Below are 57,671 nucleotides of genomic sequence, written 5' to 3' on the forward strand. Positions count from 1 at the left end.
GTGATCTTGCTGCCTGACGGAACTGAAGACGCGTGGAGCGACGAATTTTCCGATCTTGTGGCACTTGCCTGATCTTAATTTGAGTGGGTACGGATCTTTTCCCGTGGAGTAGGTAGCCGATCCCGCTGAAATGACTGATCATGGCGGAGTAACGCTGCGGAAGTCCGGCACTACAGGAGGTACTCGTGGCCGAGACACTGAAGAAGGGCACCCGGGTCACCGGGGCCGACCGGGAAAAACTGGCTGGTGATCTCAAGAAGCGCTATGCCGCGGGCGAGAGCATCCGCGCGCTGGCCGCTTCGACCGGTCGGTCCTACGGGTTCATCCACCGCATCCTGAGCGAGTCCGGTGTGACTCTGCGTGGGCGCGGCGGGGCGACTCGAGGCAAGTCCAAGCGCTGAGGCCGCCTCGGAACGTGCGACCGCAGCCGCCCGTCCCTAGTCAGCCGCCGTCGCGCCCGAGCCCAGAATCATATTCTGTAAGCTCGGGCGCGACGGGCAGCACCGTGGCTGGAGGGAGCGGGCGATGACGGAAGCAGAGGCGCGGCAGCGCGGGGGGTACGCGGAGGACGTCTCAGCCGAGCGATTGGCGGAGATCGGCCTTCGATTCGAGGTGGACGGTGAGATAGCGACGATCACGCTGGACCGGCCGGACAAGCGCAACGCGCAGACGTTCGCGACATGGTCGGCACTGGCTCGCATCGGCGAGAGCCTGCCCGAGCAGGTGCGCGTCGTCGTCGTGAAAGGTGAGGGACCGTCCTTCTCGGCAGGGATCGACCTGCGAATGTTCACACCTGAGGGGGTGCCCGGACAGGGCTCGTTCAGCTCGGCGGTCAAAGTCGGGGACGCCGAGTTCGAGCAGCGCATCAGACAGGCCCAGGCGGGGTTTCTGTGGCTGCGCCGCCCGGAGATCGTCTCCGTCGCCGCAGTGCACGGGCATGCGATCGGGGCGGGGTTTCAACTCGCGCTCGCCTGCGACCTGCGGATTGTGGCCGATGATGTCGCGTTCTGTATGAAGGAGCCCGCACTGGGTCTGGTGCCCGATCTGACGGGGACCAAGCCCCTGGTGGAGCTGGTGGGCCTGGCCAAGGCGATCGACATCTGCCTGACGGCCAGGACCGTGCACGCGGACGAGGCCATGCGGATCGGCCTCGCGGAGAAAGTGGTCGCCGGGGGCGACCTGGCGCAAGCCGTACGAGACAAGGCCGCGGAGCTGCTGTCGACCAATCGGGACGCGGCCGCCGCGACCAAGCGACTCCTCCAGGGGGCGCGATCACGCACCCTGGAGGAGCAGAGTGTGGCCGAGGGCCTGGAGCAGGCGGCCCGCCTCAAGGCCCTCTTCCCCTGACCGGCGGGCAGGGTGCCGGGCGCGGCGAAGGCCGGGAGCGCGGGTAGGGTGCCGGGCTGGGCGTTTTCGCGGTGAGCTTAGGCGGGAATCGGCGCGTCGCGCGGGGCGCTCTTTGAGGGGGAGGAGGTGGGATCCCCCGGATGGCGATGATGGGTGGAGGCTTCGGGCCTCATGTGATGGCGTCGCTGCGCCGTGACGACTCGGTGACCAAGCAGCGGCTGCGCCCCGGCACGGTCCGGCGCATCGCGCGCTACGCCCGGCCGTACACGAAGCAGATCGCCGCGTTCCTGGTGCTCGTCGTGGCCGGCGCGGTCATCGTGATCGCCAACCCGCTGCTGATGAAGGCGATCATCGACGACGGCATCCTGCCCAGGCAGCCGGGCGTCGTGGTCGGGCTGGCGGTGGCGATCGCCGCGCTGGCGCTCGTGGACGCGGGTCTGACGCTGGTGCAGCGGTGGTTCTCGGCCCGCATCGGCGAAGGCCTGATCTACGACCTGCGCACCGAGGTGTTCGACCACGTGCAGCGCATGCCGGTGGCGTTCTTCATGCGGGCGCAGACCGGCGCGCTGGTGAGCAGGCTCAACACCGACGTGATCGGTGCCCAGCGCGCGCTGACGAGCACGCTGTCGTCGGTCGTCTCCAACGTGGTCAGCCTGGTCCTGGTGCTGGGCGCCATGCTGGTGCTGTCGTGGCAGGTGACGCTGGTCGCGCTGGTGCTGCTGCCGGTCTTCATCGTGCCCGCCAAGTTCGTCGGCCGCCGCATGTCGGCGCTGACCCGCGAGCAGATGCAGCTGGACGCCGAGATGAGCTCCGTCACGACCGAGCGGTTCAACGTGGCCGGCGCCATGGTCGCCAAGCTGTACGGCCGCCCCGAGGACGACGCCCAGATCTTCGGCAGCCGGGCGGCCAGGGTGCGCGACGTCGGCGTGACGGTCGGCATGTACGGCACCGTGTTCAGGGTCGCGCTCGGCCTGGTCGCGGCGCTGGCCACGGCCCTGGTGTACGGCATCGGCGGCGTCCTGTCCGTCTCCGGCGTGTTCGAGCTGGGCACCCTGGTGGCCCTGGCCGCGCTCCTGATGCGCCTGTACGGCCCCCTCACGTCGCTGTCCAATGTGCACGTCGACGTGATGACCGCGCTCGTCAGCTTCGACCGCGTCTTCGAGATCCTCGACCTGCGGCCCATGGTGGCGGAGAAGCCGGATGCCGCCCCGGTGCCGGACGGCCCCGTGACGATCGAGTTCGACGACGTCCGGTTCCGCTACCCGGCCGCCGAGGAGGTCTCGCTGGCCTCGCTGGAGTCGGTGGCCAGGCAGGACACCGGCCCGTCGCATCCCGTGCTGAAGGGCGTGTCGTTCACCGCCCGCCCCGGGCAGCTGATCGCCCTGGTCGGCCACTCCGGCGCGGGCAAGACCACGATCACCTCGCTGGTCTCCCGCCTGTACGACGTCAACGAGGGCGCCGTCCGGATCAACGGCCTCGACGTGCGCGACGCCACGCTCGCCTCGCTCCGCGACACCGTGGGAGTGGTCATGCAGGACGCTCACCTCTACCACGACACGATCGCGGCCAATCTCCGCTATGCCAGGCCGGAGGCGAGTGATGAGGAGATCTGGGAGGCTCTCAGGGCCGCGCAGATCGGCGACCTCATCGAGAGCCTGCCCGACGGGCTGGAGACGGTGGTGGGCGACCGCGGCTACCGGCTGTCGGGCGGCGAGAAGCAGCGGCTCGCGCTGGCCAGGCTGTTGCTCAAGGCGCCGCGCGTGGTCGTGCTCGACGAGGCCACCGCGCACCTGGACTCCGAGTCGGAGGCGGCGGTGCAGAAGGCGCTGAAGGCCGCGCTGGAGGGCCGCACGTCGCTCGTCATCGCGCACCGGCTGTCGACGATCAGGGAGGCGGATGAGATCCTCGTGGTGCACGCGGGCCGCATCGCCGAGCGCGGCCGCCACGAGGAGCTGCTGGCGCGCGGCGGGCTGTACGCCGAGCTCTACCGCACCCAGTTCAGTGCTACTGATAGCCCAGCCGCTTGAGCTCCTCGCGCGCCACCTTCTCCACCAGCGCCAGGTCGTCCGGCCGCAGGCGGCTGCGCCAGGAGCCGGCCTTGGCGGCGTGCCCGTACAGCGGGACCTTGGACACCCGCGTCTCCAGGAAGTCCGTCAGCGTGGCCACCGCCTGCGCCGGCTTGAGCACCAGGTCCTCGTAACGCAGCGTGAGCAGCTGCTCGGCGGGCAGTGTCCTGCGCAGCTCGGCGCTCAGCCGCACGGCGCCGCGCCAGCGCAGAGCGCATTTGCCCGCCGCCGGCATGGCCTTCCACCGGTCGAGGTGCTCGTCCTTGTTGACGCCCAGGAACGCGTTGGGGAACTCGGTCTGCTCCGTGAGCATCGCGGGCCGGAACCAGGCCAGGCACGCCGGATCGGCCAGCATGTCGGCCGCGACGTCCCTGCCGTCCCGGATGAGCTGCACGAAACGGGCGTCGGGAAACGCTTGCAGCAGCACGGGGGCGCTGTAGATCAGGTCGGGGCTGCCGTCGCCGAACCGGGTGATCTCGCCGGTGTCCACGCACGGCCCCGCGCCGGTGACGCCGCCCGCCTGCCTGCACGGCTCGGCGCACTGCCCGCAGGAGCCGGGCAGCACCTGCCACGACTCGGCGAGCGCGTCGCGCAGGACGCGTACGGCACCGGACGTGCGGCCGATGGACGGCCTGCGGGCGAAGGCGTAGACCACGTGCGCCACGCTCGCGCGGCCCATCGTCACGTGGCAGCCGGGTGAGCGTTTCAGGGCGCGGGCGAGCAGGTCCGTGCCGGAATGCGGGGCTCCGAGCAGGAAGACGGGCCGGCGGACCTTGATGCCGTTGACCACGAGGATGTGGGGCGGAAGTCGCATACGGAGGTCAAGTGTGACACCGTTTACTTGGTGTATGAGCCATGCTCGTACACCAGGCCGCACGGCACCATGCACCGTGCCGAGTGCCTGCCCGCGACCTGATCACGCCGATGCCGGAGATGGTCGCGAGGGTCCCGTACTCGTCCAGGAGTTGATCGATGCAGCAAGGTGACACCGTCGCGATCGTCTCGCCGTCGGGCCCGCCCGACGCCGTCCTGCTCGGACGCGGCATCGAGCGGCTGGAGGGCCTGGGGCTGAAGGTGGTGGCCGGCGCGCACGTCCTCGACCGGCAGGAGCTCGACTACCTGGCGGGCGACGACGCCGCGCGGGCCGCCGACCTGCAGGCCGCCTGGTGCGACCCGGCCGTCTCCGCGGTGTTCTGCTCCCGCGGCGGGTACGGCGCCGGCAGGCTGCTCGACCTGCTCGACTGGGATGCCATGCGGGCCGCGGGACCCAAGGTCCTCCTCGGGTCGAGCGACATCACGGCCCTGCACAACGCCTTCGCCATCGAGCTGGGCGTGCCCACGCTGCACGGCCCGATGGCGGCCTGCGACCTTCTCGCGGGCGAGCGGGGTCCGGAGCCGCGCACGTTGACGAGCCTGCGAGCGGCCCTCTTCGGCGCCCCCGAGCCCGTGCAAGGTGATCGGGTGCTGGCGCCGGGCCGGGCCGAGGGTGTGCTGTCCGGGGGCAACCTGTCGTTGCTGGCGTCCATGTGCGGCACGCGGTGGCAGCCGTCGTTCACCGGCAGGATCGCGTTCCTGGAGGACGTGGGGGAGGAGCCCTACCGGATCGACCGCATGCTCACCCAGCTGCTGCAGGCCGGGGTGTTCGACGGGGTGCGGGGGATCGCGCTCGGGTCGTGGGTGGACTGCGCCGACCCGTATCCCGTCCTCCAGGACCGCCTCGGACGGCTCGGAGTGCCCGTCCTGGCGGGGCTTGCGGTGGGACACGGGTCACCTCAGATGAGTGTGTGGCTGGGGAGACTTGGGGCTATCGATACCGAATCGTGCTCGCTAGCTGGCACCCTCAGGGATGGGGAGCAGGCAAGGTAGGAGGGACGAATCCGACAGAAAGGGACACGGCGCGTGAGTTTGTTCAAGCGTGACGGAGCCCGCCGGAGATCGCCGGAGTTCGGTGAGTCCCGAGCTCCGAAGCGCAGGCCCGTCGAGGATGTCGACCTCGACTCCCTGCTCGCGCTCGTCGCCGAATCCCGTGGATTCGCCTGCGAGTTCGCCGGTGACGGCGCCACTGTGACACTCCGAGGCCCGCTGGCCGGCGACACCCCCCTGGTCGTTCGGCTGACCGGGCTGCGCCGCGAGGCCGGGCGCCGGGCCAGGGAGGACTGGCCCGTGCTGGTTTCCGAGCACCTCGCGCACGCGGTGGCCACCGCCGGCGAGCGGGTCGACGTGTGCGACCTGGAGCAGGCCGGGCCGCTGCTGCGCGTCCGCGTGGAGTCCGTGGACGAGGTGGGCGACCTGACCAAGGTGGTGGGCCGCCACCTCAACGCCGACCTGGTCGAGCTGCTCATCGTGGGCTCGCGCCCGGTGCGTCCCGAGGAGGCCGGGTGCTGGCCCGTGCCCACGGCGCACGCGCTCGACCTGGCCGTCAGGAACGTCCGCGAGGACGAGCGGCTGCTCGCGGAGAGCATCGAGCTGTCGGGCACGCCGGTGACGCGGCTGACCGCCCGCACGCCCTCCGCCGCCACCCATCTGCGCTGGCTGGGTGACTACCTGCAGGTGCCGGGCGACGGCGTGCTGGCCGTCCTCCCCGACCCGTACACGCTGCTCGTGCATCCGGTGGACGGCATCGGGGTGGTGCGGGCCATCGAGCGGCTGCGGGTCCACGCGCTGACCACGGACGGGCTCAGCCCTCAGGTCTACTGGTGGCACGAGGGCCGGTTGACGCTCATCAGGGCCGACATCATCGTGCAGCAGGGGCAGACCAGGCTCGTGGTCGCTCCGCCTCCGGAGTTCGCCCAGGTCCTGGCCCGCCTCGCCGTCTGACCCCGGACGCCTACGCGCGTCCCACGTACTCGCGCAGGTGGATCGCCGTCAGCGTGGTGCCGGTGCCGACCAGCTCGGCCGGCGGGCCGGCGAAGACCACCTGGCCGCCGTCGTGACCGGCCCCCGGACCCAGGTCGATGATCCAGTCGGCGTGGGCCATCACGGCCTGGTGGTGCTCGATCACGATGACCGTGTTGCCGTCCTCCACCAGCCGGTCCAGCAGGGCCAGCAACTGGTCCACGTCGGCCAGGTGCAGGCCGGTGGTCGGCTCGTCCAGCACGTACGTCGTGCCGTTCCTCGCCATGTTGATCGCCAGCTTGAGCCGCTGCCGCTCGCCACCGGACAACGTGTTCAGCGGCTGCCCGAGCCCCAGGTAGCCGAGGCCGACGGCGGCCAGCCGCTCGAGGATCGTGCTGGACTGCCCGGTGGGGAAGAACTCGCGGGCCTCGGCCACCGACATGCCCAGCACCTCGCTGATGTTCTTGCCGCGCAGCGTGTACGTCAGCACCTCGGGCGTGAACCGCTTGCCCTCGCACTCCTCGCACACCGACGCCACCCCGGCCATCATCGCCAGGTCGGTGTAGATCAGGCCGATGCCCTTGCAGGCCGGGCACGCGCCCTCGGAGTTGGCGCTGAACAGGCCCGCCTTGACCCCGTTGGCCTTGGCGAACGCCGCCCGGATCGGGTCGAGCAGCCCGGTGTAGGTGGCCGGGTTGCTCCGGCGCGAGCCGCGGATCGGCGACTGGTCGGCCACGACCACGCCCTCCAGTCCCGCGACGTAGCCGTGGATCAGCGAGCTCTTGCCCGACCCGGCCACGCCGGTGACCACGGTGAGCACGCCGAGCGGGATGTCCACGCTCACGTCACGCAGGTTGTGCAGGCTCGCGCCGCGGACGGGCAGGTGGCCGGCGGGCTTGCGGACGTCCCCGCGCAGGCGTACCCGGTGGTCGAGGTAGCGGCCGGTCAGCGTACCCGAGGCGCGCAGCCCGTCCAGGTCGCCCGCGTAGCACAGCTGCCCGCCGCCGGTGCCCGCGCCGGGGCCGAGGTCGGCCACGTGGTCGGCGATCGCGATCGTCTCCGGCTTGTGCTCGACCACGAGCACCGTGTTGCCCTTGTCGCGCAGCTGGAGGAGCAGGTTGTTCATCCGCTGGATGTCGTGCGGGTGCAGGCCGGCCGTGGGCTCGTCGAAGACGTAGGTGACGTCGGTGAGGCTCGAGTTGAGGTGGCGCACCATCTTCACCCGCTGCGCCTCGCCGCCCGACAAGGTGCCGGACTCCCGGTCCAGGCTCAGGTAGCCGAGACCGATCTCCACCAGCGAGTCCAGGGTCGACAGCAGCCCGTCCAGCACCGGGCCGACCGTCGCGTCGCCGATGTCGCGGACGAAGCCGGCCAGGTCGTTGATCTGCATCGCCGCGCACTCGGCGATGTTCTTGCCGTTGATCTCGGCCGAGCGGGCGGCCTCGTTGAGCCGCGTGCCGGCGCAGGACGGGCAGACGGTGAGCTTGAGCGCCCGGTCGGCGAACGCCCGCGCGGACGGCTGCATGGACTCCCGGTCCTTGCCCAGGTAGGTCCGCTTGACCTTGAGGACGAGCCCCTCGTAGGTGAAGTTGTTCGTGCCGTACTTGAGCTTCGTCGCGGGCTTGTGAAGGAGGTCCTCCCACTGCTCGGGGGTGAAGTCCTTGAGCTTGACGGCGGGGTCGTAGAGGCCGGAGCCGGCCATGACCTGCCACTGCCAGCTGTCCACCGGGAACCCGGGGACCTTGATGGCCCCTTCGTTCAGCGACAGCTCCCGGTCGACGAGCGCGTCCACGTCGATCTCCGACGCCTTGCCCAGGCCCTCGCACTGCGGGCACATGCCCTCGGCCTTGTTGAAGCTGAAGTGGTAGGCGGGGCCGACGTACGGCTCGCCGATGCGGCTGAACATGATCCGCAGCATGGTGTGGGCATCGGTCGCGGTGCCCACGGTGGAGCGGGGGTTGGCGCCCATGCGCTCCTGGTCGACGATGATCGCCGCGCTGAGGTTGTGCAACGCGTCCACGTCGGGGCGCGACAGGCTCGGCATGAACGACTGGACGAACGCGGTGTACGTCTCGTCGATCAGCCGCCGCGACTCGGCGGCGATCGTGTCGAAGACGAGCGAGGACTTGCCGGAGCCGGACACTCCGGTGAAGACGGTGAGGCGCCGCTTGGGGATGTCGAGGGAGACGCCCTTGAGGTTGTTCTCCCTGGCGCCGCGGACCTGGATGAGGTCGTGACTGTCGGCGGCCGTGTGATCGCGGTGCAGGACGCTGCTCGCCCGGGGGTTGGAGGCCACGGAACCCTTCCATCGTCGGCTGACTGTTTATGCCGTAAGGGAATAGCTGGGACAGCCTACCCTGAACCGCGCGGTTCGCACGCACCTTCGATTCGTTCAGCTGATCCGCAGTCCTCGTTCCGCTTCCGTACGCCCCGGCGTCCCCCGCATGCCCCATGTTGTGGCGACATGAACAGATGGCATGCGGCGGTGGCCGCGACGACGGTGGGCGCGGCGATCCTGGCCACGCCCGGTGTGGCCGCGGCCGACCGGGACAAGCGGTTCGACCTGCAGGCGCACCGGGGCGGGCTCGGGCTCGTGGTGGAGAGCTCGCTGCCGGCCTTCGCCAACGCGCTGGAGCTCGGCGTCGGCACGCTGGAGCTGGACGTGCAGATCACCGAGGACGGCGAGGCGGTCGTCACCCACGACCGGAGGATCAGCAACAGGAAGTGCCGCGACACGGCGCCCGCGGTGCCGGGGGACCCCGAGTTCCCCTACGTCGGCAAATACCTCAACACGCTCACCCTGCAGCAGGTCAGGACCATGGACTGCGGGTCGCTGACGCTGGCGGAGTTCCCCGGGCAGCGGGCCGTGCCCGGAGCGCCCATGGCGACCCTGCGTGAGGTGTTCGACCTGGTCAACCGGTATCGGGCCCGCGGCGTCACGCTGAACGTCGAGACCAAGGTGGAGGCCGGGGCGCCGCACGAGACCGCGCCGCGTGAGCAGTTCGTGCAGGTGACGGCCGGCGAGATCCGGCGCGCCGGGCTGCTGCGGCAGGTCACGATCCAGAGCTTCGACTGGGGCGCGCTCATGCGCATGCGGCAGGTGGAGCCGCGGCTGCCGCTGGTCGCGCTCACCAACCGCGACTTCCTGCAGATCGGTAAGCCGGGCGCCTCGCCGTGGCTGGGCGGCATCGACATCGACGACTTCGGCGGCGATCCGCTCAAGGCGGTCAAGTCGTTCGGGGCGGACGCGTTCTCGCCGGTGCACGGATTCCCGCAGAACGGCAAGGTGACCGACCCGACCTACGTCCCGTACGTCACCCAGGACATGGTCGACCAGGCGCACGCCCTCGGCCTGAAGGTGATCCCGTGGACCATTGACGACGAGCCGACCATGAACAAGCTCATCGACGACGGCGTGGACGGCATCATCACCGACTACCCGGACCGGCTGCGCACGGTCATGGCCGGGCGCGGGTTCACGCTGCCCCGGCCGTACAAGCTCCATCAGGGCTAGGTTTCTGCGGGCCGAACAGCTCGTGAACGATCGGTGCCCCGCCGCTCGATGATCTCCTGAAAGCGACAATTGAAGCAGTAAAGGGGGATCTAAGGAGCGTCGGTGGAGGCCGTGCTGGAGCTGCTGCGGCGGCTGGTGGAGTTCCTCGGTGGCGTGGGCCCGGTCCTGTTCGGCATCGTGCTTCTGCTGGTGGCGCCGTACGTGGACCGGTTGCTGGTGCGCCGCAAGCGCATCGGCTTCCGCGTCCTGTACAACTCCAAGATCGGACTGGGCCCGGAGCAGCACAACGGCGGGGCCGACCCGGCCGAGCACGGGCCGCCGCAGCTGCGCCAGGTGGCGCGGCTGCTCGACCGGATGAGCATGGTCGTCATCCGCATCCGCAACAGCGGCAGCTACGACATCGACCCCGACGACTTCGAGCGGCCGCTGTCGTTCACGTTCGGCGGGCGGCTGGTGTGGAACGCCAGGGTGTCCGACGCCAGCACCGGCGAGCTGCGCGAGCGGCTGCGCGAGGGCCTGGCGTTCTTCCCCGACGAGGGCACGCCCGCCAAGGATGGCCTGGTCACGGTGCGGCAGCGGCTCTCGGATCGGATGGCCCGCTGGCTCGGCGCCTCGTCCCAGGGACAGCCCCAGGGACAGGACGCCGAGCCGGCGTGGCACGGCGTGCGGCTGGACGGACTGCGGCTCAAGCGCGGCGAGAAGGCCAAGCTCGTCGTCGTCCTGCGGGAGGCGAACTCCGGTGACGGTGACCTCACGAAGGTCGTCGGCCACACCGGCAAGCTCAAGGACGCGGGCCTCATCATGGACGAGCGCGAGAACCGCCGGGTCACGCTGCCGCGCGTGACCGTCGCGCTGGTGATCGCGCTGAGCGCCGTGCTCGTGCTCAGCCAGCTCTCCACCCCGCGCAACCCGACTGTCGCCTGCGTGCCCGGCAGCCTGCGCATCGTGGGGTCGACCGTGTTCATACCGGCGATGCAGGCCGTCGCCGACGAGTACGAGAAGGCGTGCGGCGGCGACAGCGAGATCGCCACCGAGCCCACCGGCTCCATCGAAGGCGTGCGCAGAGTGATGGAGGCCGGCGCGAACGCCGGCCTCGTCGCGGTGGCGGACGGCAAGAGCAAGGACCACGACCGGCTGTACGCCGGGAAGCTGGCGATCGTGACCTACCACGTCGCCGTCAACAGCGGCGTGGGACTCAACACGCTCAGCGTCGACGACCTCCGCAAGATCAACAGTGGCGCGTACGCGAACTGGAACCAGCTCCGCGACGACAAGACGTCCCTGCCCATCCGCATCATCAGCCGCGACCAGGACTCCGGCACCCGGCAGCTGTACGAGCAGCAGGTGCTGCGCACCGGCGAGAACGTGCTCTCCTCCAACGAGTGCCTGGAAAAGGACCGCAACCCCGCCGCGCCCGTCATCCGGTGCGAGCGTCAGGGGAACCCCGACGTCATCCGCAAGATCAGCACGGTTCCCGGGGCGATCGGGTACGCCGACGAGCCGGCCCTCGCGGCGGCCCGCAAGGCCGGCACGATCACGGCGCTGACCCTCGACGGCAAGGCCTTCGACGCCTCGACCGCCGTGCGGGCCGGTTACCCGTTCTGGACGGTCGAGTACGTCTACACCAAGGAGCGGCCCGCTGCCGGCTCCCTGGCGGCCGCGTTCCTGGAGTTCGCCCGCTCGCACGCACTGGCCCAGGTGCGGCTGTCGTCGGCGGGCTTCGACCCGTGCGTGACGAAGGAGGGCCTGGAAGAGGCCTGCGAGCTGCGCTGAGCGGCCTCACGCGGACAGCGGGTTGGCGTGCCGGTGGTGCACGCCGATCACGGGGATCTCGTGCAGGCTGCCCGAGTACAGAAACTGCGTCATCCCGATCAGCAACCGCCGCACGTCCTCCTGCGGCCGCACCACCAGCCGCAGGAACTGGCTGGTGGTGCCCAGCTTGTTGCCGCACTCGCGGACGTAGACGCCGTGCTCGGTCAGCAGGTGGTCGCGCAGCGGCACCCCGTCGTGCCCCGGCGGCAGCTTCACCAGCAGGAAATTGCCCTGCGAGGCGAACACCGACAGTCCCGGCATGGTGCTGAGCTGCTGGAACATCGCCCGCCTGTCGCTGGCCAGCCGCTTGAGGCTCTCCTGGTACTCCACGTCGAACTGCTTCATCATGAACACGATGACCTCGGCGAAGGAGTTCAGGTTCCACTTGGGCAGCGCGTCGCGGACCCGGCCGGCCAGCGCCGGGTTGGCGACCATGTAGCCGAAGCGGATGCCGTGCAGGCCGAAGTTCTTGCCCAGGCTGCGCAGCACGATCACGTTCGGCCGCACCGCGGCCTCGGCCGCCACGCCCGGGTACGGCTCGGCGTCCACGAAGTCGCCGAAGGACTCGTCGATGATCACCAGGTCCAGGTCGATGAGCTTGTCCATGAGCCGCACGACCTCGTGTCTCGGCAGGTAGCCCCCGTCCGGGTTGTTGGGGTTGCAGATGACCGCGACGCGGGAGCCGCGCGTGCGGATGAACGAGACGTAGTCGTTGACGTCCAGGGTGAAGTTGCGGCTCTCCAGCAGCGGATACATGTCCACCCGTTTGCCCGTCTCGAGCGGCTGGTCGGTCCAGCGGCCGAAGGTGGGGATCGGCACCGCCAGGCTCTCCCGTACCAGGAGGTGGTCGATCCAGGTGATCAGCTCGGTCGACCCGTTGCCCATGGCGACCGTCTTGGGGTGGAGTCCGAGCGTGGAACAGAGCTCCGCGGTGATCGTGCCCGCGTCGCTCGGATAGAACTTCAGTATCGTCTCCAGATTCCTCCCGAGGTGCTCGAAGATCTCGGGCGTCGGGAAGTACGGGTTGCACGGTATGCAGAAGTCCACTGGGGCGCGCTCTCCGGACGAGCTGCGCATCAGTGTGAAGTACGACGGGCTGTGCGCCTGTGTACGCAAGAGGCTGAGCTCCACGACACCTCCATGGAACACGTGTCCGATGTGTGTAGGTACGCGCCGATGGGGCGACCGGTTCACGGCGGTCTGCACGTGTTCGGTGGGACATTCGGCGAAAGGGCGACGGAAAATCGAAAAAGGCCGGGCGGGAGACGATTGGCCGGATCGCCGCCGCGGGTTCGAGCACGCGCCGGGCCGGCTCGCCGGTTATTCGCCGGTGAAAATCTTCCGCCATTGTTCGGCCGGGAATTTCCGGCCTCCGCCTGGAGGCCGCTAGGCGACGCCTCTCACGCGTTGTACAGGCAGGACAGGCGAACGACTACGGAAAGTAAACAATCGATGTCCCGTATGGAGGCATTTGCCGTTGTTGGCGGGCAATCCTCCGCGAGTTGCATTGACGTTAGGTCATCACTCTCCCTTTTTTCTCATGCGAGAATGCATTGACACGGAAAAGTGATCTTGTAAGCATCTGGCTTGGGCGTGCTTTCTGAATTCGCCGCGGGAGAAAGAGGGGCGCGTACATGGCTGCCGAGTGGACCCTGTTGCCCGCCGTGGTCGTCCGCAGCGCCGGGTTCCCCTGGGAGCTCGTCGCCTCGCTGGCCTACCCACGGGCGGCGGAGACGGCGGCGGCGGTCGTACGGCTGGAGCGGCAGGCGCTCGACCTGCTCGCCAGCCCGCAGGCAAGCGGCCGGCTGCCGCGTGGGCTGCGCGGCCGCCTGCGCCGGCTGCGACCCCTGCCACCCGGCACGCCCGGCCCCGCCGACTGGCTGACGAGCTGGAACCGGGTGACCGGCCTGCTGGAGGACGCGCGTCTCGCGCTGGCCGACATGGTCACCGCCGACGGCGCGCGGACCAGGACGGCCACCGCCGCGATCGCCACCGACGAGCGATTCCTCGACGCCCTGGTCAGCTCGGCCCCCGCCGCCTACCGCGACCTACGGCGAGGCCAGGCCGAGGCGGCGCGGCAGCTCGCACCGCACCTGCAAAGGCTGGCCACCCGGTGCGCCAGGACCGGTTTCTACGCGCCCATCGACTTCGCCCGCATCGAGCCCGGCCGCGACAGCGGCTACACCTGGGCGGGGCACCGCGAATGCGCCCGGCGGCTCGCCTACCCCGCCGGCCGCATCGGAGAGGCGCTCCAGCAACGCATCCTCGCCGACCCCGCGCTCGTCGCCGGGCTCGTGCCACGGCGGCGTACAGCGACGGGCCCGGGGATGAGCACGGGGCACGACGGCACCGCCCTCGCCGGGCACTGCGACGGCCGCCGCACGCTCGCCGAGATCGCCGCCGACACCGGCACGGGCCTCGAGCGGGCTTCGGCGGCGCTCGCCGTCGCGGTGCGCCGCGGGCTGCTCACCCACGACCTCTGCCCGCCCGCCACCGTCCCCGACCCGCTCGGGTGGCTCCGCGACCGGCTCCCCGGCGAGCAGACCCCCGCCGCGCCGGAGCCGGGACTCGTGGCCGCGCAGGGGGTGCCCGCGCAGCGGCGACGCGCCTTCGCCCGCCCGCGGCCGGCCGCCGGGACCGACCTGCCCGTGAGCCGTCGCGTCAGGGAGATCTCCGACCTGCTCGAGCGTTACCCCAGCGCCTCGCCCGACGTGAAGCTGGCCCTGCAGAGCAGGATCGAGGCCCTCGCCGGCGGCGGCCAGCGGACCGGGCGCGACGAGCACGTCGTCGTGTACGAGGCCGCGGCCGGCACGCTGCACGTCACCATCGGCGACGCCCTCGCCGCCGACCTGCGCGGAGGTGTGCCCGCGGCACTCGGCCCGCTCGCCGAGGAGGCCGAGCAGACCAGGCTCCGCACCAACCGGCTGCTCGCCGGGCGGCTCGGCGCGGGCACGTTCGAGCTGGCCGAGGCGCTGCGGGCCGCGGGAAACCTGGAGATCCAGCGCGGCGACCGGATCGCCGGCGTCGTCGGCGACGTGGCCCCGGACGCCGTCGCTCTGGACCTCGCCGGGGTGTTGGCGGCGCCCGTCCCACCGGCCGCGCCGGTGTTGTGCGCGGCCGACGTCATGGTGGCGGCGCCGGCGCTGGAGGCGTACGAGCCGGGCGTGACCCCGCTGGTGCTCGGCGGTTTCCACCACGCGCCGCTGCTCACGCCGTGGGAGCTGCGCTTCCACCGGGACGGCCGAGCTCCGGGGAGCTCCGGCGAGCGCCGGAGCGCGGCCGCCATCGCGCGGGCGCTCCGCGGATTCACCGCGCTCAACGTCATCTCGCCCCGCGCCGACGGCCTGCCCTCGCCGGAACTACCCGGGCCCGTGCTGGAGTCCGGGGGCGCGGCGGCGGACCCGCGGCGGCGCCGCGTCGGCCTCGACGACCTGTACGTGCGCAGCGACGGCCACCACGCCGTCCTGCACGCCAAGGGCACCGACGAGCCGCTGATGATCCACAACGGCGAACCAGGGCACGCCCTGCACACCGCGTTCGGCCTGCCGAGACTCCAGCCGCCCACGCTGCCGGACCTGCCCCGGACACCTCGCCTGACATGGGGGAACGTCGTCATCTCGCGGCAGCGGTGGCGGCTGGGCAGGATCGCGTTCGACGCGCTCGGCCGGGCCGGGGGCGACCGCGACCTGCTGCTGGCCATGGCCCGCCTGCGCGACCTGCACCACCTGCCCCGCACGTTCTTCGCCACCGCCTTTGCCACCGCCTTCGCCGCCGCCGAGCGAAGGCCCGTCTACGTCGACACCCGCGCGCCCGCGCTCATCGAGCAGCTGGCCCGCCTGGCCGGCACGGCCGAACGGCTCACCTTGACCGAGACCCTGCCAGGACCGGAGGAGTGCTGGCTGCGCGACGGCGGACAGCACTTCGCCGCCCGGCTGCGCTGCGTCTACCTGCGGCCGGCGTCGCGTGCGGGGGAGCGCGGCGGGTAAATCGGTTGCCCCGGCATCCGACGGGATGCTGTACTCGCACGCAGCGACAGTCCAGCGATCAAGGAGGCCCCGAGATGCGGGAAGCGTTCATGTCCCCCCAGCACCGTGACTCCTTCGACGCAAAGGGCATGACGCTTCTTGAGACGACCGTCCGACCAGGGGATTCCCCCGCATAGCACGTCCGTCCTGCGCCTGCTCCGGCCAGGACCCCGCCCCGCCGCCGCACTCGCCGTGGCCATCGCCGCCGCCGCGCTTCCGCTGGCGGCGCCCCAGATCACCCGCCGCTTCGTCGACGACGCGATCGGCGGCGCGAGCATCCGTCACCTGACCCTGATCGCCCTCGGCTACCTCGTCCTGGCCGTCGCCGGGCAGGCCGCCAGGATGGTGACCGCCTGGCTGGCCAGCCGGCTCGCCTGGGACGGCACCAACCGCGTGCGCGAGCGGCTCGCCGGGCACGCGCTCGGCCTGGACATGGCCTTCCACGGCAGGCACACGCCCGGCGAGCTGATCGAGCGCGTGGACGGCGACGTCGTGGCCGTCGCCGACTTCGTCGTCGCGTTCCTGCTGGACGTCGTGGCCAGCGTGCTGCTCCTGACCGGGGTGGTCGTCGTCGTGTTCGGCGTCGACTGGCGCATCGGGTGCGCACTGCTGGCGTACTGCGTTCTGATCGGCTACGGCATGGCCCGCGCCCAGCGGGCGGCCGTGCCGTCCGCGGCCCGCTCGCGGGCGGCGAGCGCGACCCTGTTCGGCCACCTCGAAGAGCGGCTCGCCGGCGCCGAGGACATCAGGGCCAACGGCGCGGGGGAACATGCGGTACGCCGCTTCCACCAGGTCAGCGCCGCCCTGTTCCGCGCCGAGAACAGCGACGCCCGCGTCGGCACCGTCCTGCTGGCCGGCACGTCGGTGGCCTTCGCCGCCGGTACGGCGATCATGCTCGGTCTCGCCGCCTGGGCCATGGCCGCCGGCACGCTCACGGTCGGCACCGCCGTGCTGCTCTTCCAATACACGCTGATGGTGCGGGCGCCGTTCGAGCGGCTGATCGACCAGATCAGGGAGTATCAGGCGGCGCTGGCCGGTCTCGCCCGCATCGGCGGCCTGCTGGCCGAACGCCGCACTCTCCCCGAACCCGCCCGCCCGCGCCCCCTGCCCCCGGCCGGGCCGCTCGCGCTGCGCCTCGACGATGTCAGCTTCGCCTACCCGGGCGACGACGAGCAGGTGCTGTCGGGCATCACCCTCGAACTCGCCCCCGGCGAGACGCTGGGCCTGGTCGGCCGCACCGGCAGCGGCAAGACCACACTGGCCCGGCTCATCCTGCGCCTCTACGACCCGGTCGAGGGTGCGGTGCGCGTCGGCGGGCTCGACCTGCGCGAGGCTGACCCGGCGTCCCTGCGCCACCGGATCGGCGTCGTCACGCAGGACGTGCAGATGTTCGCGGCCAGTGTGCGCGACAACCTGACACTGTTCCGGCCGTCGCCGGGCGACGACCGCCTCCACGAGATCCTCGAAGGCGTCGGATTGGGCGACTGGCTGGCCGCCCTGCCCGACGGGCTCGACACCGAGGTACGCGACGTCTCCGCGGGCGAGGCCCAGCTCATCGCGTTCGCGCGGGCGTTCCTGGCCGATCCGGGCCTCGTCGTGCTGGACGAGGCGTCGAGCCGGCTCGACCCGGGCACCGAACGCCGCATCGAGCAGAGCATCGGCCGCCTGCTCGACGGCAGAACCGGTGTGATCATCGCGCACCGGCTGTCCTCGCTGTCCCGCGTGGACAAGATCGCCGTACTCGACCAAGGCAAGATCATCGAGTACGGCCGCCGCGCCGACCTCGCCGCCGACCCCCGGAGCCGGTTCGGGCGCCTGCTCGACCTGGCGGGGGTGACCAGGTGATGAAGCCGGTGATGCTGGTGGCCACCAGGCTGGCCACGTTCGACCTGCGCCGCTACCTCGTCGGCGCGCTGCTGTGGATGCCCGTCCACGTCGTCCCGCTTGCCGGCGGGCTGGTGCTGCGGCAGCTGTTCGACGAGCTCAGCGGGCACCGTCCGGCGAGTCTGGAGCTGTCGTTGTGGTGGTGCGCGGCGTTCGTGGGCGTCGAGGTCGTCCGCGGTGTGATGATCGTCATCGCCTGGACGTACGGGGTCTACTGGTGGTGCGCGGCGGCGACCCTGCTGCGGTCCAACGTGCTGCGCTCGCTCCTCACCGCCCGGGGCCCCGCCGCCGCCCGCCTGCCGCACTCCTCCGGCGAGTCGGTCGCGCGCCTGCGCGATGACGTGGCCGACGCGGTCGACTTCACCGACGAAAGCGTCAGCCTGGCCGGCACGACGCTCTTCGCCGCGGCCGCTTTGGCGATCATGGCGTCCATCGACCCCGTGATCACGCTGGTGCTGGTCGTGCCGATGCTCGCCGTCGGCCTGCTGAGCAGGACGCTGCGGAGGCCGATCGCCCGGCTGCACCGGCGGTCCAGGGTGCTCGGCGCGGCCGTCACCGCGTACATCGGCGAGCTCTTCGGCGGCGTCCTCGCCATCAAGACCGCCGGCGCCGAGGAAGCGGCGCTGGAACGGCTCAGGGAGCACAACCGGCGGCGCCGCGACGCCGCCGTCAAGGACCGGCTGGCGACCGACCTCCTCGACGCCACCACCGGCACGACCATTGAGCTCAGCATCGGCCTCGTGCTGCTGCTGGCCGCGCCCGCGATGCGCGGCGGCGAGTTCACCGTCGGCGACCTGGCACTGTTCACCAGCTACATCGGCTGGCTGACGGCCTTGCCACGGTCGATCGGCGCAACCCTGTACGGGCTGCCGCAGGCGGCCGTCGCCGTGGACCGGCTCACCCGCCTCATGGCACCGCACGAGAACGCCGACGACCTGTCCAGGAACAACGGCGTGTGGCTTCGTCACGACCCGCCTCCACCTTCACCGGCGGCGGTCCCACCGGGAGAAGCCGGCGGGCTCTCGCGAGGCGGGGACCGGTTGGCGGTCCTCGAGGCGCGCGGGCTGACGGTCCGCCACGACGACCACGGCAGACGCGGCCTCTTCGACGTGGACCTGCGCCTGCGACGCGGCACCTTCACCGTCGTCACCGGCGCCGTCGGCTCTGGCAAGACCACCTTGATCCGCGCCCTGCTCGGCCTGCTGCCCCTGCACTCCGGCACGATCTCCTGGAACGGCGTCCCGATCGACGACCCGGGCACGTTCCTCGTCCCCGGCCTCGCTGCCTACGCGGGCCAGGTCCCGCGCCTGTTCTCCGAGACCCTGCGCGAGAACCTGCTCCTCGGCCGGCCCGCCACCGACGACGAGATCGGCCGCGCGCTGGAGCTGGCGGCGTTCGAAGCGGACCTGGCCGAGATGCCGGACGGCCTGGACACGGTCGTCGGCCCGCGCGGCGTGCGACTGTCCGGCGGCCAGGTCCAGCGGGCCACCGCCGCCCGGGCGCTGGTGCGTACTCCGGAGCTGCTGGTCGTGGACGATCTGTCGTCCGCCCTGGACGTCGAGACCGAACGCCTGCTGTGGGACCGGATCGCCGGCCGCGGGCCGGAGACCGTCCTGGTGGTGTCGCACCGGCACGCCGCACTCGAACGCGCCGACCAGATCATCGTCCTCGACCGCGGCCGCGTGGCCGGGCGCGGCCCCCTCGGCGAGCTGCTGGAGCATTGTCCGGAGATGCGCCGCCTATGGAGCGCCGAGCGCATCACGGAAGCCGAGGAAGGAGCGGGCGACTGAGTCCCTTACCCGTCCGTCTTGCCGAGGGCCGCCAGGACCTGGTCGAGCTTGGTGTCGAGCGACTGGAGCTTGGTGTCGACCGACTCGAACCTGGCGTTGACCGATCGAAACTCGGTGTCAACCGACCCGAACCGTTTCTCCATCAGCTCGGTCAGCCGCCGCTCGAGGTCGTTCAGATCCTCCTTCGTCGCGAGGGTGGCGCGACCGGCCATGATCTCCCCGAACACCGGCTCCGTGTAGGCCAGGATCTCCTGACGGATCACTGTGGGAAGATTCTCCACTGCCGCCTTGATGTCCGCCACGTCGGCGCCAGTGCGGAAGGCCCAGGCCTCCAGGCGCTGGACGCGGTCGGCGATGTGGGCTCGGTGCTGTAGAGCGGACATGCCGTCATGTTAGACGGCTCACGGAATGAGAGGGGGCCGAAGCCGCACGATCTGTGGATAGGCCGCAGGCCGCTCTGGCGGCAAACAAGACCCCACCGACATTACTGTCCAGTCCTCCTTAGATGATGGGCCGCGGACGCTTCGGTCAGCCCTGGCGCGGGCCGACCGGTGACTGAGTCGGGCACCATGGACATGTGACTCCAAGCACGACGAAGTCCCCACTCGCGGACCAGGTGGAGGCGGCCGAGCCCAGCGATCCGCGTCAGGTGGCCGACATCGCCTTGCTGGCCGAGCTGGTCGGACAGGGAGGCGTGGCGGTGCTGAGCGGGGCGGGCATCTCGACCGAGTCGGGCATCCCCGACTACCGAGGCGCGACAGGCCGGGCCCGTCGCGCCGAGCCGATGACGTACCAGCGTTTCGTCGGCAGCGCGGAGGCCCGCCGCCGCTACTGGGCGCGCAGCCACGTCGGCTGGCGCCAGATCGGCCAGGCCCGGCCCAACGCCGGCCACCGCGCCGTGGCCGCGCTGGAGCGCCACGGCCTACTGTCCGGCATCATCACCCAGAACGTGGACAGCCTCCACCAGGCCGCGGGAGCCCGCCGCGTGATCGAGCTGCACGGCGGCCTCGACCGCGTCGTCTGCCTGTCATGTCGGGAGCGCACTTCGCGCTCGGACCTGGACCGCCGCCTACGTGAGGCCAACCCGCACTGGCACGCGATCGGCCACCAGATCAACCCCGACGGCGACGCCGTGCTGACCGACGAACAGGTCGAGGGCTTCCAGGTGGTGGACTGCACCGGCTGCGGCGGCCTCCTCAAACCAGACGTGATCTTCTTCGGCGAGAACGTGCCCCGGGCCCGCGTGGACGAATGCTTCGGGATGGTGACACGGGCCCGAGCACTGCTCGTGCTCGGATCCTCGCTGGCGATCAAATCAGGCCTGCGGTTCGTCACCAAGGCCGCGGCGCTCGGCCTCCCCATCGCCATCGTCAACCAGGGCCCGACCGGCGGCGACGCCGACGCCACGCTCACCTTGGACGCCCCGCTCGGCGCCACCTTGACCGACCTGGCCACCCGCCTCCGGGCACAATAGACCGCATGCCTCCTCGATCATGCCTGTGCGGCCTGCCCGCCTCCTACCAGGACTGCTGCGGCAAGCTCCACCGCGGCGAGGCAGTCGCCACCACCGCCGAGCAACTCATGCGCTCCCGCTTCACCGCGTTCGGCGTCGGCGACGCGGCCTACCTCCTACGCACGTGGCACCCGGCCTCCCGCCCCGCTCGGCTGGATCTGGACAAGCGGGTCCGCTGGGTACGCCTGGAGATCCTGGAGACCACCGGCGGCAGCGTCGTCCACTCCGAGGGCACGGTCCGCTTCCGCGCCCACTATGTCGACCGCGGCAAGCCAGGGGAGATGGAAGAACACAGCCGCTTCGTCCGCCTCGACGGCCGCTGGGTCTACGCGGGAGCTGTGTAGATCTTTGAAAGAGACCGGGTGCCGGCTTGATCGTGGGAAATGGACAGAGTCCGGCGCCGAACTCATCGAAAGCCTGCGCCAGGTGCCCAGCGCGCCAGCCGGACCGGCCGTCACGCTGGCACTAACCTGAGTGTCCCTCAAGCGGAGGCTGGGTACTGTGCACCGCCGCGAGGGACACCTCGTTGGCGCGAGTGCAGGCGTTCAAGGGGGCTCTGGCTGTTCCGGAGCTCGGCCACTATGCGCTGGTCCTGAGTCTGAAAACGGAGCGTGACTTACCAGATCGGATAAGTTTGTTTTCTAATTTGTGATAATTGCACGTCTTGCCGGATTCGTCGGATTTATTTACGTTGATCGTCGGATGTTGATCGGCTCCGAGCCGCGCAGGAGACCACCTGCCACCTGCGGCGGAGAGCGACGTTGGTGCCCTGTCGGTGTCTTTCGTTGTGGTTCGGAGTGTGATGGCGCATGCGCCGGGTTTTGTCATGGCGTCGTTCGGTTGGAACGCTTCTCGCGGTCGTGGGTATGGCGCCTGGCCTGCTGGTGGTGCAGGGCAAACCGGTGCTGGCGGAGGCCGCCGCGGCGGTGGAGCAGGATGCTGCCGCCTTACCGGTGATTCCCCAGCAGATGGCGGGTTCGGCCGCGGGATTGCCGTCGTTGCTGCCCGCCACGCAGCTCTCTGCTGTGGCTGATGCGTCGGATGGGTGGCGCTCTGAGGTGCAACGGCCCAAGGGCGCGGTGCCGCAGGAGGACCGGACGCGGGACGCGGCGGAGGCCGAGGGTTCTGAGTCGAAGCGGTTGCCGGCCGGGGTGCTGCGGGCCGAGGCGGCCGAGGCCGCCCTGCTGGCCGTGCCGAGTTTGGTGGATGTGTACCCCAAGCAGGGGTATTTGGTCGATTCTTTGACGCCGGCGCTGCGGGCGTGGGGCAAGAGCAACAACGGCAACTATGCCATGTCGTACTCGTTCAAGATCTGCGACGTTGAGTCAATGACTGGCACCGGTTGTACGACGTCGGGTTATGTGGCGGGTAACAAGAACACCTGGACGGTTCCGGCCGGAAAGCTGACCTGGGGCAAGCAGTACTGGTGGACGGTCACCGTCCGCGACTCCTACGACTCCTCGACCACCACCTCCCCGGTGCTGACCTTCACCACCGGGGTGCGCCAGCCCGCGGTCACGTCCTTGCTGGCGATCTCCGGGGTGGCGGGACAGGAGTTCAACCAGCAAAACGGCAACTACACCAGCACCTTCACCGACCTAGAAGTGGCGACCGTGGGGCCGCCGCTGTCGGTGGTGCGCACTTACAACAGTATGGACCCGCGCACCGATGGCATGTTCGGTCCGGGCTGGTCGACGCGCTGGGACATGAAGGTGGTCAAGGAGGTGCGGGGGACCTCGACGTCGGCTCTGGTGACCTACCCCAACGGTGGGCAGGTGCGGTTCAAGGCCAACGGGGACGGCACCTTCCAGCCGCCGCCCGGCATGTACGCCACCCTCGCCGAGGAGAGCGGCGGCTGGCGGCTGATGGACAAGGCGTCCACCAGCTACCGCTTCGACGCGAGCGGCAGGTTGACGTCGATCATCGACCAGCGCGGGCGCAGCCAGGAGCTGACCTACGACACGGGCGGGAAGCTGACCAAGGTGACCGGTGTGGGCGGCCGGTCGCTGACGTTCACCTGGCAGGCGGACCGGGTGGCGTCGATCTCCAGCGACCCGATCGACGGGACCGCGCTAACGTGGACCTACGGTTACGACGGGGGCCGGTTGACGCAGGTGTGCGCGCCGGTGGCGGCGCCGAACTGCACCTCGTATGAGTACGGCACCGGGTCGCTGTATCGCAGTGGTGTGCTTAACTCCGACCCGTTCGGCTACTGGCGGCTCGGCGAGGCGGCCGGCGCCACCAGCGGGGAGGACCTGGGCACCGGCGCCGGGAACCTGACCTACCAGGGCATCACGCTGGGCCAGCCGGGCGCGCTGGTCGCCACCACCGACACCGCGGCCACCTTCGCGGCTGGGTCGGTGGTGAAGCTGCCCTCCAACACCGTCCCGCACCTGGGCGACCAGATGTCGGTGGAGACCTGGTTCAAGACCACCCAATCCGGTGTGATCATGGCCGCCGGCACAACCCAGAACGGCAGCGGACTGGCCCAAGGGGCGATGCTGTACGTGGGCACCGACGGCAAACTGCGCGGCTCCCTGGATGCGGTGACCACGCCGATCACCTCCACGAACACGGTCAATGACGGGCAGTGGCATCACGTGGCGCTGACCGTGGCCGGGCAGGATCAGACGCTGTACCTGGACGGCCAGCAGGCTGGCAGCATGACCGGCACGGTGGCCACCTGGCGCACCTACGCCACCCTGGGCAACGGCGTCACCGACCCCGCCAAATCCCCCGCCGTCCCGGCTGCGGTGCAGGCGTTCCCGTTCCAGGGCCAGCTGGATGAAGTCGCGCTGTACGGCAAGCCGCTGACTGCGACCGAGGTGGCCGGCCACTACGCCGCTCGTACCGGCGCGCCGCACAAGCTGTCGAAGGTCACGCTGCCGTCCGGACGAGTGTGGGCGGTCAACACCTACGACGCCAAGACGGACCGGATCGCCACCCACACCGATAACGACGGCGGCACCTGGAAGGTCGGCGACATCGGTATCGAGGAGCAGTCCGGTGAGGCGCAGGTGACGGTGACCGACCCGGACAACAACACCCTCGTCTACCTCTACGATGCCTGGCGCGGCTACCGCATCCGCGGCGAGACCGACCAACTCGGCCACACCACCTGGCACGAGTACGACCAGGCGGGCTTCCTGACCAAGGTGATCGACCGCAACGACATCGCCAACGAGATCTACCAGGACAAGCGCGGCAACACGTTGGGCCGGCAGTACTGCCGGGCGCCGGGTGAGTGCGCGATCGAGTTCTGGTCCTACTACCTCAACGCCAGCGATCCGTTCGATGCCCGCAACGACAAGGTGACCGCCTACCGCGACGGCCGCTCGGCCGGCGACACCGACAACACCTTCGCCACGAAGACCGAGTACAACACTTATGGCGAGGTGACCAAGGAAACCGCTCCGGCCACCGCGGACTATCCCTCCGGCCGTTCCGTCAGCACCGCCTACACCGACGGGACAGAGCCCGCAGTCGGCGGCGGAAGCACCCCTGCCGGTTTGGTGAAGACCAAGGCCGACGCCCGCGGCAACGAGTGGAGCTACCGCTACACCGCTGTCGGCGACCTGGCCGAGCAGACCGACCCTGAGGGCCTGGTCACCAAGCTGGACTACGACCCGATCGGCCGTCTCATCGCCACTACGCGTATCTCACAAGCGTTCCCGGGCGGTGCCAAGACCACGTTCACCTACGATGGTCGCGGCCAGCTGCAGACCAGCACCGCACCAGGCGCGAAGAACGAGATCAGCAACGTCACGCACACCGCGCAGACCCGCACCACCTACGACCCCGACGGCAGGCCGCTCACCCAGACCATCGCCGACCTGACCGGCGGCGACCCTGAGCGCACCACCACCTACACCTACGACGACCACGGACGGCAGAACTCCGTCACCGACCCCGAGGGCGGCATCGCCCGGCAGGACTGGAACCACCGCGGCTGGGCGATCCGCACCACCGACGCGCGCGGCACGGTCATCGAGCAGAGCTACACCAAACGCGGCGAACTGCACACCAGCACACTCAAGGGTTGGAACGGCAGCCCCGTCAACCCGCAACCGGCCAAGGACGTCGTCCTGGAAACACGCGGATACGACCCGGCTGGCCGCCTGCTGTCGGTCGTAGATGTGATGGGCCGCAAGACCACCAACGAATACTGGATGGACAACCGGCTCAAGCGGCAACTCGCCGACGACGCCAAGCTGAACGGGTCCACCACGCCGCGCGACGTGGTCGTCAAGGCCGAAGAGTATGACCCGGCCGGCAACCTGGTCGAGCAGATTTCTGGTGGTGGCCTGACCACCGTCGTCTTCGACTACGACGCGGCCAGCCGGCTGGTCTCCCAGATTCTGGACCCGGCCAAGCTGGCCCGCACCACCGCCTTCACCTACGACGCCAACGGCAACGTCACCAAGACCACGCTGACAGCCGCCGGGACCAGCCGCACGGAGACCACCAGCTACGCCTACAACAAGCTCAACCAGCCCACCAGGCAGACTGTCGAGAACGGCGCCCAGGACCTGGTCTCCACCACCACCTACGACGACCGGGGCCTGGTCGTGGCCACCACCGATCCCCGCGGCAACGCTGAGGGAGCGAATGCCGCGGACTACACCGCCACGCTGCGCTACGACATCCTCGACCGGCTGGTGGAAACCGTCGCCCCGCAGGTGCAGGTGGACAAGAACGGCGCCTCCAGCCAGGCTCGCCCGGCCACCAAGTCCGGCTACGACACGGTGGGCAACCAGACCCACCAGAGCGACGCCGAGGGCCGCACCTTCGTCTCCACCTTCGACAAGGCGGGACGGCTGACCAGCAGTACCGCGCCGCAATACACCCCGCCCGGCGGCAGCGCGATCACCTCCGCCGTCCATCATGCCTACGACGCGGCCGGGCAGCGTAAGAGCACCACCGACCCGCGCGGACACGTGACCGCGTTTGAGTACGACCAGCTCGGCCGCCAGGTCCGCGTCACCGACCCTGCTCCCGATGGGCAGTCTGCGGGCACCTGGATAACCGAATACGACATGGCCGGAGAGAAACTGGCCAGTGTCGATCCGACCGGCGCGCGCACTCAGGCCACCTATGACGACCTGGGGCGGCAGATCACCGCTACCGAGATCGAGCGTAAGCCCGCTACCGCGGCCCACACCACGACGATGGAGTACGACGACGCCGGCAGGCTGATCAAGCAGACCGCCCCGGGTAGCAAGGTCACCAGCTTCACCGTCAACGCGGCCGGCGAGGTTACCTCCGTCACCGACCCGGCGACCAGCAAGACGACCATGGACTACGACCTGGCCGGCCGCGCGACCAAGGTCACCGACCCGAACGGCAACGCCAGCGTCGCCGAATACGACCTGGCCGGCCGCAAGATCGCCGCCAGGGACCTGAACGCCACCGGCACGGTGCTGCGCACCTACGGCTACGGCTACGACCCGGCGGGCAACCCGATCAGCGCCACCTCCCCCGAGGGGCACGTCACCAAGCAGACGTTTGACGCCCTCGGACGGCCCGTCTCGCTCATCGAGCCGGTCTCGGCCAGCCAGTCGATCACCACGAGTTTCGGCTACGACGCCACCGGCGCCCGCACCCGCCTCACCGACGGCCGCGGCAACGCCACCTGGACCAGCTACAACAACCTGGGCCTGGCCGAGACGGTGACTGAGCCAGCCACCACCGCCCACCCGGACCTGGCCGACCGCACCTGGACCCACCTCTACGACGCGGCCGGCAACCAGGTGGCTACCATCCAGCCCGGCGGGGTGCGGATCGACCGCACCTTCGACCACCTGGGCCGCCTCACCAAGGAAGCCGGCGCCGGTGGCGGCGCCGGCACTGCGGAGCGCACCTTCGGCTACGACCTGGCCGGCCGCACCAGCACCGCGGGCGACCTGACGGTGGACTACAACGACCGTGGCCTGCCGCTGAAGGTCTCCCGAGGCACCACGCAGGAGACCGCCTACGCCTACGATGCGCTCGGCAACCCCACCCAGCGCATCGACGCCGCCGGGACCGCCACCTTCACCTGGGACAACGCCAACCGCCTGGCTACCGCCACCGACCCGGTCACCGGCCGCACCCTGAGCTACGGCTACGATCCGGCCAGCCGCCTGAAGACCATCACCGCCACCAGCGGCACGGCCGGCACCCAAAGCTTCGACTACGACGCCATGGACCGGCTCACCGGTCACACGCTGAAGAACGGCTCCGGCACCCAGCTCGCCAAGATCACGTATGGGTGGGACAAGGACGACAACCTCACCACCAAGACCACCGTCGGCACCGCCGGAGCGGGCACCAACACCTACGCCTACGACCACGCCGGAAGGCTCACCTCCTGGATCGCCCCCGGCGGCGCCACCACCGCCTACGAATGGGACGCCGCCGGCAACCGCACCAAGGCCGGCAACGCCACCTTCACCTACGACGAGCGCAACCGCCTGACCTCCGGTGACGGCACCGACTACTCCTACACACCGCGCGGCACCCTGGCCACCAGCACCAAGGCGGGCGCCACCACGAGCTACACCTTCGACGCCTTCGACCGGCTGGCCGCCGACGGCGACAGTCTCTACAGCTATGACGCCTTCGACCGCATGACCAGCCGCATCCGCGGCACCGCCAAGCAGACTTTCGCCTACACCGGACTGGGCAACGACCTAGCCGCCATCACCGATAGTGGCGGCGCCGTCCAGGCCCGTTACGCCCGTGACGCCGCCGGCAGCCTGCTCGGGCTGAAGGAGGGCACCGGCGCGGCGGCCGCGGCGCTAACGGATCTGCATGGTGACCTGGTGGCCACCTACACCACCAGCCTGCAATCCTCGGCCGCCCACGACCCGTTCGGCGCCGTCCTCGCCCAGACCGGCACAAAAGGCCAGCTGGGTTACCAGGGCGAGTACACCGATGCGGATACCGGCAAGGTGAACATGCACGCCCGCTGGTACCAGCCCGGCACCGGCACGTTCACCAGCCGCGACAGCGCCAGCCTCACGCCCAGTCCGTCGGTGCAGGCCAACCGCTACACCTACGCCAACGCCACACCTCTGACGGGCATCGACCCAACCGGCCACAACATGGTCCCCATCATCATGTACTCACCGGATAGCAACGGTAACTACGTCCCCTCAGTCGGATATATGGGCGCCCAGGACTACCAGGACTTCATGTGGGAATCCAGCAAGTGGTCACACCTCGGCGACGATGAGATCAAGCGCCTAGGCTACAAGGTCCGACCGGACGGCCGAGAAGTCGACCAGCCCAACTTCTGGTTCGCCAGCGAGAAGGTGCAGGACGAGTACATGAAGAACTGGTCACCCGAGATGACGGATAAGCAGCTTGCCTTTAGCTGGGTGGCGGCCGGAGGGCTGGAAAGCTTCGCCACCATGGAGAAGGCGGCGAAGAAGAACGCCAACGATGTAAGGCTCGGCGAGTGGCGAGAGATGCAGCAAGTAGGCGGCAAGCTCGGTTCGGGCATGTATGCTACAAAGCCAGAGAACGGAACCAGCGCCTCTAGATATGCCTCTTATGAAAGCTATAAGCACATCGTTAGATACTGGAGGGATATCGAGAAGGCGGCCGCGAATCACGGAATCAAGGACATAAATGCTCTGGCTGCAGTTCTCATGTATGAAAGCCACTGGCAGGCCAATCAGACACTTGGAGCCAAGGAAGGCGATAACATTAGCTTTTGGACGCAGGGGGAAGGGGCATCGGTTGGCGTTTCCCAATTGGAAATCTATAAGGTAAGACATGCATTTAACGCATACGCGAAGGGATTTGCCGCTAAAAATTATAGCAACAGCGAGATCGCGGATATGATGAAAAATCCCTCCATTGCAATACATGCGGCAGCGGCATATATGCGCTACCTGAAGGAGCGTATAACGGGTCTTGATCGTCCTATGACCGACATGGACGCGGCCATCGCCTACTGCACCTGCTCCGGAGCGGTCGTGGACTCGAAAACCGGAACGGTCAGCGCCAAGCGATACGTGGCTTGGGCAAATAGTGGCTACATCGGCAGGCCCGAGGCCACCAAGATGAATCCAGAGAACGGGCGAATCGCAGAGGAGCGCCGTAACGCTCTACTAGCGTACGCGAAGGCCACCCCTGAGCTCTTCGCATGCGGAAGAGCTGCATGCTGGACCTACATGTAAGATACGATATCGTCCTCAATCGATACCGCGAGCGAGAAGAGATAACAAGGATGAGGGTTACGCGGAGACGAAAGCTGCCTGCACTTGCTCTTGTGATCTCTCTTCTTGTTGGAGCGTGTGCGCAGCAGCCCGAAGAGGTCGACCCCGGCGTACTGGGAGAAATCAATAAGATCGGCACAGTTATCTGGAAAGAACGCCAAGAAGTCTCAACGGGGTCAGAAATCCTAGTAACCCATGCCTTCTTGGTCGATGTCGGTGGCGATACTGAGGAGGAATCGCTCGGGAAGGCGGTAGCCTATCTCCACAGCCGAAACTGGACCACCAAGGTGGACAGCCGGCCGCTAAATGTGTGGCTGAAATCACCCCGGTGGGAAGGCGCCACCGTTGCTGCTTATGCGTGGAGCGTCTCCGAGGAGTTCGATCAACCCGAAGCGATGAAGGCCATCGAAAGTCAGGGTATCAAGCCCACGGCGCTCGTGAGCGTTTACGCGTACGTAGGCTGGTAAGTACGGCAGTCGCATCATCGCCGGCGGATAGATCAGCCACGGAAGCGCAGACCTCGATGACTCACGGGCTGGTCGGCGTGGTTGAGGGTTTCCCCGACCGGCAGTTTCTGTCTGCTCGTCTCCATGCCGGGAATTTTGATGCCGCGCGACCGTATCCTAGCTAGTCGGGCACAAAGACTGGCTATTGCTTTGATCGGAGCGGCTCTCGATATCTCCGGATGCGGGCTGATTTTCCCCTCTATCGATCGCGTATCCCTGCCGCGCTCAGTGATGTACGGGGTATTGGAGCAGTGCGGGGGAGGCCGATAGTGAAATCGGCCTTGCTCGCGAGGTTGAGGCCGTTAATGCATTCGTAATATATGTTGGAGGCGCTAGCGCTGGGGAGGCGCTCGACAAGGCTGTCGATCTTCTCCGTAAACGCCAATGGGAAACTCTCGGATAGAATCGGCCGTCGATGGTATCGATGAAATCCACAAAGTGGAATGCACACGTGACCGTAGCCTCTTTTCATCCAGTGCACCTGGAGGACCATCCCCGCATCCTGCGGGCACTCAAGGGTGGATCGGTCAAGACGGAAGGCCTTGTAATTGTTAAGGTCGATGTGTATCGGTCGGGAAGATGTTGACGTCACGTGCGCTCGCGGGAGCCGTGTCTTCCTATCACGCAAACGCGGCCAGCTGGGAGCGCCCAGAATCGATGCGACGATGCCCGCGACCCGGGCAGTTATGGCTGCGATACACAAGGCGAGAAGGCGAGGGCTACAAAGACGCCGTACTCACGATCTTTCTCCTAGCTCGAGGGTTCCGCAAAGCCATCTCTTGCCCAATAGCCTTCCAGCCAAGCCCCTGCGTCCATTAAAGAATACTGGATATGCATCAATGAAAGATTACAAAAGAGGAGGTGTCCTTAAAAGGACGCCTCGATCAGCGCAAGGCTCGCTGTCCAGGATCGCGAGGATGAAGTGGGCCCGCCGTCTCGAAGTGGCGATGGGTCTCGTCTACGTGGCCCTTGTTGTCGGCGGGTGTGGGTGGTTCGGTGGGCCAATCCAAGTTGATCCCGTTGTGCTCAACGAAGTGCGCAGAATCGGCGTAGTGAGAGGTGAAAGCAAGGTTCAGAGCGATGTCAATAGAAGGGCGGAGATCACAAACTTCTTTGTGATAGACGTTGCCGGCGTGAATGCTTCGGACACTCTCGATAAAGCCGTGAAAAATTTGCAGGCGCAGAAATGGTCTATCATAACTGAAAACCGGCCAATAAGGGTGGTGATGAAATCTGATAAATGGCCAGAGGTACATCTGACCATCGCGTCCTTCGATGCAATGTACCTGGAGGAGGCGCCTGAGCTTCGCGGGATGCTTGGTGACAAAACTCCGACAACGGAAGGCCATGTCATAATTGATGTATACAAGTTCGCATAGATGGCAGTACTTTTTTGACTGCTTGATCAAGGCCCGGTTATTTGCCGAGGCCGTCCTGAGCACCTCGCCGCTGGCGGCGGGGTCATTAGGCGGTTCATCGGGAGGGGAATGGGTGGCACGGGTGACGGCGAGGGACACCACGGCGAGCATGGCGAGTGTGCTGTAGCGGTACCAGGCCCGGTAGAGGCGGACCTGGTAATGGTCGAGCGCGGCTTTGTTCTTACCTGCCTGTAAGGCTAGCGGTCGCGACGCAGTCCGGGAGATATCATCTATATGGCTAGGCGCCTATTAGCGATACTGTGCATGCTGGCTGCAGTTTCAGGTTGTGCGTGGTTCTCCAGGGATCTGACAGTGATCAAGGTCGATCCTGCCGCGATCAATGAAGTGAGCAGCGTTGGTCGCGTCGTTACACGGACCAGTGCGGATCCAGTCTATGAGCGAATTGTCCAGGGCGTGGAGATTTTGGTGCTGGACGTTGATGCTTCCGATTTCACGGAAGCGCTTAGCGTGGCGCGCGGCCGTCTGCAGCAACATGGATGGACCGTTAGTAGCCAGGATGACGTCACTGTCTTCCTGAAGAAGGGCCGCTGGTATGGAACGACCGCAAGGCTCGGCCGGTTGGAGGATCTGGATTCGTTCGGAGCACGGCTGGAGCCAGGGGCAGAAAAGGCGCTTCAAGCGGATTCCGTGAAGTCGAGCAGCTATATTTTGGTATCCGTATCGAGGGACGAGTGAATATGGAGTGGCGGCTCGGGCACAGGTTTGGCTGAGGAGGGCGCGGCTTATGCCCCCTGCGACGTCGCGCTCTATGAGAAGGCGTTCCAGGTGCTTTCCGAGTCGGCCGTTTACGGCGCCGAGGCGCGGGCGCTCTTCGCGTCGGCGTGGCAGTCATGGGCCGGACAGAGCTGATCAAATCGACGTGCTGAGAGGGCCCGCGAGCAACATCAAGCAACATCGTGGACCCTCGAAATCTGGCGTCCGTACCTTCCTGGCATGGACGCCTTCGCGGCCTGGCAGCCGGCCGACAAGGTGGCCGTCGAGATCAACGGCATGTTGATCCAGGTGCCGTTGAACACGACGAATGTGTATCTCGCCCAAGCGCACGTCAACCCGGCGAGCCTTGATGAGATCTCCCGGTCGGATCCTCTCGACAGATCTCTGCCTGAACGGCCGACACGTAGTCAAGGGCCGTCTATGGCGTGCCGACCGCGTGTTCGACGTCCCTGAGACAGCCCTGAGGGAGCCGTTGGCGATGCAGTCGAGACGGGCGACCGGATCGGAGCGGCTTCGGCGGTGATCAACCCTGTGCTGGTTGTTGCTCCGGGAACAGCGTCGTACTGGGCGGCTGAGGCTGGCGATGCCGGTGGAGGTGTGAACTGGCGCTGTCATGCTCCTTGTTCAAGGGCGTCGGCTGAGAACCTCGGGGACTCGGCTGTGGCGTTTGACCACAGTGGCCAGGCCTGTGTCGATGTAGCCGAGGCACTCCACGATGGTGTCGTGGTCGGCGGATAGATGGCGGTGGTGGATCGGACCATGGTGGGCGATCTTGTTGCGAAGCACGCGCAGGTAGTCGAGCTTCTGGTGGAGGTCCCGTCGAGGCCCGCGGAACCCCGGGAAGGCCCGGTACAGAGCAGGCCGCCACAGCCGCTGGTCATAGCCGGTGCCGCGGCCGAGCAGGGACACGTAGAAGCCGAACGGCAGTTCCTCGGAGATCAGATGCGCGTCGGCGGCCAAACCGGTGCGCTGGATCTGCAGGCGGACTTCCCTGATGCGCTGCTGGCCTCCGTGGTTGAGCTGGGCGCCTGGGGCGTCCCACCAGTCGTCCCGACCGAAGTGGGCGACGAGTTCGCGGTTCATGACGCTGCGCATGGCGAGCTCCAGGTACTGCAGCGGCCCGTAAAATGCCTCGCTGATCTCTGTGTTCCAACAGTGCAGCGGCAACGCGGCGATCGCGTCGCCACTGCAGCGCAGCTCGTAGTCGGCCAGGTGGAGTGGGGATAGGAGGGCGCCCAGCCGCCTGGCCTCGGCTTGCTGCATCGCGGCCGCCTTTCAATCGAGGGGATTTCCCCGGGAACACCAAGGGTGGTACGGTCTAGTCATAAGCCCCGGATGTGCCTCTGCGTCGCAAGCAGCCGGGGCACAGCCATGTTCAGGTGCAGCACGGTCGGGCGCTCAGCTCGCGCCCCGCCTTCGGCGACGCAGTTCCCGGGCGGCCTGGGCTCGAGCGCAATTCGTCGAGCAGTACTTCACTCCTTGGCTACGGTGCTGGCCGTGGACGCTGCGGCCCCGCTGGTGCACGAATAGGTTCTCGCACGTCTCGCTGGCGCACCGCCGCGCTGGCACCCGCTCCAGCATGTGGTTGTAAAGCTGGAGGAACATGACGCCGTAGATGCTGGGGTGGCGCTCGGACAGGTCCCTTAGGCCCGCGCTGAACCCGGATAACGGGCGAGCCACGTCCGGATGGCAGCCTGGCCGGCGTCCAGGTGAGCGAGTACCAGGTCGCGATGGAGTCCCACCAACGTAATGTCCCAATAGTCGGGCCGCTTGCGGTAGGAGTTGCGTGGGTCGTATTCGCCGCTCTCGTCCTCCAGGTTGAAGTAGGGAGGGAACTCATGGCCGTCAAGGTGAAAGGGCAGTCCGTAGAGCTGCATCATGTCGGCGAAGCCGTGCAGATCGTCGCCCGAGCGGGTCATGAACTCTCGCATGTAGAAGTCCGGCGGCAGGGTGACCCGCCTGTCCGAAAGGAGGGCTGGGCGGCCACATAATCCAGTCACCCTCGAGGGTCACGGTCTGCCAGGGCCGCAGGGTGGGTGGAGGTAATGGCACCCCCGGCCAGAGCGTAATACGAAGACGTGGGTCAAGGCATGGCGGCACGCGGATCACCGTATCGAAGACATGCGTAGCATGTAAATCCGCGGTTTCGTATTACGCCGCTGTGGGCTGAATTTCCTATATGGAATGGGAAACGTCACTGCCGACATGAAGATTTCGCGCAAGTTCGGGCAGATCGCCGACGAGCTCATTGCCCGGACCCAGCAGTTGCCTCATCTGGCGAGGGACAATCTCGTTCTGGACTACCCCCTGCGATGGAGGTGCTGGATCTTCATGACATCGATCAGCGGGCGGCGCATCTCTATGGCGATGGACGCCCGACCGGCGCGGAGACACGCACCGCGCCGTGGTCGCAGATCGCCGCATGGACGGCGGCTTCTGATCATCAGCGCGGCTTGCGGGCCACCGCCCCCACGAACGTGTGGTACGTGATCCCGGGCTCGGCCCGGTCCTCGGCTTCCGGTCGCCACTCGGGCAGCGGCACCAGTCCCGGCTCCATCAACTCCAGCCCATCGAAGTACGCGAGGATCTCCTCGCGCGCACGCCACCGCCCTGTCCCCAGCGACTCGTTGAAGATCTTCTCGGCCGAGTACGCCTGCTGGGACACCTCGGGAAGCGCCTCGCCCGGATTGTGGAAATGGGACACGGCCAGGTAGCTGCCCGGGGCCAGGCGGTCCATGATGCGCGCGGTGATCCCGCCCGGATCCTCATCGTCGGCCAGGTGGTGCAGGATGGCGAACATCAGCAGGGCCACCGGTTCGGTGAAATCGATGAGCCGCGTCACCTCGGGATGGCTGAGGATCGCCTCCGGCTCCCTGAGGTCCGCCTCCACCACCGTGGTGGTGTCGTCCACGGCCAGCAGTGCGCGGCCGTGCACCAGCACGATCGGGTCGTGGTCCACATAGACGACGTGCGCGCGGGTGGTGACGGACTGGGCGATCTCGTGGACGTTGCCCTGGGTCGGGAGGCCGGAGCCGAGGTCCAGGAACTGGCGGATGCCGGCCTCGCCCGCCAGGTAGCGGACCACGCGGGCGAGGAACTCCCGGTTGGCTCTGGCCGCCTCGGGCGCGTCCGGGGCCACCTCCAGCGCCCGGCGCGCCACCTGGCGGTCGATCTGGTAATTGTCCTTGCCGCCGAGCATGAAGTCGTACACACGAGCCACGCTGGGCTTGGTCGTGTCGATGCCCTGCGGTGCGCGCTCGTGCTCGTGCTCGCGGTCGCCCACGGCCGGCTCCTCATGGGTTAATGGGGATTTGTGTGATCTTACTTCGCCATTCCCGGAAAATCGGCGTTTTTCGGGAATGCGTCACACAGGCCCCATTAAGGTCAGGCCGATTCTCTGACCACCAATTCGGTCGGCAGTATCACCGGGTCGACGTGTTTCGCCCCGTCCAGCAGAGCGAAGAGCAGCCGGATGGTCTCCTGTGCCATTTCCGCCAGCGGCTGCCTGATCGTGGTCAGCGGCGGATGTGTCGAGAGCGCCACCGACGAGTCGTCGAAACCGCCCACCGCCACGTCGTCCGGCACCCGCCGCCCTGCCGCCCGCAGCGTGGCCAGCGCTCCGGACGCCATCAGGTCCGAGGCCACGAAGACCGCGTCGATGTCGGGCGCCCTGTCCAGGAGCTCGGCCATCGCCCGCTCGCCGCTGGCCTGCGTCCAGTCGCCGTGCGCGATCAGCTTCGTGGTCGCCTTGCGGCCGAGCACCTCGGCGAAGCCCTCGAGGCGCTGGATGCCGCCGGGGGTGTCCATCGGGCCGGTGATCATGGCGATGCGTTTGCGGCCCTGGCTGACGAAATACTCCGTCATCTGGCGGGCGCCGAGCCGCTCGTCGGCGGCCGCGTACGGGATGACGTTCTCGTGGCCGATGACGGCGCCACAGGAGACGGCGGGTGGCCCGGAGGTGAGCGCCTCGACCAGGGGGTCGCCGGCGTGTGTCGAGACGAGCAGCACGCCGTCGGCGTGGCCGCCGCGCACGTAGCGGACCACCCGCTCGCGGTCGCCCTCGTCGCCGGCCAGCATCATCACCAGCGACATGTCCCGCTCGGCCAGCATCCTGATGGCCACGCGGATGAGCGTGCTGTAGTTGGGGTCCTCGAAGAGCTTCTGGTGCGGCTCCGACAACACCATCGCCACCGACCCGGTCCGCTGCGTCACTAGGCTGCGGGCAGCCCGGTTGACCACGTAGCCGGTCTCCGAGATGGCCCGCTCGATGGCCACGCGTGCTGCCGGGCTCACGTACTTGTCCCCGTTGAGCAGGCGGGACACCGTGCCGCGGGACACGCCCGCGGCGGCGGCGACATCGTGGATCGTGGGGCGCTTCATTATTTCACCGCTCCGGAGGACAAGTCGGTCCTCCAGTATCGCTGCATCGTGAGGAAGAGCGCGATCAAGGGGACCAGCGATAGGAACGCCCCGGTCAGGATGAGGTTGTACAGCGACGGCTGGTTCGCCCCCGACTGCAGCAACGTGAACAACCCGACCGTGAGCGGGAACTTGCCGTCGTCGCCGAGCATGATGAACGGCAGCAGGAAGTTGTTCCAGATCGCCACGAACTGGAACAGGAAGATCGTCACCATGCCGGGCACCATCAGCGGGATCGCCACCCGCCACATCAGGCGCCCCTCACTGGCTCCGTCGATGCGCCCGGCCTCCAGCAGCGAGTCCGGGATGGCCGCGGCGGCGTAGATGCGGGCCAGGTAGATGCTGTACGGGTGCAGGATCTGCGGCAGCAGGACCGCCCAGTAGCTGTCGGCCAGGCCGATCTTGGAGAACAGCAGGTACTGCGGGATCGCCAGCACCACGGCCGGCACCAGGATGCCGCCGATGAGCAGGTTGAAGATGAGGTTCCTGCCGGGGAAGCGGTACTTGGCCAGGGCGTAGCCCGACACGGCCGAGACCGCGGTGGACAGCAGTGCGCCGCCGCCCGCGTAGATGAGTGTGTTGGCCGCCCACAACCAGAACACCCCGTCGCGGTAGGCGAACAGCTGTGTCACGTTGTCGAAGAAGCCGGTGCCGAAGGCCAGCGTCCCGGTGCTGAAGAGCTCGGCCGGCGACTTGGTGGCCGCGATCAGCACCCAGAGCACCGGGAACAGGCAGTAGATCGCGCCGATCAGCAGCAGCGCCGTCGGCGCCAGGCCGCCGAACGCCGCCTTGCCGCGCGGCCTGCGATGCGAGACAGCGGTCATCAGCCCTCCCCGAAGGCGCGGTTGCGGACCACGCGCAGGAACCCGAACGACAGGACGAGTGAGATCGCCGCGATGACGATCGACGTGGCGGCGGCCGAGTACAGGTCGCCGGTGACGAACGCGTCGCGGTAGACCTTCATGAGCGGGCTCCACGTGGAGCTGATCGTGTTGGTCAGCGGCCGCAGGGTCGTCGGTTCGGTGAACACCTGGATCGTGGCGATGATCGAGAACACGGTGGTCAGGATGATCGCGGGGACCAGGATCGGGATCTTGACGCGGATCGCGATCTGGAACTCGGAGGCGCCGTCGAGCCGCGCGGCCTCGTACAGGTCGCGCGGGATCGCCCGGAGCGTTGTGTAGAGCACGAGCATGTTGAAGCCGACCCCGCCCCACACCGCCACGTTCGCCATGGAGTACGTGACGGTGGTGGCGCCGAGGAAGTCGACGTCCAGGATCTCCCTGATCGGGCTGAGCGAGGGCAGGTAGAGGAACCCCCACAGCAGAGTGGCCGCCACCCCCGGCACGGCGTACGGCAGGAAGATCGCGATCCGGGAGAACCGCGCCAGCCGCACCCGCGCCGAGTCCAGCAGCAACGCGAACAGCAGCGCCAGGCCGAGCATCACGACCAGCACCAGCGCGCCGTAGCCGAGCACCCGCAGCCACCCGTTCCACAGCTCCGCGTCGGACAGGGCGGCGGCGAAGTTGTCGAACCCGACGAACACCTCCCGCCGCGAGCCCTTCCCCAGGCCGAGCCCCGACACCTTGGTCCTGAGCATCGCCAGGTAGACGGTGTAGCCGATGGGCACGGCCAGGAAGAGGGTGAACAGGACGATCGCCGGGGTCAGGAAGACGTAAGGGGCCGAACGCTTCATGACGCGATCTGGAAGCCGGACTTGCGCATGTCGGCGACCGTGGCGTCCTGCATGGTCTGAATGGCGGCGGAGAACGGCGACTTGCTCTGCAGCGCCTTGTCGAAGGCGTCCTTGAAGGAGTTGTACGTCACGCCGACGTTCGGCCCGAAGGTGAACCCGCGTGCCCCGGCGGACACGGTGGCGGCCTGCTGCCAGAAGTCGGGCTGGTTGGAGAAGTATTCGGGGGCCTCGCCGAGCGCCGACTGGGCCTTGGTCGAAGCCGGGTAGATCGCGGCCTCCTTGACCAGCAGCTCCAGGGCGGCCGGGTCGGTGTTGAGCCAGGTAGCGAACTGCGCAGCGGCCGCCTTGTTCGGTGTCTTGGCCGACACGGCCACGGAGGAGCCGCCCCAGAAGCCGCTGAAGCTCTCACCGGCGTTCCACTGCGGCAGCGGCGCGATGGCCCACTTGCCCTTGGCCTTGGGCGCGTTGGTCGACAGGACGCCCGGCGCCCACACCGCCGACGGCCAGCTCAGCAGTTTGCCGTCGTTGAGCGCCTTGTTCCACTCGGGGGTGAAGAACGGCATGTCGTCGATGGCGCCCTCCTTGACCAGGCCGTCCCAGTAGTCGGCGACCTTCTTGGTGGGCTCGTCGGCGATGTTGACCTTCCACGACTCGCCGCTGATCGACCACCATTGCGCGCCGGCCTGCTGGGCGAGGCCTGTGAACGCTCCCGGGTCCTTGCTGGAGAACGTGCCGAGGTAGGCCTTCGGGTCCTTCTTGCGCACCGTGCGGGCCGCGTCGGCGTACTCCTGCCAGGTCTTCGGCACCGCGATGCCGTACTTGTCGAACAGGTCCTGGCGGTAGAAGAGCATCATGGGGCCGCTGTCCTGCGGGATGCCGTACACGCCCTCCGTGCCGAGCGTGACCAGGTTCCACAGGCCCTCGGAGAACTCGCCCTTGACCGCGGCGGTCTCGGCCTTGAGGTCGGCCACCGCGTCGGCGGCGATGAACGACGGCAGGTGCTGGTACTCGGCCTGCACCAGGTCCGGCGGGTTGCCGGCCTTGCTCGCGGTCAGGTACTTGGCGGCCGCGTCGTCCCCGCCGGCCTGCTTGCTGACCGTCACCTGGATGTCCGGGTGCGCCTTGTTCCAGACGTCGACGATCTTGTCCATGTTGGGGGCCCAGGTCCAGTAGACGAGCTTGACCGGTCCCTGGGCGGCGGCCGTGGGGCTCTGCGCCGCCTCGGTGCTTTGAGCGGGCTCGCCCGACCCGCAGCTCGCGAGGGTGGCCGTGAGGGCGACGGCCAGGGCTGCTCCAAGGCGGTTGGCGCGCATTGCGTACCTCCGTAGGGGGTTCTGTGAACGTGCACAGAGTGGAACAGTCCGGAAATACCCGTCAAGGGGTCGTTACAGTCTCGTTAACCTCCAGGGCGAGCAGGAAAATTCGGATTCACTGTTCCCTCAAGGGCAGGTCGGGCATACTGTGCACGTTCACAGAAGCTTCTCGAGGGGGATGGATGTATCCGGAGCGTCCTGCTGGCATCGCCTACGGCGGGGACTACAACCCAGAGCAGTGGCCGCGCGAGGTCCTCGAAGAGGACGTGGCCCTGATGCGCGAGGCCGGGGTCAACCTGGTCAGCCTGGGCATGTTCTCGTGGGCGCTGATGGAGCCGGCCGAGGGACGCTTCGAGTTCGGCTGGCTGGACGAGGTCATCGACCGGCTGCACGCCGCCGGGGTCGCGGTCGACCTGGCGACGCCGACGGCCGCCCCGCCCGCCTGGTTCGTCGCCGCGCACCCCGACGTGCTGCCGGTGACCAAGGAGGGCACGCGGATCGGGTTCGGGGGGCGGCAGAGCGCCTGCTCCAGCGCCCCGGCCTTCCGTGAGGCGACCGCGCGGCTGGTGCGCGCGCTGGGCGAGCACTACCGCGGCCACCCCGCCGTGGTCATGTGGCACGTGCACAACGAGTACGGCGCGCCGCTCGGCGAGTGTTACTGCGAGCACAGCGTGGCGGCCTGGCGCGAGTGGCTTCGTATGACATATCAGGATATTTCGGCTTTGAACGACGCCTGGGGCGCCACCTTCTGGGGCCAGACCTACACCGACTGGTCGCAGATCGACGCCCCCCGTTTCAACCACACGGTCGTCAACCCGGCCCAGCGCCTCGACTACGCCCGCTTCAGCGACGGCCAGCACCGCGAGCACTACGCGCTCCAGCGCGACATCCTGCGCGAGCTCACCCCGGGCATCCCGGTGACCACGAACTTCGCCGGCACCGTCAACTGCAAGTCCACCGATCTGTGGCAGTGGGCCCGCGAGCTCGACGTGATCGCCAACGACCACTACCTCGCCGCCGAGCGGCCCGACAACCACATCGACCTGGCCATGTCCGCCGACCTGGCCCGCTCGGTGGCGGGCGGTGCGCCGTGGATGCTGATGGAGCACTCGGCCGGCGCGGTCAACTGGCAGCCGCGCAACATCGCCAAGCGGCCGGGGGAGATGCGCCGCAACAGCCTGGCGCACGTGGCGCGTGGCTCTGACAGCGTGCTGTTCTTCCAGTTCAGGGCCTCCCGGTTCGGGGCCGAGAAGTTCCACTCCGGCCTCGTCCCGCACGCCGGCACCGACTCCGAGCAGTGGCGCGAGGTGGTGCGGCTGGGCGCCGACCTGCGCAAGCTCGCCGATCTGCAGGGGAGCCTGGTGCGGGCCGACGTGGCGATCGTCTGGGACTGGGAGTCGTACTGGGCGCTGGAGCTGGACTGGCGGCCGTCGGTCGACCTGACGTTCCGGGAGCGGGTGGACGCCTTCTATGAGGCGTTGTGGCGGGAGCACGTCACGGTGGACTTCGTCCACCCTTCCGCTGATATTTCGGGATATCGGGTCGTGGTGGCGCCGAGCTCGTACCTGCTCACCGAGGCCTCCGCCAAGAACCTCCACCGGTACGTCGAGGCCGGCGGCAACCTGCTCGTGTCGTACTTCTCCGGCATCGTCGACGAACACGACACCATCCACCCCGGCGCCCACCCCGGCGCGCTGCGCGAGCTGCTCGGCCTGTCCATCGAGGAGTTCCACCCCCTGCGCGCAGGCGAGACCGTGACTCTGACCGGCGGGGACACCGCCCGCATCTGGTCGGAGCGCGTCCGTCCGGCCGGCGCGGCCTCTGTACGGGACTTCGCCGCCGGCCCCGACGCGGGCCACCCCGCCGTCACCAGCCACGACCTCGGCGCCGGCACCGCCTGGTACCTCGCCACCGCGCCCGTAACCGGCCTGCGCGACCTGCTCGCCCAGGTGCTCGACCACGCGGGCGTCTCCCGCCCGCGCGGCCTGCCCGACACCCTCGAGCTGGTCCGCCGGGGCCGGCACGTCTTCCTGATCAACCACGGCGACGAGCCGGTGACGGTCGAGGGGGTGACCGGCACGAGCGTGTTCGACGGCGTACGCCACGACGGGCCGGTCACCGTCGCGCCCGGCGCGGTCACCGTCGTCGTGGAATCCCCCCAACCCCAGGGAGAATCCTGATGAAACGCATCCTGACCGCACTGCTGTTAGCCGCCGCCCTCGTCGTCGTGCCGCAACCGGCGCAGGCCGGGGCCCGCCTGCAGATCAGGGGCGCCGACATCTCGAGCCTCGCCAAGTCCGAGGCCTACGGCGGCGTCTACCGCGACGCCCGCGGCCGCCCCGGCGACGCAGTCCGCATCCTGTCCCAGGCAGGGCTCAACTACATCAGGCTCAAGGTCTGGGTGAACCCCGCCGACGGCTACAACACCAAGACCCAGGTGCTCGCCATCGCCAAGCGCGCCAAGGCACAGGGCATGAAGCTGCTGGTCGACTTCCACTACTCCGACACCTGGGCCGACCCGGGCAAGCAGTTCAAGCCCGCCGCCTGGCAGGCGCTCCCGTTCGATCAGCTCAAGCAGGCGCTGTACGACCACACCTACGACGTCCTCGACGCGCTGCGCCGCCAGGGCACCACGGCCGACATGGTCCAGGTCGGCAACGAGATCAACGGCGGCCTGCTCTGGCCGGACGGCTCCAACTCCACCTGGGCCAACACGGCCGCCCTGCTGAACGCCGGCTACGACGCGGTCAAGGCCGTGTCCGCCTCGACGAAGGTCGTGCTGCACCTGGCCAACGGCGGCGACAACGGCCTCTACCGGTGGTGGTTCGACAACGCGAACGCCAACGGCATCCGGTACGACGTGATCGGGTTGTCGTACTACGCGTACTGGCACGGCACGCTGGAGGCGTTCCAGGCCAACATCAACGACGTGGCCACCCGGTACGGCAAGCCCGTCGTCGTGGTCGAGACCGCCTACCCGTTCACCACGGCCGACGACGACGGCTGGGAGAACATCATCCTGTCGCCGGAGCCGTACCCCGGCTACCAGGCCACCCCGCAGGGCCAGGCCGCGATGCTGGCCAAGGTCGCCGACATCGTCCGCCAGGTGCCGAACGGCCTGGGCCTCGGCCTGTTCACCTGGGAGGCCACCTGGACCGGCGTCAAGGGCAACGGCTGGGACCCGGCCGACCCGTCGTCCGGCAACGGGTGGGAGAACCAGGCCTTGTTCGACTACTTCGACCGCGCCCTGCCCGCCATGCGGGTACTCGGCCACAGCTGATCCCCGGCCCTCGTCCCGTCCCGTCGTCGAGGCTCACGGCGGGACGGGACGCATGAACGCAATGATTGCGTCATGCTGTTCCCGACTCCCGCGCTCACCGACGCCGACCGGAGAGTTCTCGAAGAGATCGAGGTGGCTCGGCAAATACTCCGCCACCAACTGCAGTCCACGCCGAGTAAGCGGACCGAAGGGCTGCGTAAGTTCCTTACGGCCGACGCCGTCGCCGCCTCCAACTCGATCGAGGGCTTCAAGGTGTCCACGATCGATGTGGAAGATCTCCTCGAGGGTGAGCGAGACGTGGACGTCTCCGATGAGAACCGCGAGGAAACCCTCGCCTACCAGCGGATGATGACCTACATCCAGACGCTCCATGATGTAGAGGACTTCTGCTACAGCACGGGGTTCCTGAACGCTCTGCATTGGATGCTCTGGGGGCACAGGCACACGCAGCGCAAGCCTGCGGGACAGTGGCGCCGAGGGCCTGTCTACGTCACCGACGCGCGTGACCCCATCATTGCGGCCTACACGGCCCCGGACGCGGAGGACGTCCCCGCGCTGATGCGGGAATTGTCCGGCTGGCTCAATACCGACGACGGCTCTCACTTGCTCATCAGGGCCGCTATGGCCCACCTCCATCTGGTCTCCATCCACCCATGGGCAGACGGCAACGGGCGTATGTCCCGCTCCCTCCAAACACTGGTGATCGCCAGGAACGGAGTGCTCGCACCCGAGTTCTCCTCCATCGAGGCGTGGCTTGGGCGGCCGGGCAACACCTGGGAGTACTACGCCGCGCTCGCCCGGCGCGGCTCCACGTACCGGCCAGATCAAGACGTCTCGGACTGGGTCCGTTTCAACCTCACCGCCTATCATCAGCAGGCGCAGACCGTGAAGAACCGTCTTGACCGCTCCACCCGTGTGTGGACGCTGCTCGGCGACATCGCGGAGCGGCGAGGCATGGACGAGCGCATCGTCACCGCTCTGCACGATGTGGCCATGTCCGGCCGCGTCCGCCGCAGCCGATATGAACGAGCCGAGGGCCTCAGCCTCCAGCAAGCTCAGCGGGACTTGCGCGACCTCGTCTCAGCCGAAATCCTGACCCCGATCGGTCGCACCCGTGCCCGGTTCTACACGGCCGGACCCAACTTCCCCCAAGCCGCCTTGGATGCTGCCCGCACCCCCTTGCCCCTGACAGACCCCTACAATCCCTGATCGAGTTGAGCAGGCACACGCCAACCAGCCGGCTTAACGGGCCCTTTGGATCACCCGGTGACGTTGACATGATGGGCGGCATGACGCCCGATGAGCTGCTCACCACCACCCGCAGCGTCCGCAAGCGCCTCGACCTGACCCGGCCCGTCCCCCTGGACCTCGTCCGCGAGTGCCTGGAGATCGCCCTCCAGGCCCCGACCGGCGGAAACCGTCAGGGCTGGCACTGGATCGTGGTCACCGACCCGGAGCTACGGAAACAGATCGGCGACTACTACGGCCGCTCCTTCCGCGCCTACTACGAGTCGGGGGCCTCCGCCGGGTCGCTGTTCCAGTACGACCCGGAACGGGCCGCCACGCAGCGACGCGTGGCCGGCAGCTCCGTCCATCTCGGCGAGCACATGGGCGACGTGCCCGTGCTGGTGATCGGCTGCATCACGCTGCCCGGCGGCGGGCTGCCCGAGGGCAACCAGGCGGGCCTGTGGGGGTCGCTGCTGCCGGCCGCGTGGAGCTACATGCTGGCCGCCCGCGCCCGCGGGCTCGGCACGGCCTGGACGACCCTGCACCTGGCGTACGAGAGTGAGATCGCCGGGTTGCTCGGCATACCCGCCGACGTACGCCAGGGCGTGCTCCTCCCCACCGCCTACTACACCGGGGACACGTTCAGGCCCGCGCCGCGCCGGCCGCTCGACGAAGTGCTGCACCTCGATCGCTGGTGAATGGAGGGCCCGTGACATCTCTGCCGCTGCTGCCGACGTCGCTGGTAGGAAGCTACGCCCAGCCCGAATGGCTGATCGACCGCGCCAAACTGGCGGGCCGGTTCCCGCCGCGGGTGCGGGCCAGGGAGCTCTGGCGCATCCCGCCCGAGCAGCTCGGCCAGGCCCAGGACGACGCCACTGAGCTGGCCATCAGGGCCCAGGAGCGCGCCGGTCTCGACATCATCACCGACGGGGAGATCCGCCGCGAGAGCTACTCCAATCACTTCGCCACCGCCCTGGAGGGCGTCGACCTGGACAATCCGGGTACGGCGCTGGACCGCAGCGGCCACCCGAACCCCGTCCCCCGCATCGTCGGCCCCATCCGCCGCCCGCGTCCGGTCGGGGTGGACGACCTGCGGTTCCTGCGCGCCCACACCGGTCGCCCGGTCAAGATGACGGTGCCGGGACCGTTCACGATGAGCCAGCAGGCGCAGAACGACCACTACCGGGACGCCGAGGCGGCCGCGATGGACTACGCGGCGGCGGTCAACGCGGAGATGCGCGACCTGTTCGCGGCCGGGGCCGACATCGTGCAGATCGACGAGCCCTACATGCAGGCCAGGCCGGAGGCGGCGCGGGCGTACGGGCTGGCCGCGCTGAACGCGGCACTGGACGGCGTCGTCGGCACGACGGCGGTGCACATCTGCTTCGGGTACGCGGCGATCATCCACGAGCGGCCGGAGGCGTACTCGTTCCTGCCGGAGCTGGCCGGCTGCCCGGTCCAGCAGGTGTCGATCGAGACCGCGCAGTCCGGACTGGACCTGGGGGTGTTGTCCGACCTGAAGGACAAGACGATCATTCTCGGGGTGATCGACCTGTCGAGGCCGGACGTGGAGCCGGTGGAGGTGGTGGCGGGGCGGGTGCGCAGGGCGTTCGAGTGGGTGCCGCCCGAGCGGATCGTCATCGCGACCGACTGCGGCATGAAATACCTGCCGCGGGCGTCGGCCGCGGGCAAGATGCGGGCCATGTCCGGCGCCGCGCGGCTGCTGTGCGGCGAGCTCGGCGGCTAAGATCATCCGTGTAGCCCCGACACCGTCGCAAGGAGCCGGCAGTGCCCGAGAGCGAGCAGGAAACCGCGCCCCCAGGGATCGACACCACCAAGCCGAGTGTCGCGCGCGTCTATGACTACATGCTCGGCGGCAAGGACAACTACGCGATCGACCGCCACGTGGCCGCGATGGCGTTGAAGGTCGCGCCGGACGCGCCGGAGGCGGCCAGGGCCAACCGGGAGTTCCTCCGCCGCACCGTCCGCTACCTGGCGGGCGAGGCCGGGATCCGGCAGTTCCTCGACATCGGCTCCGGCCTGCCGACGCAGGGCAACGTGCACGAGATCGCCCAGTCCGTCACCCCCGGCACGCGGGTCGTCTACGTCGACCACGACCCGATCGTGCTCGTCCACGGCCAGGCGCTGCTGGCCGCGGACGCCACCACCACGGTCATCGAGGCCGACGCCCGCGAGCCCGAGAAGATCCTCGGCGACCCGCAGGCACGCGCCCTGATCGACTTCAGCCGGCCTGTCGGGCTGCTGTTGTTCGGACTCCTGCACCACCTGTCCGACGACGAGGACCCCGGCGCCATCCTGGGCTGGCTGGTGGCCCCGCTCGCCCCGGGCAGCCACGTGGTGATCTCCCACTTCCACAACCCGGGCGAGGCCCACCCCGAGGTGTCGAAGCAGGCCTACGCCGCGGAGAAGATCTTCAACGAGCACCTCGGCACCGGCCGGTGGCGCACCCGCGACGAGCTGCTCGCCTACTTCGACGGCCTCGAGCTGGTGGACCCCGGCCTGGTGCCGCTCCCGGAGTGGCGCCCCGACGACGGAGACACAGCCACTCCGGGCATCACCTACCACACCTTCGTCGGGGCCGTGGCCAGGAAGCCCTAGCCGGGCAGCTTGCCGGTGGCGACCACGTCCCGGTACCAGTGGGCGCTGTCCTTCCAGGTGCGCTCCATCGTGTCGCGGTCCACGCGGACGATGCCGAACCGCTTGGCGTAGCCGTGCGCCCACTCGAAGTTGTCCATCAGGGACCACACGAAGTAGCCGCGCACGTCCGCCCCGCTCTTGATCGCCTCCGCCACGGCGGTCAGGTGCCGGTGCAGGTAGTCGACGCGGTCCGCGTCGTGCACGCGGCCGTCGGCGCCCACCGGGTCGGGGAACGCGGCGCCGTTCTCGGTGATCATCGTGGGCATGGATGGGTAGTCGCGGTGCAGGCGCAGCAGCAGCTCGGTCAGGCCGGTCTCGTCGATGTTCCAGCCCATCTCGGTGTACGGGCCGGGCTGGGGCACGAACTCGACGTCCTCGCAGGCGATCCACGGGGACGCGGCGCCGTCCTGGTGCCCGTCGGCCGTCTCCCGCACGCTCGCTCCGTCCCACTGGCGCACCAGCGTGGGGTTGTAGTAGTTGACGCCGAGCACGTCCAGCGGCTGGCAGGCGGCGGCCTCGTCGCCGTCGCGCACGAACGACCAGTCGGTCACGGCGGCGGTGTCCTCGATGAGGTCGCGGGGGTAGGCGCCCTCCAGCATCGGGCCGAGGAAGGCCCGGTTGGACAACCCGTCCGCCTTGCGCACCGCCTCCGCGTCGGCCGCCGACACGCCGCGCACGTGGTGCAGGTTGAGCGTGACCGACATCTGCGCGGACGGGGCGGCCACCGAGCGCAGCGCCTGCACGGCCAGGCCGTGGCCCAGGTTGAGGTGGTGCACGGCGGCCAGCGCCGCGGCGTGCTCGGTCCTGGCCGGGGCGTGCACGCCGGAGGCGTAGCCCAGGTAGGCCGAGCACCAGGGCTCGTTCAGCGTGATCCACGTGTGCACGCGGTCGCCGTACGCCTCGCCCATGAGGGCGGCGTACTCGGCGAAGCGCAGTGCGGTGTCGCGGTGCGGCCAGCCGCCCGCGTCCTCCAGCTCCTGCGGCAGGTCCCAGTGGTAGAGGGTGGCCACGGGGGCGATGCCCCGCGTGAGCAGGCCGTCGATCAGCCTGTTGTAGAAGTCGACGCCCGGCTGGTTGAGGGGCCCCTGCCCGCCCGGCTGCACGCGCGGCCAGGACAGGGAGAACCGGTAGGCGCCCACGCCGAGCTCGGCGAGGATGTCCAGGTCCTCTTCCAGCCGGTGGTAGTGGTCGCAGGCCACGTCACCGGTGTCGCCATTGGTGACCAGGCCGGGCGTGTGGGAGAAGGTGTCCCAGATCGACGGGCCGCGCCCGTCCTCGTTCCAGGCGCCCTCCACCTGGTAGGAGGCGGTGGCGGTGCCCCACAGGAAATTGTCGGGGAAAGTGGTCATTCTGCTCCTTCAACAATGATCGCGATCTCGTCGGTGCCGGGCTCGGCGGCCACCCGCACGCCGCCGGGCGTCGTCTCCAGCCGGGAGTGCCGGGCCTCGCGCACGCCGGCGAGCAGCAGGCTCCAGCGGGCGGGCGCGCCCTGCAGGCGGCGGGCGCGGATCCGGTCGCCGGTGCGGGACACCTCGAACACCGCGCCGGCGCCGCCGTCGGCGTCCGGCACGGTGACGGTGCGGACGTCGCCGTCGGCGAGCTGGTGCGCTTGCAGCGTGACGTCGTCGGCGTAGTCATAGTCGGGCCGGTCCTCGCGGGACCCGATGGGCAGCACCGCGCCGGGCCGCACCAGCAGCGGCAGGCTGTCGAACCCGTGCCGCTCGCTGCGCCATGCGGGGCCGGTGACGCTCTCGCCGTCCAGTAGCCGCGTCCACACACCCTCAGGGACGTAGTACGAAATGTCGCCCTTGGTCGACAACACCGGCGCCACCAGCAGGTCCGGCCCCAGCATGTACTGGGCGTCCAGGTAGTCGCAGCCCCGGTCGTCGGGGAACTCCAGGTGCATGGCCCGCATCATCGGCAGGCCGTCCGTCGTGGCCTGCACCGCGGCGCCGTACAGGTAGGGCATCAGCCGGCTCTTGAGCCGCGTGAACGACCGCAGCACGTCCACCGACTCCTCGTCGAACAACCACGGCACCCGGTACGAGCCGCTCCCGTGCAGCCGGCTGTGCGACGACAGCAGCCCGAACGCCACCCACCGCTTGAACACGGCAGGATCGGGCCGCCCCTCGAACCCGCCGATGTCGTGGCTCCAGAACCCGAACCCCGCCATGCCCAGCGACAGCCCGCCGCGCAGCGATTCGGCCATGGCCTCGTAGGTCGACTCGCAGTCGCCGCCCCAGTGCACCGGCAGCCGCTGCCCGCCGACCGTGGCCGAGCGCGCGAACAACACGGCCGCGCCCCGCTCGGCCAGCACGTCGTGCACGGTCTGGTTGTAGAGCAGGGAGTAGTAGTTGTGCATGCGCTCGGGATCGGAGCCGTCGGCGTAGGCGACGTCGGTCGGGATGCGCTCGCCGAAGTCGGTCTTGAACGCGTCCACCCCCATGTCGAGCAAGCCGCGCAGCTTGCCCGCGAACCACTCCCTGGCCGCCGGTGAGGTGAAGTCCACCAGCGCCCGCCCCGCCTGCCAGTGGTCATCCTGCCACACCGTGCCGTCCGGCCGGCGCAGCAGGTGCCCGGCCGCCAGGCCCTCGTCGAACAGGCTGGACGCCTGCCCGATGTACGGGTTGATCCACACGCAGACCTTCAGCCCGCGCTCCTTCAACCGGCGCAGCATGCCCTCCGGGTCGGGGAACACCTCCGGGTCCCACTCGAAGTCGCACCACCGGTACTGCCGCATCCAGAAGCAGTCGAAGTGGAACACGCTCAGCGGCAGGTCCCGCTCGGCCATCCCGTCTGCGAACGACGTCACCGTGGCCTCGTCGTAGTCGGTCGTGAACGACGTGGACAACCACAGCCCGAACGACCAGGCGGGCGGCAGCGCGGGCCGGCCGGTCAGCGCCGTGTAGCGGCGCAGGATGTCGGCCGGCGTCGGCCCGTGGATGATGAGGTACTCCAGGTCGTGGCTCTCGACGCTGAACTGCACGCGCGAGACCGTCTCCGACCCCACCTCGAACGACACCCGCCCGGGGTGGTTGACGAACACCCCGTAGCCGCGGTTGGTGAGGTAGAAGGGGACGTTCTTGTACGCCAGCTCGCTGGTGGTGCCGCCGTCGTCGTTCCAGATGTCGACGGCCTGCCCGTTGCGCACCAGCGGGCCGAACCGCTCGCCCAGCCCGTACACCAGCTCCCCGGCGCTGAGCCGCAGCTGCTCCACCATGAAGTGCCGGTCGCCGGGGTCGTGCACGATGCCGAGGCTCTTGCCGTCGCTGCGGGTCAGCTCACGCCCGCCGGCGCTGAAGGTCATCTCCCACGGCGTGTCCCTGCTCAGCCGCACCGTGAGCGCGCCGCTGGTCAGGGCGGCCGTCTCCGCGTCCACGGAGATCTTGACCTCGGGCGCGTCGTCGCGTACCCCGAAGGCGGGGGAGTCCGGCACGGACCCGGCGAAGTGCACCGTGCGGACGCGGATGACGTCCGGCATCGGCGACGACACGTCCACCCGCAGGACCGGGCCGTCGATGGTGTTGCCGCGGCGGGTGATCGGCCGGGTCGGCGCGAGCACCCGCAGCGAGGCGGCGTCCGCGGTCACGTCGTGCGCTGCGACGGCGTACGCGGCCCGCACGCCTGCCCGCATGCGCCAGTGACCGTCCTTGAACTTCATCCTGATCCGTTCTCGAGGGGGACTTGATCAACCGTGCGGGCGCAGCGCGGCGACCGCGCGAGGAGCCAGCGCGACCTGGCCCTCGCAGGCGGCTCCGGTCAGCAGGTCTTCGGCCGCCTCCGGGATGGGCACACGCGCGGGCTCAGGGCCGTGGTTGAGCAGGAACAACACGTCGCCGCGGCGGACCGCCTCGAGGCCCGGCGGCAGCCGGACTCCGTCGGGCAGGACCCCGCGCACACCGGCGTCGGCCAGTGCCCGCGCGGTGATCTCGCCGAGCGCGGCGGGCTCGGGCATGGTGGCGACGTACCAGGCGACGCCGTCGCCGGCGCGGTGCCGCAGCACCGCAGGATGCCCCGTTTCGCTGAACGTGGCCACCGCTTCGGCGCCTTCCGTGGCGATCAGCTCGGTCCAGGTTTGCGCGGTGAACTCGGGACCGCCGTCCCATCGGCAGCGCACCTCGCCCGCGACGGGCTGCCACTCCTCGCCGGACGCGCCGAGCACCGCGCGCAGCGGCGCGGGGAACCGGCCGGTGCGGATGTGCGCCCGCTCGTCGGCGATCCCGGAGAACGGCCCGACGACCAGCACTCCGCCGCCGCGTACGTAGTCCGTCAGCGCCGCCGCGTCCGCGTCGGTCACCAGGAACAGGTTCGGCACCACGACCAGCGCGTACGCGCTCAAGTCGGCGGAGGGCGGCACGAGGTCCACGCTCACGCCGCGCTCCCAGAGCGGGACGTAGTAGGCGAGCAGCTGGTCGGCGGCGCCCAGCCGGTCGCTGGGGCGGCCGCGCTCCTCCAGCGCCCACCAGCTCGGCCAGTCGAAGACCATCGCCACCCGCGCCGGCACCGGCTGCCCCGCCACGGAGGCGAGTTTGCGCAGCTCCTGGCCGTGCGCGCGGACCTCGGCGTGCAGCCGCGTGTCCGGCCCCGCGTGCGGCACCATCGCGGCGTGGAAACGCTCGGCCCCGAAGCGGGAGGCCCGCCACTGGAAGTAGCACAATCCGTCCGCGCCGCGGGCGAGCGCCTGCAGCGACTCCAGCCGGAGCTGGCCGGGCGGTTTGGGCAGGTTGTGCGGCCGCCAGTTGACGGCGCCGGCGGACTGCTCCATCAGCAGCCATGGCCGCCCCCGGCCGAGGCCGCGCATCAGGTCGTGGGTGAGGGCGGTACGGGCGGGGGAGAGCGGGTCCTCGGGGTCGGGGTAGCAGTCGTTGGAGACGATGTCCTCCTCGGCGGCCCACGCCCAGGAGTCCACGGGCTTGAACAGGCCCATGAAGTTCGTGGTGATCGGCACGTCCGGGGTGCGCTCGCGCAGGACGTCGCGTTCGGCGCGGTAGCAGGCGAGCAGCGCGTCGGAGCAGAAGCGCCACCAGTCGAGCTGCTGCGCCGGGTTGATGATGTACGGGGCGCGGCGCGGGGTGACGATCTCGGCCCACTCGCTGTACCGCTGGCTCCAGAACGTGGTGCCCCACGCCTCGTTCAGCGTGTCCAGGTCGCCGTAGCGCTGCTGGAGCCAGGCCCGGAACGCGGCCGCGGTCTCGTCGCAGTGGCAGAACTGGCCGTACTCGTTGCCCACGTGCCAGAGCGCCAGGGCGGGGTGGCCCGCGTACCGGTCGGCCAGGTCGGTCACGATCGCCAGTGCCCGCTCCCGGTAGACCGGGGACGACGGGCAGAACTGGTTGCGCGAGCCGTACCAGAGCCGGTGCCCGGACTCGTCGACCGGGAGCGTCTGCGGCCAGCGGTGGCCCAGCCACGGCGGCGGTGAGGCGGTCGGCGTGGCCAGGTCCACCGCGATCCCGGCCCCGGCCATCAGGTCCATCACGCGGTCCAGCCAGCCGAAGTCGCGCGCGCCCGGCTCCGGCTCGAGCCGCGCCCAGCTGAACACGCCGACCGTGACCAGGTTGACCCCGGCGGCCTTCATGAGCTCGGCGTCCTCGGCCCACACCCCCTCCGGCCACTGCTCGGGGTTGTAGTCGCCGCCGAACAGCAGACCGCGCTCGCGGGTGAGCGTGTGCATCCCGGGCCGCGCCGTCATGACAGGCTCCGGGGCGGAGCGGAGCTGTCGCCGATCACCAGGCGGCAGGGCACCAGGTGCTGCCGCGGCGGGCCGGCGCCCTGCAGCCGGTCGATGAGCATGTGCGCGCCCAGCCTGCCCAGCTCGGTGCTGGGCGGCTCCAGCGTCGTCAGCTTCGGGTTGAACATCTCGGCGACCCCGGCCGACGACAAGACCAGGATCAGCGTCAGGTCCTCGGGGATGTGCCGGCCGTGTGCGGCCGCCGCCGCGATCACTCCGACGGCCGCGTGGTCGTCCATCACCGCCAGCGCCGTCACCTCCGGGTGCGCCTGCAACAGCCGCTCGAACGCCTTCCGGCCCTCCTCGGCGGACCCGGGCCGGTAGCCGTCCACGTAGTCGATTCCCGCGGCGCGGGCCGCCGCCGCGAACTCCTCGCCGGCCCGCATCGCGGGACCGTAGCCGTCGGCGTACAGGTCGGTCGAGAGGTTGAAGAAGGCCAGCGTGCGATGACCCAGCCCGGCCACGTGCGCCACCGCGTCGCGGGCCGTGGCCGCGAAGTCGATGTCGGCGTAGTCGATCGAGCCAGGCTCCCGGGTGCGCCCTATCATGCTGAACGGCACCCCGGCCGCCGACAGGAACGCGGTGCGCTCGTCGTCCAGCCGCACCTCCATGAGCAGCACGCCGTCCACCAGCCCGAGGCCGGTGAGGTGGCGCAGCTCGTCGATCGGGTCGGCGCTCTCCGGCGACAGCAGCAGGTGATAGCCCAGCTCGCTGGCCGCCTCGGCGGCACCGGTCGCGAACTGCATCTCGGTGAGGCCGAAACCGCTGCGCGGGGCGGGGAACAGCAGCGCCAGGATCCGGGTCCGCTTGCTCTGCAACCCGCGCGCCAGCAGGTTGGGGCGATAGCCGAGCTCCGCGGCGGCCTGCTCGATGCGCAGCTTGGTCGCCGCGGCCACCGGGCGGGTGCCGTTGAGCGCCGCCGAGACCGTGCTCACCGCCACCTGGGCCCGCTCGGCCACGTCACGTAGCGAAGACATGCCCCTCCCGCGATACCGTTGTCGAAACGTTTCGCATACCGTAGGGTCGGTTTTGCGGAGATGTCAATGGCGTTAAATCGGATGGCCGGAAACCCCGCTACGATCAGGCGCGTGCTGAGAGTCTCCGTCCCAGGACCACCAGGGCCGCCGATCACCGGCCATCTCGCCATGGGGGAGGAGCCCGGCCGGCCGGACGCGATCACCGTCGACTCGCGCACCCTGCGGCGCGGCGGGCGCCCCTGGTTCCCGGTCATGGGCGAGTTCCACTTCGCCCGCTACCCGGCCGCCGAGTGGCGGGAAGAGCTGCTCAAGGTGCGGGCCGGCGGGGTGACGGCCGTGGCCGCCTACGTCTTCTGGAACCTGCACGAGGAGCGTCGCGGCCACTACGACTGGCGGGGCGACCGTGACCTGCGCCGCTGGGTGACGACCTGCGCGGAGGCCGGGCTCGACGTGGTGGTGCGGGTCGGGCCGTGGGGGCATGGCGAGTCCCGCAACGGCGGCTTCCCCGACTGGCTGCTGGCCGAAGACTGCGTGCCGCGCACCGACGACCCGCGCTACCTGGCCCTGGTCCGGCCGTTCTTCGCACAGATCGGCCGGCAACTGCGCGGGCTGACCAGGCGCGACGGCGGGCCCATCGTCGGCGTCCAGCTGGAGAACGAGCTGTACGACCAGCCCGGCCACCTGCTCACGCTCAAGCGCCTGGCCCAGGAGGCGGGCATCGACGCGCCGCTGTGGACGGCCACCGGCTGGGGGCACGCCCAGCTGCCGCCCGGGGAGGTGATCCCGCTGTTCGGCGGGTACGCCGAGGCCGCCTGGGACACCCCGCACGACGGGTGGCCGCGGCAGAGCCGGGCGCACTACTTCTTCGGGCCCGGCAGGGACGACGACTCGATCGGCGCCGACCTGCGCGGCGACGGCCCGTCCGGCACGGACGAGAGCCACCTCGCGCGCTACCCGTTCGCCACCTGCGAGCTGGGCGGCGGCATGTACACCTCCTACCACCGGCGGCCGATCGTCGCCGCCGCGGACGTGGCCGCGTTGTCGCTGGTGAAGCTGGGCAGCGGGTCCGTCTGGCAGGGCTACTACATGTACCACGGCGGCTCGCAGAAGATCGGCGAGCTCAGCACCCTCCAGGAGTCGCACGCCACCGGCTACCCCAACGACTGCCCGGTGATCAACTATGACTTCCAGGCGCCTCTGGGGGAGTACGGCCAGTTCCGGGAGTCCTACGTCCGGCTGCGGCTCCAACACCTGTGGCTGGCCTCGGACGGCGCCGACCTCGCGCCCATGACGCTCACCATGCCGCCGGACGCGCCCGCCGACACCGCCGACCGCGATGCCCTGCGCTGGTGCGTGCGCTCCGACGGCCGCTCCGGCTTCCTGTTCGTCAACAACCATCAGCCGGTTGAGACGCTGCCCGCGCACGAGAACGTGCAGTTCGCGGTCTGTCTCGGCGGCAGAGACCTGGTGGTGCCGCGCCGTCCCGTCACGGTGCCGTCGGGCGCGTACTTCGTCTGGCCGCTCGCCCGCCCGGTCGGCGCGGCCACCCTCCTGACCGCCTCCGCCCAGCCCGTCTGCACGCTCGACGGCCCCGTCCTGGTGCTCGCGCAGGTCGCGGGCATCCCGGTCGAGCTGGCCTTCGACGGCTCCACCGTCGCCGCGATCGACGGCCCCGGGCTCGACCACCGCGGCGGCGCGCGGGCGACGGTGACGCGGGACGGCTCCGACGTGGTGGTGAGCGACCTGCGCCCCGGCTCTGGCTGCCTGCTGCGGGTCACCGCCGCCGACGGGTCCGTGGCGCACGTGCTGGTCCTGGACGAGGAGAGCGCGCTCACCGCCACCCGCGCCCGGGTCTGGGGAGCCGAGCGGCTGCTCCTCAGCGCCCGGCCCACCGTCGTGGACGGCGACCGGCTGGTGCTGTATGGAGACTGCACGCGCCCCGCGCCCCACACCGGCGGCCACGCACCGGAAGACGTGAGCGATGGCGGCGGGCACGGATCGGACGGCGGGCACGGATCGGACGACGGGCACGGATCGCTGGGCGGTCGCGAGAGCGGCCGTCACGCCGGGGACCGGCTGCGGGTCTTCCCCGCCTTGACGGCGGCCGACGACTCGCCCCATGTGGCGACCGACGGCGTCTTCAGCGTCATCGAACCGCTCGTCACGGATGCGGAGCCGATTGCCGCCGTCGCCGAGCAGGTGACGGCGGCCGGGCCGCCCAGGCGGACAGTCATCGATTCCAAGTCCGGCCGGGCCTCCGCACCGGTCGACGCCGACTTCGACGCCGCCGCCGTCTACCGCGTCACCGTGCCCGCCGCCCTCCTCGACGGCGACGACGAGGTGCTGCTGCGCCTCGACTGGTCCGGCGACGTGGGCCGCGCCTCCATCGGCGGCCGCCTGGTGGCCGACCAGTTCTGGCACGGCGCGCCCTGGGAGATCGGCCTGCGGCGCTTCCGCCGCGAACTCCTCGAACACGGGGCCGTCGAGCTGCGCCTGCTGCCCTTCCCCGAGGACGCGCCGGTCTACGTCTCCCCGCAGGTCCGCTCCGCGAAGGGAGCCCTGGAGCTGCGCTCGGCGACGTTCGTCCCGGTGCCGCGCACCACGCTCACGATCTAGAAGCCGCCGAGCACTGGCTTCTCAGCAGGTGGAGTTCGTCTGCGTCAACAGCGCCAGCCTCCACGGCAACGAGTTGTAGTCGCCGCTCGCGTTCGGATCCATGCCCTGGTAGAGGTAGCGCATCTGGCACGGGCTGATGGTCAGCGTCTGGTCGTTGCTGTCGCGGATCATCTCGCCGTGGCTGATGTCCCTGGTCCAGGCGGTGCCGTCGAAGGTGACGTTGTTCGCACGGGCGAACGGGTTGCTCTCGGTGTCGGCCAGCGGCGTCCACGTGCCGCCGATGCTCGTGGAGGTCCAGGAGCGGAAGTACCGCTTGCCGTCGGAGCCGATGGCCTCCACCAGCAGCAGATACTGGTTCGTGCCCTTGACCTTGTAGATGTTGCTGGCCTCCCACAGCCGGTACTTGTTGGAGTCCTGCAGCACGATCTGCGTGTTGGTGAAGCCGTTGGGGAAGTTCGCCACCGTCGTCTCCGAGCGGTAGAGGTGGCCGTTGTCATCGGAGGAGAACAGGTAACACTTGGCGGTGTCGCAGATGACCCACATGTCGACCCAGTAGCCGCTGCCGATGTTCTGCCGGATGATGTCCGGCATGCTCGCGTAGAAGTGCTGCGGCGCGCTCCAGGACCGCGGGTTGGAGATGTCGGTCGTGGTCGAGTACGAGGCGTTGCCGGTCTGGTAGACCAGGTACCACCTGTTCTGCGGCGCGAAGTAGAACACCTGCGGCGCGGCCCGGTAACCGGTGCCGATCGCGCTCTGGTCCAGGTAGTGGTGCTGCGCGGCGCCGGCCTGGGGCCAGTCGGTGAAGTTCGTGTAGACCAGGTTGTAGCCGGCGCTGCTGGCGGTGCTGGCGGTGCTGGCGAAGACGTGCCAGCGGCCGTTGTGGTAGACGACCGACGGGTCCTTGACCGCCGCGATGTTGCTGTGGGCGGCGTCGGGCTTGGGGGCGATCAGCGCGCCGGTGGAGCGCCAGCGGAAGCTGCTCGGCAGCGTGCCGGTGCCGCCCGTGGGCGTGACCGTGGGCGTGACCGTCGGCGTCGCGGTCGGCGTGCTGCCGCCGGTGCAGGGGGTGCCGTTGAGCGCGAAGTCCGACGGCACCGGGTTGGCGGAGCCGTTCCATGAGCCGTTGAAGCCGAACGACGTGCTCGCCCCGGTGGCGAGCGAGCCGTTGTAGGCGGCGTTGGAGACGGCGACCTGGGCGCCGGACTGCGTGACGGCGCCGTTCCACAGCTGCGTGATCGTCTGCCCGGCGGTGAACGACCAGGTCAGACGCCAGCTGGTGAGTGGATCACCCAGATTGATAACGCTAACATTCACGCCGAAACCATTCGACCATTGGTTGGTCACCGTGTACTCCACACGGCAGCCGGGCGCGGCCTGGGCGGTCGGTGCGGCGATCAGGGCCAGGATGACCATCGTGGCGGCGGCCGCCGCGGCGATCCAGGACCGGGGGCGGTTGAGATGCACTGCGTCCTCCGTGTCGTAGCCGGTGGTGGACGAGCGTCTCAGGGATATTTCCGGCTAATCAATCAGAAACTTTCGGCCCCAGGCGCTCCCGCCGCCTGCCTGGGACGTCGTGGCAGGCGCGCGGCGGGCGAGGTGAAAGTTTCAATGCCGGGTATGATCCCTTGCCGTCCGCGTGGAAATGTTCGACACTCGGCGGAAATGTTTCGAGGAGCGAGGCGGGCCATGGGCAGAGGGTTGAAGGTGATGATCGTCGCGGCTCTCGGCGCCGGGATGTTGACGACCTCGCCCGCGATCGGCGACGGCAACGCGCCGAACGGGCACTGGGTGGACACCTGGACCGCGATGCCGCAGCTCACCGAGCCCCACAACCTGCCGCCCGCGCCGTACACGGCAGGCAACCTGGTCATGGCCGACAGCACGCTGCGGCAGAGCGTGCGGGTGTCGGCCGGCGGGCAGCGGATACGGCTGCGCTTCTCCAACGCCTTCGGCGGCGCGCCCCTGCCCATCACCCGGGTCACCGTGGCATTCCCGGCCGGCGGCAGGGCGGGCGTCAGCGCGATCCAGCCGGGCACGGCCCGGCCGGTGACCTTCCACGGCCGTCCGTCCACGACCGTCCCCGCCGGCGCCCTGGTGGTGTCCGA

43 protein-coding genes and 1 pseudogene (2 of these 44 only partly in view) are annotated in these 57,671 nt (G+C 69.2%); 27 read left to right on the plus strand and 17 right to left on the minus strand.

The features are described from left to right. The 4 genes from ACTWQA_RS17210 to ACTWQA_RS17225 all read left to right on the plus strand — a co-directional run. Positions 1 to 72, plus strand: the 3' portion of a protein-coding gene (locus ACTWQA_RS17210) for an ABC-F family ATP-binding cassette domain-containing protein (RefSeq protein ID WP_443160209.1). Its footprint begins 1,527 nt before the window's first position; only the last 72 of its 1,599 coding nucleotides appear in the window; the start codon falls outside the window, past its left edge; it ends in the stop codon at positions 70 to 72. 113 nt (positions 73 to 185) lie between these two features. After that, the gene (locus ACTWQA_RS17215) at positions 186 to 401 is read left to right on the plus strand and encodes a helix-turn-helix domain-containing protein (RefSeq protein ID WP_020547488.1); all 216 of its coding nucleotides are present in this window, start codon (positions 186 to 188) and stop codon (positions 399 to 401) included. Between the two features lie 124 nt (positions 402 to 525). Then, positions 526 to 1,347, plus strand: a complete 822-nt coding sequence (locus ACTWQA_RS17220) for an enoyl-CoA hydratase/isomerase family protein (RefSeq protein WP_327580878.1) — start codon at positions 526 to 528, stop codon at positions 1,345 to 1,347. A 140-nt stretch (positions 1,348 to 1,487) separates the two neighbouring features. Continuing rightward, positions 1,488 to 3,374 carry an ABC transporter ATP-binding protein gene (locus ACTWQA_RS17225; protein ID WP_443160210.1) on the plus strand — a complete coding sequence of 629 codons (1,887 nt, stop codon included), beginning with the start codon at positions 1,488 to 1,490 and terminating at the stop codon, positions 3,372 to 3,374. Here the strand turns inward: ACTWQA_RS17225 and ACTWQA_RS17230 are convergent. Further along, positions 3,352 to 4,227, minus strand: coding sequence for a sulfotransferase family protein (locus ACTWQA_RS17230; RefSeq protein ID WP_443160211.1), 876 nt, complete (start codon positions 4,225 to 4,227; stop codon positions 3,352 to 3,354). The genes ACTWQA_RS17225 and ACTWQA_RS17230 overlap by 23 nt on opposite strands. 158 nt (positions 4,228 to 4,385) lie before the next feature. Between ACTWQA_RS17230 and ACTWQA_RS17235 the strand changes: the two genes are divergently transcribed. Together ACTWQA_RS17235 and ACTWQA_RS17240 are read left to right on the plus strand one after the other, a co-directional pair. Then, the gene (locus ACTWQA_RS17235) at positions 4,386 to 5,279 is read left to right on the plus strand and encodes a S66 peptidase family protein (RefSeq protein ID WP_443160212.1); all 894 of its coding nucleotides are present in this window, start codon (positions 4,386 to 4,388) and stop codon (positions 5,277 to 5,279) included. A gap of 33 nt (positions 5,280 to 5,312) precedes the next feature. Then, the gene (locus tag ACTWQA_RS17240) at positions 5,313 to 6,230 is read left to right on the plus strand and encodes a hypothetical protein (protein ID WP_443160213.1); all 918 of its coding nucleotides are present in this window, start codon (positions 5,313 to 5,315) and stop codon (positions 6,228 to 6,230) included. A 10-nt stretch (positions 6,231 to 6,240) separates the two neighbouring features. On the opposite strand, the gene ACTWQA_RS17245 is transcribed toward ACTWQA_RS17240, so the two are convergent. Next, a complete protein-coding gene (locus ACTWQA_RS17245) occupies positions 6,241 to 8,544 on the minus strand; it encodes an ATP-binding cassette domain-containing protein (protein WP_443160214.1) in 2,304 nt (767 codons plus the stop codon). A 168-nt stretch (positions 8,545 to 8,712) separates the two neighbouring features. On the opposite strand from ACTWQA_RS17245, the gene ACTWQA_RS17250 reads away from it, so the two are divergent. Both ACTWQA_RS17250 and ACTWQA_RS17255 read left to right on the plus strand, forming a co-directional pair. Beyond that, positions 8,713 to 9,762 (plus strand): glycerophosphodiester phosphodiesterase family protein, encoded by a 1,050-nt coding sequence (locus ACTWQA_RS17250; RefSeq protein ID WP_443160215.1) that lies wholly within the window; start codon positions 8,713 to 8,715, stop codon positions 9,760 to 9,762. Positions 9,763 to 9,864: 102 nt separating this feature from the next. Beyond that, on the plus strand, positions 9,865 to 11,535 hold the full coding sequence (locus tag ACTWQA_RS17255; RefSeq protein WP_443160216.1) for a PstS family phosphate ABC transporter substrate-binding protein: 1,671 nt from the start codon (positions 9,865 to 9,867) through the stop codon (positions 11,533 to 11,535). A gap of 6 nt (positions 11,536 to 11,541) precedes the next feature. On the opposite strand, the gene ACTWQA_RS17260 is transcribed toward ACTWQA_RS17255, so the two are convergent. Beyond that, complete coding sequence (locus ACTWQA_RS17260) at positions 11,542 to 12,705, minus strand: pyridoxal phosphate-dependent aminotransferase (RefSeq protein ID WP_443160217.1); 1,164 nt, start codon at positions 12,703 to 12,705, stop codon at positions 11,542 to 11,544. Positions 12,706 to 13,208: 503 nt separating this feature from the next. Here ACTWQA_RS17260 and ACTWQA_RS17265 point away from each other — a divergent pair. The 3 genes from ACTWQA_RS17265 to ACTWQA_RS17275 all read left to right on the plus strand — a co-directional run bounded on the left by ACTWQA_RS17265 (position 13,209) and on the right by ACTWQA_RS17275 (position 19,273). Continuing rightward, complete coding sequence (locus ACTWQA_RS17265; protein WP_443160218.1) at positions 13,209 to 15,560, plus strand: hypothetical protein; 2,352 nt, start codon at positions 13,209 to 13,211, stop codon at positions 15,558 to 15,560. Positions 15,561 to 15,698: 138 nt separating this feature from the next. Continuing rightward, complete coding sequence (locus ACTWQA_RS17270; protein ID WP_443160219.1) at positions 15,699 to 17,444, plus strand: ABC transporter ATP-binding protein; 1,746 nt, start codon at positions 15,699 to 15,701, stop codon at positions 17,442 to 17,444. Continuing rightward, positions 17,444 to 19,273 carry an ABC transporter ATP-binding protein gene (locus ACTWQA_RS17275; protein WP_443160354.1) on the plus strand — a complete coding sequence of 610 codons (1,830 nt, stop codon included), beginning with the start codon at positions 17,444 to 17,446 and terminating at the stop codon, positions 19,271 to 19,273. The genes ACTWQA_RS17270 and ACTWQA_RS17275 overlap by 1 nt, the downstream gene beginning before the upstream one ends. Before the next feature lie 5 nt (positions 19,274 to 19,278). Here the strand turns inward: ACTWQA_RS17275 and ACTWQA_RS17280 are convergent, their stop codons facing one another. Continuing rightward, entirely contained in the window at positions 19,279 to 19,656 is a 378-nt protein-coding gene (locus tag ACTWQA_RS17280) for a hypothetical protein (RefSeq protein ID WP_443160220.1), read from the minus strand. A gap of 194 nt (positions 19,657 to 19,850) precedes the next feature. Here ACTWQA_RS17280 and ACTWQA_RS17285 point away from each other — a divergent pair, with 194 nt between their 5' ends. The 5 genes from ACTWQA_RS17285 to ACTWQA_RS17305 all read left to right on the plus strand — a co-directional run bounded on the left by ACTWQA_RS17285 (position 19,851) and on the right by ACTWQA_RS17305 (position 30,878). Continuing rightward, positions 19,851 to 20,747, plus strand: a complete 897-nt coding sequence (locus ACTWQA_RS17285) for an NAD-dependent protein deacetylase (protein ID WP_443160221.1) — start codon at positions 19,851 to 19,853, stop codon at positions 20,745 to 20,747. 5 nt (positions 20,748 to 20,752) lie between these two features. Continuing rightward, on the plus strand, positions 20,753 to 21,130 hold the full coding sequence (locus ACTWQA_RS17290) for a YchJ family protein (RefSeq protein ID WP_443160222.1): 378 nt from the start codon (positions 20,753 to 20,755) through the stop codon (positions 21,128 to 21,130). Positions 21,131 to 21,652: 522 nt separating this feature from the next. Continuing rightward, positions 21,653 to 28,954, plus strand: coding sequence for a LamG-like jellyroll fold domain-containing protein (locus ACTWQA_RS17295; protein ID WP_443160355.1), 7,302 nt, complete (start codon positions 21,653 to 21,655; stop codon positions 28,952 to 28,954). Next, positions 28,936 to 29,460 (plus strand): hypothetical protein, encoded by a 525-nt coding sequence (locus ACTWQA_RS17300; RefSeq protein WP_443160223.1) that lies wholly within the window; start codon positions 28,936 to 28,938, stop codon positions 29,458 to 29,460. The genes ACTWQA_RS17295 and ACTWQA_RS17300 overlap by 19 nt, the downstream gene beginning before the upstream one ends. A gap of 956 nt (positions 29,461 to 30,416) precedes the next feature. Continuing rightward, positions 30,417 to 30,878: a hypothetical protein gene (locus tag ACTWQA_RS17305; protein WP_443160224.1), complete on the plus strand. Its 462-nt coding sequence runs from the start codon at positions 30,417 to 30,419 to the stop codon at positions 30,876 to 30,878. A gap of 87 nt (positions 30,879 to 30,965) precedes the next feature. Here the strand turns inward: ACTWQA_RS17305 and ACTWQA_RS17310 are convergent. Next, positions 30,966 to 31,109: pseudogene (locus ACTWQA_RS17310) on the minus strand (IS701 family transposase); the annotation flags it as partial. A 120-nt stretch (positions 31,110 to 31,229) separates the two neighbouring features. Between ACTWQA_RS17310 and ACTWQA_RS17315 the strand changes: the two are divergent. From ACTWQA_RS17315 to ACTWQA_RS17325, 3 genes are all read left to right on the plus strand, one after another. Further along, entirely contained in the window at positions 31,230 to 31,613 is a 384-nt protein-coding gene (locus tag ACTWQA_RS17315; RefSeq protein ID WP_443160225.1) for a hypothetical protein, read from the plus strand. Positions 31,614 to 31,640: 27 nt separating this feature from the next. Further along, the gene (locus ACTWQA_RS17320; protein ID WP_443160226.1) at positions 31,641 to 31,787 is read left to right on the plus strand and encodes a hypothetical protein; all 147 of its coding nucleotides are present in this window, start codon (positions 31,641 to 31,643) and stop codon (positions 31,785 to 31,787) included. 84 nt (positions 31,788 to 31,871) lie between these two features. Then, positions 31,872 to 32,105, plus strand: coding sequence for a hypothetical protein (locus ACTWQA_RS17325; protein WP_443160227.1), 234 nt, complete (start codon positions 31,872 to 31,874; stop codon positions 32,103 to 32,105). Between the two features lie 171 nt (positions 32,106 to 32,276). On the opposite strand, the gene ACTWQA_RS17330 is transcribed toward ACTWQA_RS17325, so the two are convergent. The 7 genes from ACTWQA_RS17330 to ACTWQA_RS17360 all read right to left on the minus strand — a co-directional run bounded on the left by ACTWQA_RS17330 (position 32,277) and on the right by ACTWQA_RS17360 (position 39,080). Further along, positions 32,277 to 32,915 carry a hypothetical protein gene (locus ACTWQA_RS17330; protein ID WP_443160228.1) on the minus strand — a complete coding sequence of 213 codons (639 nt, stop codon included), beginning with the start codon at positions 32,913 to 32,915 and terminating at the stop codon, positions 32,277 to 32,279. A 380-nt stretch (positions 32,916 to 33,295) separates the two neighbouring features. Next, positions 33,296 to 33,583 carry a hypothetical protein gene (locus tag ACTWQA_RS17335; RefSeq protein WP_443160229.1) on the minus strand — a complete coding sequence of 96 codons (288 nt, stop codon included), beginning with the start codon at positions 33,581 to 33,583 and terminating at the stop codon, positions 33,296 to 33,298. A 512-nt stretch (positions 33,584 to 34,095) separates the two neighbouring features. Next, on the minus strand, positions 34,096 to 34,935 hold the full coding sequence (locus tag ACTWQA_RS17340; protein ID WP_443160230.1) for an SAM-dependent methyltransferase: 840 nt from the start codon (positions 34,933 to 34,935) through the stop codon (positions 34,096 to 34,098). 101 nt (positions 34,936 to 35,036) lie between these two features. Continuing rightward, complete coding sequence (locus ACTWQA_RS17345) at positions 35,037 to 36,032, minus strand: LacI family DNA-binding transcriptional regulator (RefSeq protein WP_443160231.1); 996 nt, start codon at positions 36,030 to 36,032, stop codon at positions 35,037 to 35,039. Next, positions 36,032 to 36,895, minus strand: coding sequence for a carbohydrate ABC transporter permease (locus tag ACTWQA_RS17350; RefSeq protein WP_443160232.1), 864 nt, complete (start codon positions 36,893 to 36,895; stop codon positions 36,032 to 36,034). The genes ACTWQA_RS17345 and ACTWQA_RS17350 overlap by 1 nt, the downstream gene beginning before the upstream one ends. Beyond that, complete coding sequence (locus tag ACTWQA_RS17355; RefSeq protein WP_305921361.1) at positions 36,895 to 37,767, minus strand: carbohydrate ABC transporter permease; 873 nt, start codon at positions 37,765 to 37,767, stop codon at positions 36,895 to 36,897. The genes ACTWQA_RS17350 and ACTWQA_RS17355 overlap by 1 nt, the downstream gene beginning before the upstream one ends. Then, positions 37,764 to 39,080, minus strand: coding sequence for an ABC transporter substrate-binding protein (locus ACTWQA_RS17360; protein ID WP_305921362.1), 1,317 nt, complete (start codon positions 39,078 to 39,080; stop codon positions 37,764 to 37,766). Before ACTWQA_RS17360 ends, ACTWQA_RS17355 begins: the two co-directional genes overlap by 4 nt. Before the next feature lie 182 nt (positions 39,081 to 39,262). On the opposite strand from ACTWQA_RS17360, the gene ACTWQA_RS17365 reads away from it, so the two are divergent. The 6 genes from ACTWQA_RS17365 to ACTWQA_RS17390 all read left to right on the plus strand — a co-directional run bounded on the left by ACTWQA_RS17365 (position 39,263) and on the right by ACTWQA_RS17390 (position 46,206). Continuing rightward, positions 39,263 to 41,260 (plus strand): beta-galactosidase, encoded by a 1,998-nt coding sequence (locus ACTWQA_RS17365; protein WP_443160233.1) that lies wholly within the window; start codon positions 39,263 to 39,265, stop codon positions 41,258 to 41,260. Further along, positions 41,260 to 42,360 (plus strand): glycoside hydrolase family 53 protein, encoded by a 1,101-nt coding sequence (locus ACTWQA_RS17370; protein ID WP_443160234.1) that lies wholly within the window; start codon positions 41,260 to 41,262, stop codon positions 42,358 to 42,360. The genes ACTWQA_RS17365 and ACTWQA_RS17370 overlap by 1 nt, the downstream gene beginning before the upstream one ends. A gap of 72 nt (positions 42,361 to 42,432) precedes the next feature. After that, complete coding sequence (locus ACTWQA_RS17375; RefSeq protein WP_443160235.1) at positions 42,433 to 43,569, plus strand: Fic family protein; 1,137 nt, start codon at positions 42,433 to 42,435, stop codon at positions 43,567 to 43,569. Positions 43,570 to 43,649: 80 nt separating this feature from the next. Next, positions 43,650 to 44,285 (plus strand): nitroreductase family protein, encoded by a 636-nt coding sequence (locus ACTWQA_RS17380; RefSeq protein WP_443160236.1) that lies wholly within the window; start codon positions 43,650 to 43,652, stop codon positions 44,283 to 44,285. 11 nt (positions 44,286 to 44,296) lie between these two features. Beyond that, positions 44,297 to 45,334, plus strand: coding sequence for a hypothetical protein (locus tag ACTWQA_RS17385; RefSeq protein WP_443160237.1), 1,038 nt, complete (start codon positions 44,297 to 44,299; stop codon positions 45,332 to 45,334). Positions 45,335 to 45,375: 41 nt separating this feature from the next. After that, positions 45,376 to 46,206 carry an SAM-dependent methyltransferase gene (locus ACTWQA_RS17390; RefSeq protein WP_443160238.1) on the plus strand — a complete coding sequence of 277 codons (831 nt, stop codon included), beginning with the start codon at positions 45,376 to 45,378 and terminating at the stop codon, positions 46,204 to 46,206. Here ACTWQA_RS17390 and ACTWQA_RS17395 read toward each other — a convergent pair. Genes ACTWQA_RS17395 through ACTWQA_RS17410 form a run of 4 tightly spaced genes read right to left on the minus strand, consistent with a single transcriptional unit; the run spans position 46,203 to position 52,950 of the window. Beyond that, positions 46,203 to 47,594 carry a GH1 family beta-glucosidase gene (locus tag ACTWQA_RS17395; protein WP_443160239.1) on the minus strand — a complete coding sequence of 464 codons (1,392 nt, stop codon included), beginning with the start codon at positions 47,592 to 47,594 and terminating at the stop codon, positions 46,203 to 46,205. The genes ACTWQA_RS17390 and ACTWQA_RS17395 overlap by 4 nt on opposite strands. After that, the gene (gene yicI, locus ACTWQA_RS17400) at positions 47,591 to 49,906 is read right to left on the minus strand and encodes an alpha-xylosidase (protein WP_443160240.1); all 2,316 of its coding nucleotides are present in this window, start codon (positions 49,904 to 49,906) and stop codon (positions 47,591 to 47,593) included. Before yicI ends, ACTWQA_RS17395 begins: the two co-directional genes overlap by 4 nt. 27 nt (positions 49,907 to 49,933) lie before the next feature. After that, positions 49,934 to 51,934: a beta-galactosidase gene (locus tag ACTWQA_RS17405; protein WP_443160241.1), complete on the minus strand. Its 2,001-nt coding sequence runs from the start codon at positions 51,932 to 51,934 to the stop codon at positions 49,934 to 49,936. Then, positions 51,931 to 52,950, minus strand: coding sequence for a LacI family DNA-binding transcriptional regulator (locus ACTWQA_RS17410; RefSeq protein ID WP_443160242.1), 1,020 nt, complete (start codon positions 52,948 to 52,950; stop codon positions 51,931 to 51,933). Before ACTWQA_RS17410 ends, ACTWQA_RS17405 begins: the two co-directional genes overlap by 4 nt. Before the next feature lie 111 nt (positions 52,951 to 53,061). Between ACTWQA_RS17410 and ACTWQA_RS17415 the strand changes: the two genes are divergently transcribed. Further along, the gene (locus ACTWQA_RS17415) at positions 53,062 to 55,566 is read left to right on the plus strand and encodes a beta-galactosidase (protein ID WP_443160243.1); all 2,505 of its coding nucleotides are present in this window, start codon (positions 53,062 to 53,064) and stop codon (positions 55,564 to 55,566) included. Between the two features lie 21 nt (positions 55,567 to 55,587). On the opposite strand, the gene ACTWQA_RS17420 is transcribed toward ACTWQA_RS17415, so the two are convergent. Continuing rightward, complete coding sequence (locus ACTWQA_RS17420) at positions 55,588 to 57,030, minus strand: non-reducing end alpha-L-arabinofuranosidase family hydrolase (protein ID WP_443160244.1); 1,443 nt, start codon at positions 57,028 to 57,030, stop codon at positions 55,588 to 55,590. A 222-nt stretch (positions 57,031 to 57,252) separates the two neighbouring features. Between ACTWQA_RS17420 and ACTWQA_RS17425 the strand changes: the two genes are divergently transcribed. Further along, positions 57,253 to 57,671 carry the beginning of an SGNH/GDSL hydrolase family protein gene (locus ACTWQA_RS17425; RefSeq protein ID WP_443160245.1) on the plus strand. The gene runs 841 nt beyond the window's last position, so only the first 419 of its 1,260 coding nucleotides appear in the window; it begins with the start codon at positions 57,253 to 57,255; its stop codon lies beyond the right edge, outside the window.

Origin of the sequence: Nonomuraea sp. 10N515B, from assembly GCF_052245915.1 — a bacterium.
Lineage (GTDB): Bacteria > Actinomycetota > Actinomycetes > Streptosporangiales > Streptosporangiaceae > Nonomuraea.

Coding starts and splice junctions, on each gene's coding strand:
- ACTWQA_RS17265 (WP_443160218.1), top strand. CDS start 13,209: ATGGCTGCCGAGTGGACCCTGTTGCCCGCCGTGGTCGTCCGCAGCGCC.
- ACTWQA_RS17375 (WP_443160235.1), top strand. CDS start 42,433: ATGCTGTTCCCGACTCCCGCGCTCACCGACGCCGACCGGAGAGTTCTC.
- ACTWQA_RS17330 (WP_443160228.1), bottom strand. CDS start 32,915: ATGCAGCAAGCCGAGGCCAGGCGGCTGGGCGCCCTCCTATCCCCACTC.
- ACTWQA_RS17295 (WP_443160355.1), top strand. CDS start 21,653: ATGGCGCCTGGCCTGCTGGTGGTGCAGGGCAAACCGGTGCTGGCGGAG.
- ACTWQA_RS17355 (WP_305921361.1), bottom strand. CDS start 37,767: ATGAAGCGTTCGGCCCCTTACGTCTTCCTGACCCCGGCGATCGTCCTG.
- ACTWQA_RS17395 (WP_443160239.1), bottom strand. CDS start 47,594: ATGACCACTTTCCCCGACAATTTCCTGTGGGGCACCGCCACCGCCTCC.
- ACTWQA_RS17380 (WP_443160236.1), top strand. CDS start 43,650: ATGACGCCCGATGAGCTGCTCACCACCACCCGCAGCGTCCGCAAGCGC.
- ACTWQA_RS17325 (WP_443160227.1), top strand. CDS start 31,872: ATGGACGCCTTCGCGGCCTGGCAGCCGGCCGACAAGGTGGCCGTCGAG.
- ACTWQA_RS17275 (WP_443160354.1), top strand. CDS start 17,444: ATGAAGCCGGTGATGCTGGTGGCCACCAGGCTGGCCACGTTCGACCTG.
- yicI (WP_443160240.1), bottom strand. CDS start 49,906: ATGAAGTTCAAGGACGGTCACTGGCGCATGCGGGCAGGCGTGCGGGCC.
- ACTWQA_RS17235 (WP_443160212.1), top strand. CDS start 4,386: ATGCAGCAAGGTGACACCGTCGCGATCGTCTCGCCGTCGGGCCCGCCC.
- ACTWQA_RS17335 (WP_443160229.1), bottom strand. CDS start 33,583: ATGCGAGAGTTCATGACCCGCTCGGGCGACGATCTGCACGGCTTCGCC.
- ACTWQA_RS17365 (WP_443160233.1), top strand. CDS start 39,263: ATGTATCCGGAGCGTCCTGCTGGCATCGCCTACGGCGGGGACTACAAC.
- ACTWQA_RS17280 (WP_443160220.1), bottom strand. CDS start 19,656: ATGTCCGCTCTACAGCACCGAGCCCACATCGCCGACCGCGTCCAGCGC.
- ACTWQA_RS17410 (WP_443160242.1), bottom strand. CDS start 52,950: ATGTCTTCGCTACGTGACGTGGCCGAGCGGGCCCAGGTGGCGGTGAGC.
- ACTWQA_RS17305 (WP_443160224.1), top strand. CDS start 30,417: ATGAAGTGGGCCCGCCGTCTCGAAGTGGCGATGGGTCTCGTCTACGTG.
- ACTWQA_RS17290 (WP_443160222.1), top strand. CDS start 20,753: ATGCCTCCTCGATCATGCCTGTGCGGCCTGCCCGCCTCCTACCAGGAC.
- ACTWQA_RS17370 (WP_443160234.1), top strand. CDS start 41,260: ATGAAACGCATCCTGACCGCACTGCTGTTAGCCGCCGCCCTCGTCGTC.
- ACTWQA_RS17300 (WP_443160223.1), top strand. CDS start 28,936: ATGCTGGACCTACATGTAAGATACGATATCGTCCTCAATCGATACCGC.
- ACTWQA_RS17220 (WP_327580878.1), top strand. CDS start 526: ATGACGGAAGCAGAGGCGCGGCAGCGCGGGGGGTACGCGGAGGACGTC.
- ACTWQA_RS17230 (WP_443160211.1), bottom strand. CDS start 4,227: ATGCGACTTCCGCCCCACATCCTCGTGGTCAACGGCATCAAGGTCCGC.
- ACTWQA_RS17345 (WP_443160231.1), bottom strand. CDS start 36,032: ATGAAGCGCCCCACGATCCACGATGTCGCCGCCGCCGCGGGCGTGTCC.
- ACTWQA_RS17360 (WP_305921362.1), bottom strand. CDS start 39,080: ATGCGCGCCAACCGCCTTGGAGCAGCCCTGGCCGTCGCCCTCACGGCC.
- ACTWQA_RS17250 (WP_443160215.1), top strand. CDS start 8,713: ATGAACAGATGGCATGCGGCGGTGGCCGCGACGACGGTGGGCGCGGCG.
- ACTWQA_RS17350 (WP_443160232.1), bottom strand. CDS start 36,895: ATGACCGCTGTCTCGCATCGCAGGCCGCGCGGCAAGGCGGCGTTCGGC.
- ACTWQA_RS17225 (WP_443160210.1), top strand. CDS start 1,488: ATGGCGATGATGGGTGGAGGCTTCGGGCCTCATGTGATGGCGTCGCTG.
- ACTWQA_RS17405 (WP_443160241.1), bottom strand. CDS start 51,934: ATGACGGCGCGGCCCGGGATGCACACGCTCACCCGCGAGCGCGGTCTG.